This window comes from Clostridium sp. MCC345 (assembly GCF_018785345.1).
In the GTDB taxonomy this organism is placed as follows: Bacteria; Bacillota; Clostridia; order Lachnospirales; family Anaerotignaceae; genus Anaerotignum_A; species Anaerotignum_A faecicola.
Genome location: NZ_WQPP01000008.1, coordinates 1 through 44,308, shown reverse-complemented (window position 1 = coordinate 44,308; position 44,308 = coordinate 1). Strand labels below are relative to the sequence as shown.

48 protein-coding genes and 1 other RNA gene are annotated in these 44,308 nt (G+C 46.5%); 40 read left to right on the top strand and 9 right to left on the bottom strand.

The genetic code is table 11. The annotated features are described in order from the left end of the window. Nucleotides 1-216 precede the first annotated feature (216 nt). From GPK49_RS01910 to rnr, 29 genes are all read left to right on the top strand, one after another. Entirely contained in the window at nucleotides 217-891 is a 675-nt protein-coding gene (locus GPK49_RS01910) for a GTP pyrophosphokinase (RefSeq protein WP_016407481.1), read from the top strand. After that, entirely contained in the window at nucleotides 888-2,468 is a 1,581-nt protein-coding gene (gene cls / locus GPK49_RS01905; RefSeq protein WP_215676562.1) for a cardiolipin synthase, read from the top strand. Before GPK49_RS01910 ends, cls begins: the two co-directional genes overlap by 4 nt. Nucleotides 2,469-2,829: 361 nt before the next feature. After that, complete coding sequence (ilvB, locus tag GPK49_RS01900; RefSeq protein ID WP_016407479.1) at nucleotides 2,830-4,503, top strand: biosynthetic-type acetolactate synthase large subunit; 1,674 nt, start codon at nucleotides 2,830-2,832, stop codon at nucleotides 4,501-4,503. 2 nt (nucleotides 4,504-4,505) lie between these two features. Then, nucleotides 4,506-5,054, top strand: a complete 549-nt coding sequence (gene ilvN / locus GPK49_RS01895; protein WP_016407478.1) for an acetolactate synthase small subunit — start codon at nucleotides 4,506-4,508, stop codon at nucleotides 5,052-5,054. A 192-nt stretch (nucleotides 5,055-5,246) separates the two neighbouring features. Next, nucleotides 5,247-6,371 (top strand): LysM peptidoglycan-binding domain-containing protein, encoded by a 1,125-nt coding sequence (locus tag GPK49_RS01890; protein ID WP_215676561.1) that lies wholly within the window; start codon nucleotides 5,247-5,249, stop codon nucleotides 6,369-6,371. 200 nt (nucleotides 6,372-6,571) lie between these two features. Then, entirely contained in the window at nucleotides 6,572-6,952 is a 381-nt protein-coding gene (locus tag GPK49_RS01885) for a sigma factor-like helix-turn-helix DNA-binding protein (RefSeq protein ID WP_215676560.1), read from the top strand. Nucleotides 6,953-7,005: 53 nt separating this feature from the next. Beyond that, a complete protein-coding gene (locus GPK49_RS01880) occupies nucleotides 7,006-7,422 on the top strand; it encodes a hypothetical protein (RefSeq protein ID WP_215676559.1) in 417 nt (138 codons plus the stop codon). Further along, nucleotides 7,419-8,657, top strand: a complete 1,239-nt coding sequence (locus GPK49_RS01875; protein ID WP_215676558.1) for a PBSX family phage terminase large subunit — start codon at nucleotides 7,419-7,421, stop codon at nucleotides 8,655-8,657. The genes GPK49_RS01880 and GPK49_RS01875 overlap by 4 nt, the downstream gene beginning before the upstream one ends. 17 nt (nucleotides 8,658-8,674) lie before the next feature. Further along, nucleotides 8,675-10,135 carry a phage portal protein gene (locus tag GPK49_RS01870; protein ID WP_215676557.1) on the top strand — a complete coding sequence of 487 codons (1,461 nt, stop codon included), beginning with the start codon at nucleotides 8,675-8,677 and terminating at the stop codon, nucleotides 10,133-10,135. After that, nucleotides 10,113-10,535, top strand: coding sequence for a phage scaffolding protein (locus GPK49_RS01865; protein WP_215676556.1), 423 nt, complete (start codon nucleotides 10,113-10,115; stop codon nucleotides 10,533-10,535). Before GPK49_RS01870 ends, GPK49_RS01865 begins: the two co-directional genes overlap by 23 nt. Before the next feature lie 13 nt (nucleotides 10,536-10,548). Then, complete coding sequence (locus GPK49_RS01860) at nucleotides 10,549-11,460, top strand: hypothetical protein (RefSeq protein ID WP_215676555.1); 912 nt, start codon at nucleotides 10,549-10,551, stop codon at nucleotides 11,458-11,460. A gap of 17 nt (nucleotides 11,461-11,477) precedes the next feature. After that, nucleotides 11,478-11,777, top strand: a complete 300-nt coding sequence (locus GPK49_RS01855) for a hypothetical protein (RefSeq protein WP_016407470.1) — start codon at nucleotides 11,478-11,480, stop codon at nucleotides 11,775-11,777. 26 nt (nucleotides 11,778-11,803) lie between these two features. Then, nucleotides 11,804-12,166, top strand: a complete 363-nt coding sequence (locus tag GPK49_RS01850; RefSeq protein ID WP_016407469.1) for a hypothetical protein — start codon at nucleotides 11,804-11,806, stop codon at nucleotides 12,164-12,166. Beyond that, nucleotides 12,163-12,624, top strand: coding sequence for a phage tail terminator family protein (locus GPK49_RS01845; protein ID WP_215676554.1), 462 nt, complete (start codon nucleotides 12,163-12,165; stop codon nucleotides 12,622-12,624). The genes GPK49_RS01850 and GPK49_RS01845 overlap by 4 nt, the downstream gene beginning before the upstream one ends. Next, nucleotides 12,584-12,748 carry a hypothetical protein gene (locus GPK49_RS01840; protein ID WP_016407467.1) on the top strand — a complete coding sequence of 55 codons (165 nt, stop codon included), beginning with the start codon at nucleotides 12,584-12,586 and terminating at the stop codon, nucleotides 12,746-12,748. Before GPK49_RS01845 ends, GPK49_RS01840 begins: the two co-directional genes overlap by 41 nt. A gap of 1 nt (nucleotide 12,749) precedes the next feature. Then, nucleotides 12,750-14,042, top strand: coding sequence for a phage tail sheath C-terminal domain-containing protein (locus GPK49_RS01835; RefSeq protein WP_215676553.1), 1,293 nt, complete (start codon nucleotides 12,750-12,752; stop codon nucleotides 14,040-14,042). A gap of 12 nt (nucleotides 14,043-14,054) precedes the next feature. Next, a complete protein-coding gene (locus GPK49_RS01830) occupies nucleotides 14,055-14,510 on the top strand; it encodes a phage tail tube protein (protein WP_016407465.1) in 456 nt (151 codons plus the stop codon). A gap of 28 nt (nucleotides 14,511-14,538) precedes the next feature. Continuing rightward, nucleotides 14,539-14,904 carry a phage tail assembly chaperone gene (locus tag GPK49_RS01825; RefSeq protein WP_016407464.1) on the top strand — a complete coding sequence of 122 codons (366 nt, stop codon included), beginning with the start codon at nucleotides 14,539-14,541 and terminating at the stop codon, nucleotides 14,902-14,904. After that, the gene (locus GPK49_RS01820) at nucleotides 14,886-15,533 is read left to right on the top strand and encodes a LysM peptidoglycan-binding domain-containing protein (protein ID WP_016407463.1); all 648 of its coding nucleotides are present in this window, start codon (nucleotides 14,886-14,888) and stop codon (nucleotides 15,531-15,533) included. The genes GPK49_RS01825 and GPK49_RS01820 overlap by 19 nt, the downstream gene beginning before the upstream one ends. Nucleotides 15,534-15,554: 21 nt before the next feature. Then, on the top strand, nucleotides 15,555-16,535 hold the full coding sequence (locus GPK49_RS01815; RefSeq protein ID WP_215676552.1) for an XkdQ/YqbQ family protein: 981 nt from the start codon (nucleotides 15,555-15,557) through the stop codon (nucleotides 16,533-16,535). Further along, nucleotides 16,535-16,900: a phage tail assembly chaperone gene (locus tag GPK49_RS01810; protein ID WP_016407461.1), complete on the top strand. Its 366-nt coding sequence runs from the start codon at nucleotides 16,535-16,537 to the stop codon at nucleotides 16,898-16,900. The genes GPK49_RS01815 and GPK49_RS01810 overlap by 1 nt, the downstream gene beginning before the upstream one ends. Next, nucleotides 16,897-17,052, top strand: a complete 156-nt coding sequence (locus tag GPK49_RS01805; protein ID WP_016407460.1) for a hypothetical protein — start codon at nucleotides 16,897-16,899, stop codon at nucleotides 17,050-17,052. Before GPK49_RS01810 ends, GPK49_RS01805 begins: the two co-directional genes overlap by 4 nt. Nucleotides 17,053-17,056: 4 nt before the next feature. After that, nucleotides 17,057-17,710 (top strand): hypothetical protein, encoded by a 654-nt coding sequence (locus GPK49_RS01800; RefSeq protein ID WP_215676551.1) that lies wholly within the window; start codon nucleotides 17,057-17,059, stop codon nucleotides 17,708-17,710. A 12-nt stretch (nucleotides 17,711-17,722) separates the two neighbouring features. Then, nucleotides 17,723-18,040 (top strand): DUF2577 domain-containing protein, encoded by a 318-nt coding sequence (locus GPK49_RS01795; protein WP_016407459.1) that lies wholly within the window; start codon nucleotides 17,723-17,725, stop codon nucleotides 18,038-18,040. A gap of 1 nt (nucleotide 18,041) precedes the next feature. Next, complete coding sequence (locus GPK49_RS01790) at nucleotides 18,042-18,446, top strand: DUF2634 domain-containing protein (protein ID WP_215676550.1); 405 nt, start codon at nucleotides 18,042-18,044, stop codon at nucleotides 18,444-18,446. Beyond that, nucleotides 18,443-19,516, top strand: coding sequence for a baseplate J/gp47 family protein (locus GPK49_RS01785; protein WP_016407457.1), 1,074 nt, complete (start codon nucleotides 18,443-18,445; stop codon nucleotides 19,514-19,516). Before GPK49_RS01790 ends, GPK49_RS01785 begins: the two co-directional genes overlap by 4 nt. After that, nucleotides 19,513-20,139, top strand: a complete 627-nt coding sequence (locus GPK49_RS01780; RefSeq protein ID WP_215676549.1) for a hypothetical protein — start codon at nucleotides 19,513-19,515, stop codon at nucleotides 20,137-20,139. Before GPK49_RS01785 ends, GPK49_RS01780 begins: the two co-directional genes overlap by 4 nt. Nucleotides 20,140-20,206: 67 nt before the next feature. Next, nucleotides 20,207-20,446 (top strand): preprotein translocase subunit SecG, encoded by a 240-nt coding sequence (gene secG / locus GPK49_RS01775; protein WP_016407455.1) that lies wholly within the window; start codon nucleotides 20,207-20,209, stop codon nucleotides 20,444-20,446. A 113-nt stretch (nucleotides 20,447-20,559) separates the two neighbouring features. Further along, nucleotides 20,560-22,719, top strand: coding sequence for a ribonuclease R (gene rnr / locus GPK49_RS01770; RefSeq protein ID WP_215676548.1), 2,160 nt, complete (start codon nucleotides 20,560-20,562; stop codon nucleotides 22,717-22,719). A gap of 55 nt (nucleotides 22,720-22,774) precedes the next feature. Here the strand turns inward: rnr and GPK49_RS01765 are convergent, their stop codons facing one another. Both GPK49_RS01765 and GPK49_RS01760 read right to left on the bottom strand, forming a co-directional pair. Next, a complete protein-coding gene (locus GPK49_RS01765; RefSeq protein ID WP_215676547.1) occupies nucleotides 22,775-23,752 on the bottom strand; it encodes an RDD family protein in 978 nt (325 codons plus the stop codon). Next, nucleotides 23,749-23,895 (bottom strand): hypothetical protein, encoded by a 147-nt coding sequence (locus GPK49_RS01760; RefSeq protein ID WP_215676546.1) that lies wholly within the window; start codon nucleotides 23,893-23,895, stop codon nucleotides 23,749-23,751. The genes GPK49_RS01765 and GPK49_RS01760 overlap by 4 nt, the downstream gene beginning before the upstream one ends. A 246-nt stretch (nucleotides 23,896-24,141) precedes the next feature. Between GPK49_RS01760 and smpB the strand changes: the two genes are divergently transcribed. Both smpB and ssrA read left to right on the top strand, forming a co-directional pair. Beyond that, a complete protein-coding gene (smpB, locus tag GPK49_RS01755) occupies nucleotides 24,142-24,615 on the top strand; it encodes an SsrA-binding protein SmpB (protein ID WP_016407451.1) in 474 nt (157 codons plus the stop codon). Between the two features lie 52 nt (nucleotides 24,616-24,667). Then, nucleotides 24,668-25,026: a transfer-messenger RNA gene (gene ssrA, locus GPK49_RS01750) on the top strand. Nucleotides 25,027-25,098: 72 nt separating this feature from the next. Here the strand turns inward: ssrA and GPK49_RS01745 are convergent. The 5 genes from GPK49_RS01745 to GPK49_RS01725 form a co-directional block, all read right to left on the bottom strand. Then, nucleotides 25,099-26,313, bottom strand: a complete 1,215-nt coding sequence (locus tag GPK49_RS01745; protein WP_318283802.1) for a tyrosine-type recombinase/integrase — start codon at nucleotides 26,311-26,313, stop codon at nucleotides 25,099-25,101. A gap of 542 nt (nucleotides 26,314-26,855) precedes the next feature. Then, nucleotides 26,856-27,977, bottom strand: a complete 1,122-nt coding sequence (locus tag GPK49_RS01740) for a phage/plasmid primase, P4 family (RefSeq protein WP_215676545.1) — start codon at nucleotides 27,975-27,977, stop codon at nucleotides 26,856-26,858. A 431-nt stretch (nucleotides 27,978-28,408) separates the two neighbouring features. Beyond that, entirely contained in the window at nucleotides 28,409-29,005 is a 597-nt protein-coding gene (locus GPK49_RS01735) for a hypothetical protein (RefSeq protein WP_215676544.1), read from the bottom strand. Between the two features lie 269 nt (nucleotides 29,006-29,274). Next, entirely contained in the window at nucleotides 29,275-30,264 is a 990-nt protein-coding gene (locus GPK49_RS01730; RefSeq protein ID WP_215676543.1) for a hypothetical protein, read from the bottom strand. A 183-nt stretch (nucleotides 30,265-30,447) separates the two neighbouring features. Continuing rightward, nucleotides 30,448-30,621 (bottom strand): helix-turn-helix domain-containing protein, encoded by a 174-nt coding sequence (locus GPK49_RS01725; RefSeq protein ID WP_215676564.1) that lies wholly within the window; start codon nucleotides 30,619-30,621, stop codon nucleotides 30,448-30,450. A gap of 527 nt (nucleotides 30,622-31,148) precedes the next feature. On the opposite strand from GPK49_RS01725, the gene GPK49_RS01720 reads away from it, so the two are divergent. The 5 genes from GPK49_RS01720 (at nucleotide 31,149) to GPK49_RS01700 (ending at nucleotide 35,517) form a co-directional block, all read left to right on the top strand. Beyond that, entirely contained in the window at nucleotides 31,149-31,523 is a 375-nt protein-coding gene (locus tag GPK49_RS01720) for a DUF3846 domain-containing protein (protein WP_215676542.1), read from the top strand. Between the two features lie 11 nt (nucleotides 31,524-31,534). After that, nucleotides 31,535-32,653, top strand: coding sequence for an amidoligase family protein (locus GPK49_RS01715; RefSeq protein ID WP_215676541.1), 1,119 nt, complete (start codon nucleotides 31,535-31,537; stop codon nucleotides 32,651-32,653). Beyond that, entirely contained in the window at nucleotides 32,653-33,597 is a 945-nt protein-coding gene (locus GPK49_RS01710) for a class II glutamine amidotransferase (RefSeq protein ID WP_215676540.1), read from the top strand. Before GPK49_RS01715 ends, GPK49_RS01710 begins: the two co-directional genes overlap by 1 nt. 176 nt (nucleotides 33,598-33,773) lie before the next feature. Further along, entirely contained in the window at nucleotides 33,774-34,325 is a 552-nt protein-coding gene (locus tag GPK49_RS01705) for a recombinase family protein (protein WP_215676539.1), read from the top strand. 64 nt (nucleotides 34,326-34,389) lie between these two features. Beyond that, on the top strand, nucleotides 34,390-35,517 hold the full coding sequence (locus GPK49_RS01700; protein ID WP_215676538.1) for a protein kinase domain-containing protein: 1,128 nt from the start codon (nucleotides 34,390-34,392) through the stop codon (nucleotides 35,515-35,517). 53 nt (nucleotides 35,518-35,570) lie between these two features. On the opposite strand, the gene GPK49_RS01695 is transcribed toward GPK49_RS01700, so the two are convergent. Both GPK49_RS01695 and GPK49_RS01690 read right to left on the bottom strand, forming a co-directional pair. After that, nucleotides 35,571-35,990 carry a helix-turn-helix domain-containing protein gene (locus GPK49_RS01695; RefSeq protein WP_215676537.1) on the bottom strand — a complete coding sequence of 140 codons (420 nt, stop codon included), beginning with the start codon at nucleotides 35,988-35,990 and terminating at the stop codon, nucleotides 35,571-35,573. Between the two features lie 103 nt (nucleotides 35,991-36,093). Further along, nucleotides 36,094-36,420: a helix-turn-helix domain-containing protein gene (locus GPK49_RS01690; RefSeq protein ID WP_215676536.1), complete on the bottom strand. Its 327-nt coding sequence runs from the start codon at nucleotides 36,418-36,420 to the stop codon at nucleotides 36,094-36,096. 170 nt (nucleotides 36,421-36,590) lie between these two features. Here GPK49_RS01690 and GPK49_RS01685 point away from each other — a divergent pair, with 170 nt between their 5' ends. The 4 genes from GPK49_RS01685 (at nucleotide 36,591) to GPK49_RS01670 (ending at nucleotide 44,004) form a co-directional block, all read left to right on the top strand. Then, complete coding sequence (locus tag GPK49_RS01685; protein WP_215676535.1) at nucleotides 36,591-39,239, top strand: dynamin family protein; 2,649 nt, start codon at nucleotides 36,591-36,593, stop codon at nucleotides 39,237-39,239. Then, entirely contained in the window at nucleotides 39,200-39,736 is a 537-nt protein-coding gene (locus tag GPK49_RS01680) for a hypothetical protein (RefSeq protein WP_215676534.1), read from the top strand. The genes GPK49_RS01685 and GPK49_RS01680 overlap by 40 nt, the downstream gene beginning before the upstream one ends. Before the next feature lie 456 nt (nucleotides 39,737-40,192). Next, a complete protein-coding gene (locus tag GPK49_RS01675; protein WP_318283799.1) occupies nucleotides 40,193-43,042 on the top strand; it encodes a helicase HerA domain-containing protein in 2,850 nt (949 codons plus the stop codon). Then, complete coding sequence (locus GPK49_RS01670; protein WP_215676533.1) at nucleotides 43,039-44,004, top strand: hypothetical protein; 966 nt, start codon at nucleotides 43,039-43,041, stop codon at nucleotides 44,002-44,004. Before GPK49_RS01675 ends, GPK49_RS01670 begins: the two co-directional genes overlap by 4 nt. Nucleotides 44,005-44,308: the final 304 nt, after the last annotated feature.

Here is a 44,308-nt window from a genome sequence, read left to right as displayed (position 1 = left end):
CGTTGGCGATCTGAAGCAGATCCTGCCTAAACTGGCTGACGCTGTAAGAAAATACAAAGCAGCAAAAGCAAACAGCTAATGAAAACCGATTGGTTTTGAAATAAGCGAATGAAGACTCTCCCTTATGGGAGAGTCTTTTTTTGTCAGAAAATAGCAAAAATAGACAAGAATAGTCGGATATGCTATACTTAATATAATGAAGAAGGAGGCGGAAAGATGGAATTAAATAAAGTGATTGACTTGGAGGCACTGACTGCATCAGGGTTTCCTGAAGGATTGATTGAACAGGCAAGCGGATTTATGGAATTGATGATGCAATACAGATGTGCATTGATGGAAGTGGAGACGAAGCTGAATGTGTTGAATGCTGAATTTACCATGAAAAATAACCGCAATCCTTTTGAATCGATTAAGAGCAGAATCAAAACACCGAAAAGTATTCTTGAAAAGCTGCGAAGAAAGGGCTTTGAAATCAGCGTGAAGGGGATTGAGGAAAACCTTGCGGATGTGGCAGGGATTCGTGTGATTTGCTCCTTTCCGGATGATATTTATGCGACAGCGAAGATGCTGACGGATCAGGATGATATTCGCGTGATTCAGGTGAAGGATTATATCATAAACCCGAAGCCGAACGGCTACAGAAGTCTGCATCTGATTTTGGAGGTTCCGATTTTCTTATCGAACGAAAAGAAGAATATGAAGGTAGAGGTGCAGTTTCGCACGATTGCGATGGATTTCTGGGCAAGTTTGGAGCATAAGCTGAAATATAAGAAAAATATCGAAAATGCAGAGGAAATTTCCAAGGAATTGCAGAGATGTGCGGAGGCGAGCAGTCAGCTGGACTTGCGGATGCAGGCATTGAGAGATCGAATTGAGGCGGAACGCGAATGAGCAAGGATGGAAAAAAGCCATTAGGCGATAGCAGTGTTTTTCAGAAAGGGCGCAAGGGCGCGATGCGTGTGATTTACGGACGAACGGCGATTATTGCGGTTTCGTTTCTGGCGCAGATTATCCTGATAGGCGGCGTAGTGAATTTCTTCCGTCCGTACATACCGATGTTTTTCGGCGGCTATATGGTGCTTGGACTTGGCATTGTGCTTTTGATTTTGAATAAGGAAACGACACCGGAAACAAAGCTGATGTGGACGGTCATCACGATGCTGCTGCCTCTGGTTGGCGCGGCGTTATATGTATATGTGGAAACGCAGCCGGGGTATCGGCTGTTGGCGAAACGTCTGAATGATATTTATAAGCAGACGGAAGCATTTGTGCAGCAGGATGAGGCGGTTCTGGATGCCTTGGAGCAGAAAGACATCGGGACGGCGCAGCTGGCGAGATATGTGCATAAAAACGGTAATTTTGCAACCTATCAGAATACAGAGGTGACATTTTTTCCGCTTGGTGAGGACAAATTTGCGGCAATGCTGACGGAGCTGGAGCAGGCGGAGCAGTTCATTTTTATGGAATATTTCATCCTGAAGGAAGGCTATATGTGGGAAAAAATTCTGGAGATTCTGGAACGGAAGGTGCAGGCAGGTGTTGAGGTACGGGTGATGTATGACGGAACCTGTGCGATGTTTGATTTGCCGTTTCGTTACCCAGAGCTACTCAAGGCGAAGGGCATCCAATGCAAGATGTTTGCGCCGATTCGCCCGATTCTTTCCACGCATTACAACAACCGCGACCACAGAAAGATTCTTGTGATTGACGGGAAGGTCGGCTTTACGGGCGGCGTGAATATCGGGGATGAATATATCAACCGTGTGGAGAAACACGGGCATTGGAAGGACACTGCGGTGATGCTCAAGGGCGATGCGGTGCAGGGGCTGACGATGATGTTTTTGCAGATGTGGAACGTAACGGAGAAGGAGCCGGAATACGGAAAATATTTGCAGAAGGCGGAGAAAGCCTCACAGGCAAAGGGCTTTGTATTGCCTTATGGGGACAGTCCATTTGATGATGAACCGGTTGGCGAAACGGTTTATATGGATATTCTAAACCGTGCGAAAAAATATGTGCATATCATGACACCATATCTGATTATCGACCAGAGCATGATTACGGCACTGACCTTTGCGGCGAAGCGTGGCGTAGATGTGAAGCTGATTTTACCGCATATTCCGGATAAGAAATTTGTATTCGCATTGGCAAAGAGCCATTATAAGGAGCTGCTCAAGGCGGGGGTGCGGATTTATGAATATACACCCGGCTTTGTGCATGCAAAGATATTCACAAGCGATGATGAAAAGGCGGTTGTGGGGACAATCAATCTGGATTATCGCAGCCTGTATCTGCATTTTGAATGTGCGGCGTTTTTATATCAGGTGGAGGAAATCACGGAGATTGAGAAGGATTTTCAAAGGACATTGGAAAAATGTCAGGAGGTTACCCTGGAAAACCGCAAAAAAGGCACTTTTTTCCTGCGGCTGGAGGGGTGGCTGCTGAAATGGCTGGCTCCGCTGATGTAAAAACGGGAAAAAGAAAAAGCAGATAGACCTTGCATTTTCTAAAAAAATGTGCTAAATTAAATACATTATTTTATGTACGAGGAAAAGTACATAGCATACAGAAGATAATTATTTTACAAAAGAGGAAATTTTTATGAGAGCAAAATTCGTATCTGAAAATCTGAACGTCCTTCTTGGCGGCGTGCTGCTTCTGGTTTTGGCAGTGACAGCGGTCTTTTGAGTGATGCTCGGATTTCAGCGAATCGGCAGGAATGGCGATATTTGCTTTGACAGAAATTAGAACGACCCGGCAGCGCTCACTGTCGGGTCTTTTTATTTGAACAAAAGAGGAATACAGAAGAAGCACAAAGGAGAGATGGTTATGGAGATGACAGGCGCGCAGATATTGATGGAAACGCTGCTGGAGCAGGGCACAGATGTAATTTTTGGCTACCCCGGAGGGACGGTATTGGATTTATATGAGCAGATTTACCGAAACGAGGGACGGATTCGTCATGTATTGCCCTCCCATGAGCAGGGAGGGATTCATGCGGCGGATGGATATGCCAGAGCAACAGGTAAAACGGGCGTGGTGCTGGCGACCTCCGGCCCGGGCGCAACGAACCTGGTAACGGGGATTGCGACAGCTTATCTGGATTCGATTCCGCTGGTTATCATTACGGGGAATGTGCCCACAACGCTGATTGGGCAGGATAATTTTCAGGAGGTGGATGTATTCAGCCTGACGTATGGGATTGTCAAGCACAGCTACCGTGTAGCGCGCGTGGAGGAGCTGGCGGAGGATATCCGAGAGGCGTATGCCATTGCGGCATCGGGCAGACCGGGGCCTGTTCTGATTGATATTCCGAAGGATGTCCAGCAGAAAAAGACAAGGTTTACGCCTAAGCCGCCTGTGGAAATTCCCAAAATTGCAGGGGAATATACCGAAAAGGAAATTGCACAGGCGGTGAAGCTGATGGAAAAGGCAAAACGTCCCTGCATTTATTGCGGCGGCGGTGTGATTATGGCGGATGCAGGGGAAGAAATTATGGAGCTTTCCCGCAGACTGGATGCGCCGATTTGTCATAGCCTGATGGGCGTGGATGCGGTGCCGACCGACTTCCCTGCAAGCCTCGGAATGTCTGGGATGCACGGACAATATGCATCAACAAAGGCGATTGCCGAGGCGGATCTGCTGATAGCTGTTGGGGCGAGGTTCAGTGACCGCGCGGTTGGAGATAAGCAGAAATATGCGGCGAAAGCGAAAATCATTCATATTGAAATTGATCCGGCAGAGGTGGATAAAAGCATAACGGTTGACCTGCCCTTGATTGGGGACGCAAAGGAGATTCTGGGGAAAATTCTGGCTGCGGTGGAAGGCGGCAAAAAGGAAAAATGGCAGGCGGAAATTGCCGAAATGCGCGCCTTTGGGCGGATGCACGCAACCGACTACAGCGGGAAATTAACACCAGATGCGATTATTGATGCGGTCAGCAGAGTTATGCCGAAGGATACGCCGATTGTAACGGACGTAGGGCAGCACCAGATGTGGGTGGCGCAGAGATATCCCTTTGCACAGCCGCGCACCTTCCTGACCAGCGGCGGCCTTGGCACGATGGGCTTTGGTATGGGGGCGGCAAACGGTGCCTGCATCGGGACAGGAAGGAAAACCGTACTCTTTACGGGGGACGGCAGCTTTGCGATGAACTTTAATGAGCTGGGGACAGCGGTGACGGAAGGACTGCCTGTCATTGTGGTGTTGATGGATAACGGTGTACTGGGGATGGTACGGCAGCTGCAGAGGTTTTTCAGCAACGGGCATTATTCTCAGACGACAACAAACAGAAAAACGGACTTCGTTGCATTTGCAAGGGCAATGGGGGCAGAGGGATACCGTGCGACAACAACGGAAGAAATGGCGGATGCCATGCAGAAGGCGAAGGCGGCAGAAGGGCCTGTTGTGATTGCATGCGAGATTGACCGAGAGGATATGGTATACCCGATGGTGCCTTCAAACCAATCCATTGATGAAATGATTTTGCAGGGAGGTCGGTAAGTATGAAAAAATATATGATAGGGCTTTTGGTAACGAATAAATACGGCGTGCTGACAAGAATTGCATCGCTTTTTGCGCGCAGAGGATATAATATTGATACGCTGACGGTTGGGGAAACGGTGAATCCGCAGGTTTCTCGTATGACGATTATGATTACGGGGAATGACCATGACAGAGACCAGATGATCAAGCAGCTGAGAAAGCTGCACGATGTGCATTTTGTAAAGGAAATGGTGGCGGAAAAATCGGTTTGCAGAGAGCTGGTGCTGTTAAAGGTGGCAACAGACCGCAGTAACCGACAGGAAATCATTGATGCGGCGAATGTATTCCGCAATAAGATTATTGATTATTCCACCGATGCGATTACGATGGAGCTGACAGGGGAAACGAAAAAGCTGGATGCGTTTATCGAGTTAATGAAGGAATACGGGATTCTGGAGCTGGGGCGAACAGGCGTGGTTTCGCTGAAGCGAGGGGACGAATGTCTGGACGGAACAAACAGCAGGAGTCTGAAGAAGCCGAGAGTAAGAAAAAGAAAAACAGAAGAATAAGAGAAGGGCGGTCTGCAACAGACCGCTTTTTTGTGTGCGGAGGGCGAAAAAAGACGGATATTGCAGAGGAAAAAGGGGCATCACCGACAGCGTTTGACAGGATATGCAAAGAAGAAATGGTATCTTTGTAGACAGGAATGGAAAGATACGATTTTCAGTCTGGCAAAGAGAAAGTGCAAAGGAGGATACAGGATGCAATATCAATTTGACGGTGAAAGGGAACGCAGGGCGGAATTTGCTATGCCGAAGCGGACGAAGCAGATGGGCGGCATTGAGCAGCGGCTCAGAATCTTTGTAGAGGATTATGTATATACATATCTTTATCAATATGGAAGAAGCGGCGGCGGAGCAGAAAAGCTGGCGGCGCTGGTCGGGAAATATTATGAGCTTGAGGGGCAGAGGGTGCTTTTGATTTCGGGCGCAATACAGGCGAAGGGAACGGTGCAGGAAGGCGGCACAGAGCGATTTGGCGATGAAACATGGGAATACATCGGCGGGCAGCTGCAGCAATACTTTAAGGGGATGACGGTGGTCGGCTGGGTGCATTGCCAACCGGGCTTCGGGGCATTTCTGACGGCGAAGGACGAGCAGTTCCATCGGGAATATTTCAAGGAGGACTGGCAGGTGCTTTTTGCGATGGACACAGTGGACAGGCTGGACAGCTTTTATCTCTATAATGAGGACGGGAGTGGACTGCGGCAGGCAAGAGGGTATTTTGTATACTATGACAGAAACCGGGAGATGCAGGAATATATGCTCGATAACAGCATGATTCGCCCAAGGGAGGAAGCGGCAGAAATTGAGAGTGCGGTAGAGCAGCCGAAGGAGGGCGCAAGACGACGGAAGAAGCCCACGCAGGAGGAGCGGATGGATGCGGCAAAGGAGATTCGCAGGGTGCTGCAAAAGCGCGAAACGGTGGTGAAGCAGGCAAAAAGGGAGCATGATCTGATGCTGTTGGCGGTGAGCGGCGTGCTTTGTGTGGTGTGCGTGTGCATGGGAATGGCAATGATGCAGAGCCTTGGCAGATTGCAGCTTGTGGAGAAGGAATTGACGGCAATGCAGACCTCCTATCAGACGTTGGCGGAAAATCTGGAGGATGCGAGGGTGCAGAGCGTTTTTGCGGTGCAGAAGCAGCCGCAGACCGCAGAGGAGCAGCCGGAACAAAAGCGAAGCTATACCGTGGAAAGCGGCGACAGCTTAGGATTTATCAGCAGGAAATTTTACGGGGACAGCAGCGGGATTCAGAAAATCATGGAGGCAAACGGATTGGCAAATGCAGATATGATTTTCGAGGGGCAGACACTGCTGATTCCGTAAGGGAATACGTTAAAATTGGAGAAAGCCTATGGTTTTGAGAGAAGCCATGGGCTTTTTTTATTTTGGGAAAAGGGGGTTGACAGAAGGATAAGGAAAATGATACATATATGCAAGAACAAATGTTCTATACAAAAGGGAATATAAGTTCTTGTTGCGGAGAGGGGGAGAAGGATATCTGGAAGGCGTATGTGAGAAGGGGAATGAACAGTGAGAAGGGACAGATGAAGTTTCGGCTGCTGGATTGGGGCTGCACGGTGGAGCGATGCAGGCGATTGCAGGAGGAGCTGCGGCGGCTGGAGGAGCCGGAGGGGACAGAGAATACTTTCTTGCAAGAGGAATTTAAAGCGGAGCGGGCGCGGCTGGAAGGAAGGCTTGCGGAAATCTGGAGAGAGAAAAAGCGGATGGATGCACTGCTTGCAGGACTGGAGGAGAACGAGCAGGAATACATCCGACTGCGGTTTGAGAAGGGATACGGGATTGATTATATCGGCAGGAGGCTGTATATCAGCAGGGCAACAGTGTTTCGGATGCAGGACAGGATTCTGAAAAAGCTGCGGCAAGCGGAGATTGAGACTCCGTGAGACTAAGGGGAGGGTATATTGAAGGAGCAGCGGAGAAAGGAGGCGATGCAAATGTGGAAAAGAGACAGGAGTTAAGCGAAAAGCAGGAGGAATTTTGCAGACTGCTGGCAGAAGGCAAGACAACAGGCGAAGCAGAGCGGCTGATTGGGTTTTCTAAGGGATATGGCTGGAGGCTGATGCGGAAGGAGCATATCCGAAGGGCAATTAAGGTGAGAAAGAACCCAAGTGCGGCAGATGCGGAGGAAACGCAGAAGGGCGTACAGCGGATGGAACAGCCGAGAAAAGGAGAAACGGCGAAGAAGGCCGAGATTCTCAGCTTTCTGACGGAAGTGATGCGAGACGAGGAGGAGGCCGACCTCAAGACAAGGATGAAGGCGGCGGAGCTTTTGGGAAAGAGAGAAAGCCTTTTTGAGAAGAAAACACCGACGGAAAAGGAAAGCCGCGTAATCATCGTGGATGACCTGCCATGAAGGAGATACGATTAAGCGAATGGATCGGGGAAGGGTTTTATGACATCCACAGAGACATTCGGGAGGGCAGGCACACGCATTACTGGCTGAAGGGCGGCAGAGGAAGCGGCAAATCCTCATTCCTTTCACTGGAAATTTTACTGGGGCTGATTGCAGACAGGGACGCAAACGCAGTGGTGCTGCGAAAGGTGGCGGCGAATTTGCGGGACAGCGTATTCGAGCAGATGAATTGGGCCATTCATGCTTTGGGTGTGGAGGAGGAATGGGAGAAAAAAATCAGCCCGATGGAGTTGATCCGAAAGGGGACGGGGCAGAAAATCCTCTTTCGGGGGTGCGATGACCCGAAAAAGCTGAAATCCATCAAATTTCAGAGAGGGTACGCGAAATTCATCTGGTATGAGGAAGCGGACGAATTCGGCGGCATGGCGGAGCTGCGAAGCCTGAACCAGAGCCTTTTGCGCGGCGGTGAGGAATTTCGTATCTTTTACAGCTACAATCCACCGAAGCAGGGACGCAGCTGGATAAATCTTGAGACGGCAGAGGAACGGGCAGACAGGCTGATTCATCACAGCACATATTTACAGATGAAGGAGGAATGGCTCGGAAAGCAATTTCTGGCGGAGGCGGAATATATACGGAAGCGGCACCCCGAAATCTACCGACATGAATATTTAGGAGAGGTGACGGGGAACGGCGGCGAGGTATTCCGAAACCTGATGCTCAGAGAAATTACGGATGTGGAGATTGCCGCGTTTGACCGCCTGCGGCGCGGACTGGACTGGGGGTACACAGTAGATCCGCTGCACTACACGGTGAACCACTACGACAGGACGAGACGGCGGCTGTATATTTTCTACGAGCTGCGGGCGCAGGGGATGAGCAACCGCAGACTGGCAGAGGAAATCAACCGAGAGAACCCGAAGCATCGGGAGGTGATTTGCGACAGCGCGGAGCCGAAATCCATTGCGGAGATGCGCGAATACGGCGTAGCGGCGATTGGGGCAAGGAAGGGCCCCGATAGCGTTTATTACGGTATTAAGTGGATGCAGGACTTAGAGGAAATCATCATTGACCCGAAAAGATGCCCTGAGACGGCGAGAGAATTCAGCAGCTATGAATACGAAAGCGACGGGAGGGGCGGCTGGCGTGCGGCTTTTCCTGACAGGGACAACCACGCGATTGACGCGGTGCGCTACAGCAGAGAGGAGGACATGCGGCATGTTCGTGTGCGATAAGAAAGGAGAAGGGAAGTTTGTTTATCACAGAGATGGAGCTGCTGCAGGCAAGACTGGCGGCAGGGAAAAGGCTGAATGACAGCCATATTCTGAAGGAGATTTTGCAGGAGGACAGAAGCAGCGAGAGGAAAAGACGGATGGCGGAGGGAGAGCGATATTACCGCGGCGAGCATGACAGTCTACAGAAGGACTTCCGCAGAAGCCCAATTTCCGAGACAAAGGAAAACGGGGAGGAGGAACTGCGGATGTTTTTTAACCCGAACAGAAGCAACCACCATTGCGTACACCCGTTTCATCACACACTGGTGGCGCAGAAAACGGCGTACCTCGTGGGGAGAGAGCCGACCATCAGCGTAAGAAACGGAGAAAAGGCGTTTGAGGAAATGCTGACGGAGCTGGCGGATGAGCACTTTAACGGGATGCTGCAAAGCTGGCTGACGGGGGCGGCGAACAAGGGGGTGGAATACCTGCACGTTTATTATGACGGAGAGGGGAATTTTCGCTACTGCATTGTGCCGGCGGAGGAAATCATCGCAATTTATGATGAGGAATATCAGCAGGAGCTGCGCGAGGTGATTCGTTATTATGACATCAAGGTTCTGGACGAGGGCAGAGAGAAAACGAAGCGGCGCGTGGAATGGTGGACGGCGGAGGACGTGACCTATTTTACGGAGAACGGCGACGGAGAATTTTTGCAGGAGAAAACCTGCGGACACTGGGCGGTGACGGCACTTCTGGACGGAGAGGAAACAGAAACAGAACAGCATGGCTGGGGGCGCGTGCCTTTTATTCCGCTCAGGAACAATGGGAAGGAGCTGACGGATTTGCAGCTGGTGAAGGGGCTGATTGATGCGTATGACCTTGTGAGCAGCGAGGGGACGAACAATCTGCTGGATCTGGTGGATCTGTACTGGGTGATTCAGGGCTACGGCGGCGAAACGGCAAGCGCGGTGGCGAAAAAGCTGCAAATCAACAAGGCGGTGCAGATCAGCGACAGCAGCGGCAACGTGGAGGCAAAACAGGTGCAGCTGCCGGTAGAGGGCAGACTGGACTGGATGCAGATGCTCCGCAAGGATATTTTTCACTTCGGGATGGGGGTGGACACGGACAGCGACGATTGGGGCAAGGCGGCAAGCGGCGTTGCACTGAAATTCCAATATGCGATGTTTTACCTGAAAATCAACGGGATTGTGCCGGAAATCAAGCGGGCGGTGAAGGAATTCTTCCGCTTTGCGACAGAGGATCGGAACAGGGAAAACGGGACGGATTGGGATTGGAGAAAAATTCAGATTACGCTGAACACCAACGGGATTACCGATGACATGGAGACGATGCAGATTATTGCGGCAAGCAAGGGGATGGTGAGCGAAAAGACGCTTCTGGGGAAGCATCCCTTTGTGGAGGACGTAAACAGCGAAATGGAGCAGCTGGAGAGAGAAAGAAAGGAGAAGGACAATGAAATTGACACAGATGATTGAGAAATTTGCCAAGCAGGGGATGCTGAACGGCGCGGCGAGGGCAGAGCTGCTGCAGGCGGCAGAGGAAACTGAGCAGGAAATGGCAGAATTGCAGGAGGCACTGAGCGGCAAGGACGGCGAACTGGCGGAAAACAGAAAAACGGCGGCAGTGGAAAGAGCCATTCTGGAGGGCGGCGGCAAAAACGTGAAGGCGATTCTGGCACTGCTTGATATGGAGGAAATCAGCTATGACGCGAAGGAGGGGCTGAAAGGACTGGATTTGGAGGAAGTGAAGGCGGAAGCACCCTATTTGTTCTATGAAAAAACAGAGAAGAAAAAGGGGACAGGCGCGCCCATGACCAGACAGAAAAAGAAAGAGGACGAAATCAGAGCGGCATTCCGCAGAGGCTTAGGCAGATAAGGAGGAAAGGAATATGAGTTTTAACAGTTTTGAATATGCAACCGTTTTTATGGAGGAGCTGGACAGCCAGCTGCTGGATCAGTCTACTACAGGCTGGATGGAGGAAAATGCGGGACAGGTGCAGTACAACGGAGGTGCTGAGGTGAAAATTCCCAAGATGCAGATGAGCGGTCTGGGGAATTATGACAGGGACGGCGGCTTCGCGAAGGGGGCTGTGACCGTGACCTACGAAACAAGAAGGCTGACACAGGACAGAGGCAGAACCTTCCAGCTGGACGCGATGGACGTGGATGAAATGAACTTTGCGCCTACGGCAGGGGCAGTGATGCGCGAATTTCAGAATACAAAGGTGATTCCCGAAATTGATGCTTACCGCTACAGCAAAATTGCGGAGCTGGCGCAGGCGGCAGGCAAGGCGAGAGCATACACCGTGGAGGTGGAGACGATTTTTGAAAACCTGCTGCAGGACATGACTGCGGTGCGAGATACGGTCGGCGATGGGTGCGAAATGGTGATTGCGATGAGCGCGAAGGTGGCAGGCAAGCTGGATTTGGCGAAGGGCGGCAGCCATATTCTGGAAAGCGGCACATTCCAACAGGGGAGCGTGGAGCTGAAGGTAAAGGAACTGGACGGTTGTCCCATTATTCGCGTACCTTCTGCGAGATTCCAGACAAAATATACATTTCTGGATGGCGTGGAAAAGGCAGAGGGCGGCTTTGCGGCGGCAGCGGATGCGAAGGGCATTAACTGGATTATCATGGTGAAGCAGGCACCTGTGGCAATTTCCAAGACAGACGTGACCAGAATTTTTGACCCCATGACCAACCAGAACGCAAACGCATGGAAAATTGACTACAGAAAATACCACGATCTCTGGATTGCGGACAACAGCATGGACGGCGTTTTTGTGAACGTGAGCGCATAAGAAAGGATGTCGGACGGATGAAGGAGAGGATTCCGGAGGAACTGCGGAGGCTAGGCAGAAAGGAGGAAGAAAATCTGCTTGCCTTTGCGGCGGAAAGAAGTGTTTCCATGATGCAGGCATATTGCAACCGAGAGGATTTGCCGAAGGAGCTTTGGAGCGTTGGCGTGGCACTGGCACAGCAGCTTCTGGACGCGGCAGATGTAAAGAGCATCAAGGAAGGGGACGTAAGCGTAACCTTTGCGGAGAGCAGAGCGGAAACGGAATTGTTAGCCGATTTTCGGACGGAGCTGGACAGATTTCGCAGAGCAGACTGGTAAGAAATGAGAAAAGGGGGATGGTTCGCATGAAACGAAGCTTTGAGAAGGCGAAAAAGGCGGTGGAGCGGCTGTTTCGGGACACCTGCTTTGTGGAGACCTTTTCGGAGGAAACGGCGGCGTGGGGCGAAAGCCTGCACGAGAAGGGGGAGGGAGAGACCTTCCCCTGCCGTCTGACGGAAAAGGCAGAGGTCTGCGGCACGGACGGGCTGCTGACACAGACAGAAAAGACGGTGATTCTGCTTTACCCTACAGAGAAGGAGATTGCGGCAGGGAGTGCGGTGCGGATTCGGCAGGAAAACGGCGCGGAGCGGCGCTACATTGCGGCAGGCGAGAGCCGTATTTTTCTGACGCACAGGGCGGTTGGACTGAGAAGGGATGAAACGGTATGACGGAGGAAATCAGACGAGCGGTGATACAGGCGATTGCGGCGCGGTTTCAGTTGCCCGTATATGGGCAGAGGGTGCCGCAGGGGGCGAAAAAGCCCTGCTTTACGGTGGAATTGAAGGAAACGGAGCAGAAGCGTCTGCTTGGCAGGAGAGCGGCGAGAAAAGCGGTCTTCGAGGTGACGTATTACTGCGGTGAGGAAAAAGCTGCGGCGGCGGAGTGTGCAGAAGCTTTGGACGGACTGTATGAGACGCTTTGCATCATTGGGAGAGAGGAACGCTTTGCGGCAAGCGGTATGCAGGAGGAAAGGACAGAGACGGGCATCCGATTTACGGCGGAATATGAATATCATGTAATGCTGACGGAGGAGACGACGGAGAGGATGGAACGGCTGAAATATAACGGAAAGGAAGCGGTTGGCTATGAAGAAAAAGGCGACATTCAGCAGAGAACAGCTGAGTAAAAGCAAGACCTTCGGCTATGGGAAGGATCTGGTGCTGGCGGTACTGGAGGACAGGGACTATACGAAGGACGAGGCGGAGAAGGAGATTCAGGCATATCTGACAGGAGAAAGAGAGGGGATTTGATATGGCATTAGGCGGCGGTACATTTATGACACAGAACAAGGTTCTGCCCGGGGCATACATCAATTTTGTTTCCAGACCAAGAGCCATGGGCAGTCTGGGCGAAAGAGGCGTGGTCTGCGTCGGGATGGAGCTGGACTGGGGCAGGGAAGGCATGACGGACATTGCGGCGGCAGAGGGCAGAACGAATTGCAGAGAGCTTTTCGGCTACACCTACCTGAGCGAGGAAATGAAGGATCTGCGTGAGCTGTTTGCGCACGCGAAGGAAGTGAAGCTTTACCGACTGAATGGCGGCGAGAAGGCGAGGATGACGCAGGACGGGCTGACAGTGACAGCGAAATATCCTGGGAAAAGAGGGAACGACATCTGCATCAAGATTGCGGAAAACGTGGACGAAAGCGACTGCTGGGATGTGGAAACGTATTTGGATGCGGAGGTAGTAGATGCACAGACGGTGACAAGGATTGAGGATTTGCGGGAAAATGCGTTTGTGGAATTTGGCGGCACAGGCGGGCTGACCGCGGCGGCAGGCATTTACCTGACAGGCGGCACAACCGCGGCGGCAACGGGGAGCGCATATACGGCATTTCTGGAGGCGGCAGAGAAGGAGGACTTCAATGCACTGGCATACAACGGCGCGGACGAGAAAACAAAAAAGCTGTTTGTGAATTTTACGAAGCGAATGCGCGAGGAGGAAGGCGTAAAATTTGTGACGGTGCTGCATGATTACCCTGCGGCAGACCACGAAGGCGTGATTTCCGTCGGGACGGCGGCAGAGTTGGTTTACTGGACGGCAGGGGCAAGCGCAGGCGCAGAGGTGAACGAAAGCCTGACGAATACAGCCTATGACGGAGAATACGAGGTGGACGCAAAGCTGAAAAAGAGCGACTACATCAAGGGCATCCGGAAGGGACAGCTCCTGTTTTATGAGGAGGACGGCACACTGCGCGTACTGCGCGACATCAACAGCTTTACCTCCTTTGCGGCGGCGAAGAACAGCGATTTTTCGAGCAACAGGGTGGTGCGCGTGTTGGACAGTATTGCAAATGATGTGGCGAATATTTTCAGCAAATATTACCTTGGGAAGCAGAGCAACAATGCAAACGGCAGAAATCTGCTGAAGGCGGAGATTCTGGCATACCATGAGGAGCTGATGAAGCTTGAGGCAATCGAAGGCTTTACGGCGGACGACATTACGGTGGAAAAGGGCGCGGAGAAGCAGGATGTTGTGGTATATGAGGCGATTCAGCCTGTGGATGCGATGGAAAAGCTGTATATGAAGGTTGAGGTTGTATAAGGAGGTACGAGGATGGGCTATTTGAGAGCAAAGGACACAGTGAACGGTGCATTGGGAACCTGCTTTGCCATCATTGACGGCAAGCGGCACGAGCTAATGCAGGTGAAGAACATTCAGGCGAAGGTGAAGAAAACCAGAATGACGATTCCTATTCTGGGGATGACCGCAAAGCAGCAGAAAAGCGGCGGCTGGGAAGGCACAGGGACGATGACGGTATATTATGTGAGCAGTTTGTTTCGCAGGGTGATGGCGGATTATATGAAAAACGGCGTGGACACCTATTTTGAACTGCTGCTGACAAATGAGGACCCGACAGGGGATGCCGGCAGACAGACGGTGCTTCTGAAGGATGTGAATATTGAGGAAATGCTGATTGGCAAGATTGACGTGGAGGAAGCGGCAATGGAGGAGGAAATGAAGTTTACCTTTGGCGGCGTGGAGCTTCTGGACAAATTCAATCAGATGTAAGAAATTTTGAAGAACGGGAGGGGCTATTTTGGGACAGGAATGCTTTTACAGAGAGAACAGGCAGGACAGAGCGGAGGAGGAAATTCTTCTGACAGAGCGATTGGCTGAAGGCTGCGGTGAAACGCACTGGCGGATTCGCCCGATGACACAGAGGGAGAATGAGGAAATCTGGAAGCGGTGCGGCGAGGACGAAGGGCGGTATCAGGAAATGATTCTGGCGGAGAGCGTTGTGTTCCCTGATTTGAAGGATGCGGCATTGCAGAACAGCTACGGCGTGATTGGGGCGGAGCGGCTGTTGGCAAGACTGCTGCTGGCGGGGGAATATGACTGCCTGCGGCGAGAGGTGGAGCGCATCAACGGAGGGGAGGATGACGGATGTACCGATTATATTTAAAGCAGAACGGGGAGCAGCTTCTGCTGCCTGTGACACCTGCGGAGATTGAGACGAGGACGGGAAACCAGAATAAGACAGCGTATATTCTGGATTTCGGGGAGATGAATCTGGCGAAAAAGCCGGGACTTACGGAAATCCGCTTTACGGCACTGCTGCCGGGACGGGCATACAGCTTTGTGCAGACGGAGGGCGGCTTTCGGGAACCGGAATATTTTCTGAATCGTTTTAAGGAATACAAGGCTTCGGCAAAGCCCGTACAGATGATTTTATTTCGCAGGCTGGCAGATGGCAAGCAGAAATTCTGCGGCAATACGGAGGTGCTGCTGGAGGAATACACGGTGACGGAAAAGGGCGGCGAACAGGGGGACTTCTGGGTGGAATTTTTCTGGAAGGAATGGAGAGCGGCAAAAAGTATTCGTTACAGTATTCAGGGGAACAGCATGATGGCACAGGGACAGGCAAGGCAGGCAAAGCAGCCTGCCGCCGGCTATACGGTGCAGAGGGGCGACAGCCTTTGGAGCATTGCGAAAAAGCAGCTTGGAGATGGGACGAAATACAAGGAGATTGCACGGAAGAACGGAATTGCGAACCCGAATCGCATCTATCCGGGGCAGGTGCTGAAGCTGTAAAAAAGAAAGGGGAAAACGGGGATGAACATAAAACTATTATTGCAGCATGGGACGAGCATCTATGACGCGACACCGATTCTGGAAGGGCGCGTGGAATGGTTCGCAAGCGTGATGGGGAAGGCAGGACGGCTGAAATTTCGCGTGGTGCGTGACGGGATTGTGAATTTCGTGGAGGGAGACAGGGTTTCCTTTTATGTGGACAGCGTGCTGCGCTTCAGCGGCTTTGTGATGACGAAGGAGAGAACCTCGGAGCAGATTATTTCGGTGACGGCGTATGACCAGATGTTTTATCTGGTGCGAAACAAGGGGACGTATGTATTTCTGAATAAGAGTGCGAAGGAAATTATACAGACCATCGGGGCGGATTACGGCTTGGAGATTGGCTATATCAATGACGGCGGATGGAGGATTCCGCAGAGAATTGAGGAGGGGGAAACACTGATGGATATGATTCTTTCTGCACTGGAAATCTGCGGACAGGCAACGGGAAAGGAATATTTTTTATTCGACAGAGGCGGTCAGCTGATTGTGAAGGAGAAAAAGGAGATGGCAGTGGAGGCGGTGCTGCGGTGCGATGGGGGCATCAGCGAATACACCTATCGGACGGACATCAGCAAGGATACCTATAACGCGGTGCAGCTTTACCATGCAGGGCGGAAGGAAATCGAGCGAAAGGCATGGAAGGTGGAAAACGCAGAAAAGGTGAAGAAATGGGGCAGACTGCAGTATTACAAGCGCGTACCCTACACGATGAACAGCGCACAGCTGAAGGAGCAGGCAGAACGTATTTTGAAGGAAAAATGCAGAGTGGTGAAAAAGCTGACGGTGGAGAACATCAACGGGGATGTGATGCTTTTTGCAGGGAATACCATCTGGCTGGAGATTCCCGGACTGGCGGAAATCAGCCTGCAGGGGCAGGTTCTGATTGAGAATTGCACACATATTTTTGAGGAAGGCGCGCATCGGATGCAGCTGGACATTCGCATTGAGGAGGTTGGCTAATGGATTTGAAAGGCTTTTTGAAGGAAAACAACGGATTTCCCGAAAACAGAAGGGTGCATATTTCGCCCTGCTTTCGGGAGAACGGCGAGGAGGTGCTCTGGGAGCTGCGTGCGGTGAGCGAGGAAGAATACCGCAGGGCGGCAGAGGGCAAGCGAGATAAATGGGCGGTGCTTTGCATGCTTTCTGTAGTAGTGCCGGATTTGACGGACAGGGCACTCCGGGAAAGCTATGGCGCGGACAGCGGAGAAGCAGCATTGCAGGAGATGCTTTATCCGGGGGAGTATATGCGGTTATTGGAGGCGGTGAAGGATATCAATGGATTCCAAAGCCGCAGAAGGGTCTGGAAGGAACAGGCAAAAAAATGATTGCGGAGGGTGTAGATGAGGCGGATTATGCCTGCTATGCTCTCCGCAGATACGGCATACGCCCGAAGGACTGGGCGGAAATGACAACACCTGAGAGAATGTTTTGCTGTGCGGTGATTGAGATGGAGATTGCGGCAGAGGAAAAGAGGTGAAGGGATGCAGCAGGAGAAAAAGGGGCTGTTTGGGCGGCTGTTGGACTTTTGGAAGGAAAAGACGGAAGAAGCCGGCGGCGGCATCGGTTTTTGGAGCGGAGGAAAAACGGAAGGAAAAACAACGGCAGAAAACCGACAGGACGCACTGCCGCAGGAGAAGGCGGAAAAGAAGCCCTTCTTTTGGGAGGAAACAGTGCGGACAGCAAAGGGAAAGAAGGCAGAGGAAGCAGAGACTTTCGGGCAGGAACGGCGAAGGTCTTTTGCGGAGGAGAAAACGGCGGAAGCAAAGGGGCCTGCATTGCGGACGGCGGAGGAAAGCACGCAGGAGAGGAAAACGATTGTTCCGATTTTTACGGCAGAGATTTTTCGGGAGAAAACGGAGTGGCGCGAAGCGGAAGAAAGGCGGAAAATGATTTTTATGCAGGAAGCACCTTTTGCGGAGCAGGAGAAGCGGAAAACGATTCCGATTGTGGCAGAAACAGGGCTTGCCGAAAAAGCGGCGGCTTCCGAAGAAGCAGAAGAGCTGCCCCAGGAAGCACCGAAAAAGGAACGGGAGCAGGCAAAGGGTGCGGAGATTGATATAGAACGGCTGATGCGCGAGATGACGAAGCGGCTCTGGGAAGAAAGGGAAGCAAGCGGCAGGCGGCTGAGACGATAAGGAGGAGAAGGGATGCTTGAGATTATCAAACAATTGGCACTGGATGCGGCGGAGAAGGGTGCGGATTTCTGCGTAGGAACAGTGACAAAGGCGGCACCGCTGACAATTCGACTGGAGGAAGGACTGGAGCTGACAGAGGCGTTTCTGGTTCTGACGGAGGATGTTTTGCAGGCAGAGGAAACGGGCAGTATACAGATTGAGGGCGGCAGCTGGCGTGCATATCGACTGAAGCGAAGCAGAGCTTTGCAGGCAGGAGAGGCGGTGGCACTGCTGCGGGCAGACGGCGGACAGCAATATTTGGTGCTTGGGAGAGTGCGAAAGGAAGGATAGGATGACACCGATACAGGAAACGGAAATTGACATGGAGAAGCTGGAAGAAAGGACGATGCCGAGCCTGACATGGAAAATCAACGAGGAGAAGGCAGAGGTGCGCGGCGAGACAGATGAGCTGGACGCGATGCGGCAGGCGGTTTCTAAAATTTTGCAGACGGAGCGGTATCGTTATGCGGTTTATGACTGGAATTACGGCGTGGAACTGGAGGATTTATACGGGAAGAATGTATCGTATGTGATTCCGGAGCTGAAAAGGCGGATTGAGGATGCCCTGCTTGCGGATGACAGGGTGACGGCGGTGACGGATTTTTCCTTTCGGGAGGAAAAGGGCAGCGTGACGGCGGCATTTACGGTATATACGATTTTCGGGGAAGTGACGGCAGAGAGGACGGTGGATATATGATGGCGGTAAGCTATGAGGAACTGATGGAGAAAAAGCTGGACAGGATTGATGACAGAAGGGATAAGCGGCAGGGCAGCCTGATTTATGACGCGTTGGCACCCAATGCGGCGGAAACGGCGCAATTTTACGCAGATTTGGATTTGCTGGCGGACAGAACCTTTGCGGATACGGCTGTGGGCGAGGATTTGACCAGACGGGCGGCAGAGAGGGGAATGCTGCGAAAGGGCGCGGTGAAGGCAACCTTTTACGGGCGTTTTCTGGATGCGGACGGAGCGGTATATCCTGTGGAAAACGGGACAAGATTTGCACTGGAGGAATATAAATATATCGTACTGGGGAGAGAGGCAGACGGAAGATATATTCTGGAATGTGAAACAGAGGGGGCGTGCGGCAATGTGTATCTGGGGGAGCTGCTGCCCTTGGAAACGATGCCCGATTTAGCAAAGGCAACACTGGAGGAACTGCGGACGGACGGCGAGGATGCGGAAGGCGACGAGGAGCTGCGCAAACGCTTTTTTGCAAGCTTTGATGCGGATGCCTTCGGCGGAAACATTGCGGATTACAAGAGGAAGGTGAACGCGATGCAGAATGTGGGCGGACTGAAGGTTTATCCCGCGTGGAACGGGGGCGGCACGGTGAAGCTGGTGCTGATTGACCAGGGATGGCGCAGACCGACGGAAACAGAGCTGGCGGCATTGCAGAAGGAGATTGACCCCGAAAGCAAGGGGGAAGGCTACGGAATTGCGCCGATTGGGCATAAGGTAACGGTGGAAGGAGTGACAGAGGTGCGCTGCAATATTGCGCTGCAGCTTTCTGTGGCGGAGGATGTGACGAAGGGAACGGTTCTGACGAAGCTGACGGAGGGATTTTCGGCATATTTCGAGGAGCTGCGGAAGAACTGGGCGGACAGCGACTTTCTGACGGTTCGTATCAGCCATCTGGAATCAAGGGCATTGGAGACAGATGGCGTGGTGGATGTTTCGGACTGCGGCATCAACGGCGGCAGCGGCAACCTGATTCTGGGGGCGAATGATGTGCCTGTGCTGGGTGAAATTGAGGTGAAGCAATGACGGAGAACAGATATGAAAAGCACTGCCCGTGTACGGTGAGCGAATTGAGAGAGTTTCGGAAGCTGGGAGAAATCGAGGGGACGATTTTGGAAGAAGCGGCGGCGACAAAAGAGACACTGGAACGAAACCAATGGATTCTGACAGCGGAAAAAAGCGGTCTTTTGCGACTGGCAGGGATGATGGGCTTTTTCGGGGCAGAGCAGATGGAAACAGAGGAGCTGCGGGAGGAAATCCTTTCGCGCTGGTGCAGCCGCAGTCCATATACCTATTTTCATTTGCAGGACTGGCTGGACGGGTGTGTGGGTGCGGGAAATTATACCGGTACACTGGAGAGGGAAAGCTACAGACTGCGGCTGGTACTGGAATTATGCGTGAAGGAAAAACGGGAGTTTTTGCAGAAGCATCTGCGGAAAATTATTCCGGCAAATCTGGTTTTGCAGGTGAATCTGAATGTGAATACGCATGGGAAGCTGCACAGAATGCGGCACGGCGAGATGAAGGAAAAAGGGCTGACCTACGGCGGGATTCCCTTTGAAATTTTGCCGGAGGAGAAAGGAAACAGTGCAGTTTCGGGAGAAAAACTGTTGCAGAGAATGAGAAGATGTGCTACAATACAGAAATAGTGGGGAGAAATGTCCCCAAGTGTGACGAGATTCCACTCGGCGGAGTGAAAATACAGGAGGTTTTGGCATGTCTACAATCGGTATGGTATTAACAGTTATTTTGATGATTCTTGCGGTGATTCTGGCAGCAATCATTCTGATGCAGTCCAAGCGTTCCGCAGGTCTGGGCGCAGTAAGCGGCAACAGCAGTGATACTTACTGGAGCAAGAACAAAGGGAATTCTGTGGAAGGCGCACTGGAAAGATATACAAAAATCGGCGGCGCACTGTTCATGATTCTTGCGCTCATCATTAACCTGGTAGGTTAACAAATGCAGAAGAAGATGCCTTTTCGGGGGCATCTTTTTTTATAGGTTTATGGGATTGATAGGACAGAGAGCTTTTGGGCAGGATAAGCACGAGAAAGCATAAGGAGAAGGACATGGACGAGACGGACATTTTAAAGGAAAGAAAAGAACGGATTCTGGCATATATGGAAAGCGAAGGATATGTTCCCATAAAGCGCAGAGATATGCGCGCGATGCTTTCTGTGCCGCAGGAGGACAGAGAAAAATTTGAGAACCTTATCAATGAGCTGATTGCGGAGGGACGTGTATTTGAAACAAAGAAGGGCAAGCTGGCTTCCCCGAAGGATTTGCAGATGGCAACGGGGACATTTATCGGACACGCCAGAGGGTTTGGATTTGTGACACCCGACGCAGGAGGCGAAGATATTTTTATTCCGGCGAGCGAAACGATGGGCGCGATGCAGAAGGACAGAGTGCTGTATAAGGTGCTGCATAAGGCGGAAAAGGGCAAAAAGGCAGATGGCGTAATTGTACGGATTCTGGAACGAGGACAGCAGCGGATTGTTGGCACATTTGAGGCAGGCAGCAAGGGCTATGGCTTTGTGGTAGCGGATGACAAGAAGATTGCGAAGGATATTTTTATTTCCAGAGAAAACACAAAGGGTGCCGTGACGGGGCATAAGGTCGTTGTGGAAATTACGGATTACGGCGAGGACAGACGCAATCCGGAGGGAAAGGTCATTGAAATTTTGGGGCATATCAATGACCCCGGAGTGGATATTCTTTCGGTGATTCGCAGATATGAACTGGCGGTGGAATTTCCGGAGGAGGTTTATGCGGAGATTGAGCACCTTGGGACAGAGGTTGCCGAGGCGGACAAAAAGGGCAGAGAGGATCTGCGCGACCTGCTGACGATTACGATTGACGGCGCGGATGCGAAGGACTTAGACGATGCGGTTTCTCTGAAAAGGTTGGGGAACGGTAATTTTGAACTGGGTGTGCATATTGCGGATGTTTCGCATTATGTGCGGGAGAATACGGCACTGGATAAAGAGGCTTACGCCAGAGGGACAAGCGTTTATCTGGTGGATAGGGTGATTCCTATGCTGTCGCATAAGCTGAGCAACGGAATCTGTTCGCTGAATCCGCATGTGGATCGGCTTGCGCTAAGCTGTCTGATGGAAGTGAACGGCAGGGGCGAGGTGGTAAGCCACAGAATTCTGGAGAGCATAATCAATTCGGATTACCGCATGACCTATACGGCGGTGCGCGAGATTCTGGAGGACGGAACACCTGCGTTATTGGAGCAGTATGCGGAAATTCTGCCTATGCTGGAGGATATGGAGGAGCTGCGGCAGATTCTGGGAGAAAAAAGAAGAAAACGCGGGTCTGTGAATTTTGATTTGCCCGAATCGAAAATCATTCTGGATGAAAACGGAAAGCCGATTGACATCAAGCCTTATGAAAAAAGCATTGCGACAAACATGATTGAGGAATTTATGCTGGTGTGCAACGAAACAATCGCGGAAAATTCCTTCTGGCAGGAAATGCCGTTCATGTATCGTAGCCATCAGGAGCCGGATGAGGATAAGCTGGAAAAAATGGAGCAGTTCCTGCGTGGCTTTGGCTATTATCTGCGGAAAAAGGACGGGGAGATTCACCCGAGAGAGCTGCAGAAGGTTTTGCAGAAGGCAGAGGAAACGGACGAGGAACGCATTATCACCAGAATGGTGCTGCGGAGCATGATGCAGGCAAGATATACGGCGGAAAACGGCGGACATTTTGGGTTGGCGGCAAAATATTATTGCCATTTTACCTCTCCGATTCGCAGATATCCCGATTTGGAAATTCACCGCATGATTAAAAAAATGCTCCATGGAGAACTGGATGAAAAGGCATCTGCCTATTATCGCAGAAAAATGCCCGATTGGGCAAAGCATTGCTCCAAGCAGGAACGCGTTGCGGAGGACGCGGAACGGGATACGGATGCACTGAAAAAGGTGGAATTCATGGAGGATAAGGTTGGTCAGATTTATGAGGGCATCATTTCCGGTGTGACGAACTGGGGGATTTATGTGGAACTGCCGAATACCATTGAGGGCATGGTGGCACTTTCCCAGATGGATGATGATTATTATGAATTTGATGAAAAGAAAATGCTTGTGTTCGGGAAACGGACGAAGAAAAGCTATCGTCTGGGGGATAAGGTCGTTGTTTCCGTGGCGAAGGTAGACCGCATGATGGGGACGATTGATTTTGCCTTTGCAGAGGAAATCGATGATTTTCAGGAATAAAGAAAAAAGGAAGGTCAGACTGAGAGAAAACGGTCTGACCTTTTTCTGTAGGAAGTTAATGTTGTTCCAATGTGAAGGTAAGGGAATAGTAGGTTTCCTTTGCATCCTCATCCGGACCGATGGAATAACTATTGTGCTTATCCACATTGTAGCCAACCAGTGTAATTTCCTGTATGATGCGGAGGTTGCCTGTTTCGATGGTGTAACTGCAATAGGGGTGTCTATCCATATAGTTGAGGACGGAGGAAATCCGCTGTGGCTCCTGTGTATCATCGGAGGAGAGAAGCTGACCGCTGATTCGTTCTAAATCCGGATGGAGAAAATCAATCTGTGTACGCAGGAGTGCCATGGCGAGCAGGGGATTTTGCTCCAAAGGGGAAAGAAGATCTCCCTCGGTATCCGTGAGGGTATAGGAAAAGGAAGATAGTTTTCCGTTTTCCTCTTGAATGACAGGCTCAGAGCGGACGACATTCGGAAGAAAAATCAGAAATGAGAGGTCATCTTCGCCTTCCTTCCATTTGCCGTCCTTCGTCAGCGAAGGAAGGGTATCCAGTTCAGCATATTCCAGAAGATGATTATAATTTTCTGAGAATTCCGCAACGGTCAGAGTGTTGCCGTTGGGAAGGATCGTCCAGGTATGGATGAGAAATGTGAAAATGCCTGCAAACAGCACGATGACAATATAGCCGAAGGCAGAACGCAGACGGAACGGTTTTACTTCATAGCAAAGGTCATTATCCCAAGGCAGAGTTCCTTCTTCGGTATAGATTTCGTAGCATTTATAATTGCGATACAGGCTGTAAAACGGGATGGCATAGCCTTCGCCCACATAGAAAATTTTGACAAGACGCTCAAATGCCTGTGAGCGTGTCAAAAGACTGCCATCCTTCTGATGAACGGAAAGCCCAAAGAGCCATTTGCCGGGAGTTTTGCCCCATTTGGAAAGAAACAGCGGCTCTAAAAGGAAGAGAAACAGCCAGCAGAGATAGGTTTCCAGAAGCGTCCATGCGAAAGAGGAATTGCTTGCCTTCATTGGAGAAAAAAGGAAAGACAAAGGTTAAGAAGCGTGGCAAGCAGCCCAAGGTCAAGACTGCGTGCGAAAAATCTGCGCCAGGGTGCTTTCAATGGTGTCTGCGTTTCGTTTGTTTCGGTGGAAAGAATTACGTCTGTTGTCATAAAAAAGCCTCTCTTTCTATGGCAGAGATACAAGTGTCTGTTATGATTTAGTGTAACAGAAAAAAGACGGGTTGTGTGAAAAATGGAAAGATTGTAAGAAAAGTGTAAGAAACAGGAGGGATATCTTAAAAGGAAGTTTTTTGTAAATAAAATGAAATATTTGTAACCGAATCGTCATTTGATTTTTTTGATAGAATATGATATAGTTATTTCTGCAATAGAAGATTGTCGGGGAGGTGATTCTGTATGGCAAAAGGAAAAGGAACAAAGTTGATTGCGCAAAACAAAAAGGCATATCATGATTATTTCATTGAAGAAACCATACAGGCAGGCATTTCTCTGGCAGGGACAGAGGTAAAAAGTCTGCGCATGGGTAAGTGCAGCCTGAAGGAAAGCTACATCCAGATTAAGGATGGAGAGGCTTTCATCTACAACATGCACATCAGCCCATACGAGCAGGGGAATATCTTTAATAAAGACCCGCTTCGCCCCAGAAGGCTTCTGCTGCATAAAGCGCAGATTCGCAAGTGGGACCATGAGGTGCGTGCGGCAGGGTATACGGTTGTTCCCTTGAAGGTATACTTCGACCGCAGCTATGTGAAGGTGGATATTGCTCTGGCGAAGGGCAAAAAGCTCTATGACAAGAGAGACACCATTGCAAAGAATGATATGCGCCGTCAGGCGGAAAAGGATTTTAAAATCAGAAATCTTACTTTATAAGTTTGTCGTTTACAGCCATTTCACCGAAAAGGCGTGAAGTTTCACGATTTACGGGGATGCAATGGTTTCGACGGGAGTCTTGAAAGTAGGAATAGCCATCCGCGGACCAGTGAACCGCGTCATCAAGCTGGAACCTTTTTTAAAAAGAAACGACAAAAATAATTTTGCACTGGCTGCCTAATTAACGGCGCCTGTCGGCCTTCGGTTTCTCACCGCTGAAGAATCCGGCATCGACTTGGTGGGGCACTTTTCTGCCTAAGCTTTGCGGCAGGGAAAGATTCATGAAGCTACTGAGGGGTAAAGCCTGTCAATCGGCGTTGCAACGAGGGAATGGAAAAAGACTGACTGTGATGGGAGAAGTTCTTATGGATGGGTTTTCGGACAGGGGTTCAATTCCCCTCATCTCCATTCAGAAGCCTTGAAAACATGGGGTTTTCAAGGCTTCCACTTTTTGGAGTAATCAAAAAGGTAATCAATGAGGGCTTAATTTGCCCGGAATTCCGGGATTTGGCTCAAAATATCTTGTTTTACTTCAATCGTTTTTCTGTTACGGTGGTAATGCGTTTCTGTACAGAGAATATCCGTATGCCCCATAACATCCTTGATTAACCTATGGTCTATGTTGTTATCCAGCAGAATAGAGCCGTAGGTTTTTCTGATTTTATGGGGAGATTTCGGATAAATCTCTAGCTTTTGGCAAATGGTGCGAAGTCTGGAACGGACGCTGTTTGTTGTCAGCCGTCCGTTTCGTCCCATGAATACGTATTCGCCAAAAGGATTCAGCAGGCGGATTCTTTTCAGGAGCCAGGCATAATCAGCAGGAACAGGAATGGTTCTGACACCTGCTGCGGATTTTGGAAAATCCTTTACTTCATAAACATTTTTTCCTGCTTCGTTTTTGTATCTGGTTTCCGTTCTTCTGACCTTTACAGAGAGTTCATCAAAATCTTCATGTTTCAGGGCAACCAGTTCGCCAACTCTGAGTCCTGTTACGAATATCAGACAGATAGCCAGGTTTGTAGAATCAGGATTCTTCATCAGATAATCCAGAATCAACTGCATTTCCTGATCATTGTATACTTCCTGGTAATCCTCTTTGATCGTCTTTTTGAATGTAGTGTCGGTCAGATCCAGACGTTGAAATACATCCTCTGCGGTAAAGCTGATGAGATCCGTTGCGCTTGCCCGCTTCAGGAACCCTTTGGTGAGAGATTTCAGATTAGAAAAGCTTTTAGCAGTCAGATGATAGGTAGATATCTGATCTTCCAGAAAGTCAATAAGATCACGTTTGTCCAGGTGCTTCAGCTTTTCTTTGCCAAAGACGCTGTAATGCCGTCGGAAAATTCTGAGATTACGCTCATAGGTTGATTTTTTAATTTTTCCCAGAGATAATCGCCTGTCGTTCCATTCAGAGAAAACACCCTCAATCGTGGGATTTTCTTCTAAATTTCTGTAGAAGGAAATGATCTCATTATGAAGGGAGTTTTCACTTTTCCGTTTGATTAAGGTTCGACCGTTTTTGCCATAGGGAAGATAAGTACGCCAGAAGGCATCTTTCCCCTGCCAAATTTTTTGTGTATGTTTACTTAAATACTCTTTGCGTTTTTGCATTTCAATCGCGCGTTCCACATTTCCTATATCAAGCATACCATTGGATGCGAGATACTGCAAGATTTCATCAGAATTTCGATTTTTCATGATTATAACAAGGAGCCTGAGATTTTTCTGTGTGCAAATGCTCCTATCCTTTCTTCAGGCTGGGAACCGATTCTGCATATGGTTCCAAAATGATGTCAGGAAGGGCTCAGGGAATTGGTTTTTGCGCCAATGTTTCGATGTAAATTTAGATATGGATAATTTTATAATAAAATTCCTGCCATCTCACTTTGCTAAGGACTCGTATTTTGCAGATCAGAAGCCTTTAGCAATACGACTTGAAATCTCATGATATATGCACAAATAATTTATATTATGTTGATAGAGAACAGAAGCACATTGGGATGATTACAGCAAGTTTGTACCGAATTTCCACGTTTTGCTCTTATGTGCTCTGTATTTTTTGAAATTAGTTTTATACATAGACCTGCATACAATGGTGCCTGATTGGTGCCCAGCCTGCTTTTCGGAGGATATTGCCTCGGTCTATGTCAGGAAAGTCCACAGGTATTCAAATGCCCTATTTGAATACCTGTGGAAATTTTGATTGTCTTAAGAAAGATTGCATGTTTTTGGTTAAACCATCAGTCTGTCAGCCGAATTCCTCTGTATCCTCGAGAATCCTGCCCATTTGTACGCTTGATCGGCGAAACAGAGGGCATGCTTCTTATGATTCCGGAAAAGGTACGGCTAAACTCTGTTCGATTCAGAATTTCCTGCCCTTCTGCAATGCAATTTTCCTGATATGCCAGAAAGAGCTCATTTGTAGCTGTTTCTGCATCTTCATCCAGAATACAGCAGTTATGGATAAAATCTGTTATAAAAACAACAGATTTCCTGGAGTCTTCCGCCTGATATTCCGACGGAACCTGTGTCCGTGTGATGGAAAAGTTGTTTTCCATCAAGTCTCTGTAAGCATCGATTGCTTGTGAAACAATATACGGCGCTTCAAGCAACAGCTGCTGATAGAGTTGTTCCTTTCTTCTTTCCTCCGGGACTGCCGCTGCAAAGGGGATGATAACCATACGGTTGAGCAGAGCATCCTCGTTGGACATATTGGGAATGCGGATAGGGTGATTTCCAACGAAAATATACAGAGGCTTTTTATAAATCGTTTTCGGATTTTTATATTTCGCCTCTATTTTTATGGAATCGTTCCCGACGGCCTGCTTGATTGTGCCGATCGCGGCAGTGGGCAGGGGCGCATCTGGCAAATCCGGACATAAGCAAATACGCTTATCTTCGATATTTGCCATTGCAAACTTGCTCCCTAATTCCTGAATACCGGAAATATTGACGACCTGATCATGCCCCAGAAGCTCAACCAGAAATCTCGAGAACTGCGTTTTTCCGCTGTTAGATGGTCCGAGTAATGCATAGAATACCTTCGCTTCGTATCCGGTGATTGCCAGACCGATGAGCTCTAACAGCTGGCGGCGAATATCCGGATTTCCGGCACTGATATCCTCCACAAACTGCTCAAAGACAGGACCATTGGCTGCGTGGCTCAATTCCTTATAGGAGATATTCAGAAAATGGAAGAATCCATCTTCTGGACAATGTGGGTAAAACTCCATGGTTTCGAGATCCAACGTTCCATCCTTGAGGTTTAGCTTGTGTAATGTGGGCGGAAATTCCTCTTGCTGCTGAATGGTAGAATCAATGAGCAACAGCTCGTAGATTTGCTGATATTCATGCCAGGTCATACAGAAGTCCAAGTGATTTTTCGTGAATAACTCGTTTAAGGTTACACGACTTTCATGGGCGTTCAGACGATTCCAGCAAGGGGATGAAAATTCACAGAGGTCTCCCTGATATACCATCAGAGTCAACTTCTCTTTTGCAAAGTCTTTCAGGGAAACCAGATTCAGATTGTCCTGTTTTTTCGCCAGACCCTGTGATAGATCTGGGATACCCAGAGGAAGCTTTTTGGGCTTTTGCAGAATAGCACCAAATTCCGAATATACCCTTCTTATTACTCGAAGCCCTCTGTAAATCTCCTCTTCGTTTTTCTTATAGTGGAAAAGAGAAAGGGGATAAGGCATACTTTCTGTAGAGAGACCAGTAAAAGGTTCATTTTTCGGTGCTGATGGAGAGAAAGGGGGGAGCAATTTTGATTGCTCCCGATCTTTTTCACTCATTCGATTTCACCTCCCATCAGGTAAGAAATCATATTGGAAGATTCCTCAGAGCCTTCCTCATTATTGGTTTCCTTTTTGTAATCTACACAATCAATATGCTGAGATGAAATCTGAAATTTGGCGTGCATTGCTTTTGCTTCAGAGATAAAAAGCTTATAAATTTCTATTTCCTGAGCAAGAATAACAAATTTATATTCTGCATCAAATTTTGCATAAAGCATGAGAGGAATCTCTGCATAGTCTGGCTTAGTGATTTCTTCAAGACTTTTGGGAGGAGTGATCATTGCAATACACTGCAATGTGTTATCACCTTCCTCAGAGTTGCTGAGTTCATCCCAATTTTCTGTAGATAAAACAAACCAGGATTGACGGGATTTATGCTGTTTTCGCATAATGAGTTGAAAAGGGAAGGAATTCTTATCCATATAGGAATCGTTTATTCTTACCCATAGATGTGAAACTTCCAGTGGTTTTCCGTAGCCATAAAACAATAAATTGCCTTCCCCATTTTTGATAAGCCCAAATACGCCGGGTTTTCCTTTGTACAGGGCATCTAGTGCAGATGTAGTTGATAATCTTGTATTTAGATTCATAATAAATTCTCCTTTCATATAGAAAAAGTGTTTTTAGTTTTTCTGAACGGCCATTCATTGAGCATAGTATAAACCAAAATTTGGCTTCTATTGAGTGTAAAAAAACTGACGCAAAAAAAGCTAAAATTTACTCTTTTTAAATATTAAATAATGTGATATAATAAAATATTATTTAAATTTAATTATTTAAATTTAAAAATCCGCTGATATTTATCAGCGGATTTTTATAACTATTTTACTTTTATTACATAGTGGTTAGACAGTAAGATTTAAAATGGATTCAAGTTATCCTTTTTCAACTGTGCGGAGATTTTATTATAAAGTTCTTCACTACTTAGTCTTTTTGAAAAGTTTTCAATTTCTTCTAATGAAGTAAGGTATGGTTCAATTTCAGGCGCAATCGCTATCATTTCAATAATTGCTTTTATCATTGAATTGTTTCTTGTAGTTAAGCGATAACTGAGTTTTTCTACAGGAAGATCATCTATACTTAAAATGCTTCTTTGTATTAGCATATTTATAGTCTCCTCTCCTTTTGGGGGCAACGTTTTTTTAAATTCTTCTTGCTCTAAGTCCCGTAGTTTTTTAAATTCAGAAAGGTAATGAAACCATTTTTTAATTGCCTCTTCCTGCGCAGTACGAAAGTCAGAATATATTTTTGTAAATTCTTCGTTTATAAGCGTATCTATAAAAATAATATCATCTGGCTGGGCGTGGGCAATTTTTTCAGAGGCTTGTTCGAATAAATCATAATTTCTTTGGTAGCGGATAGATTTTAACAAATGCATGACACCTGGTAACTTAAAGACATCTTCTACTAAAGGCTGAGCAGTGCGACAGTGTTCCCGAAAGGTACAGTAGACCTCTTCCGGATTGGGGTATTCCTCTGGAAATTCACTGGTATCTATATTGTATTGCAGGTTTGAGCAGATACGCTCGATAATCCAATTATATTTTTCTTCGCACTCTGCATGTGTTATTTTTTTACGCAGATCTCGATAGACAGTGTTGCTGTTTTCTGGAGAGTACTTATATGATCTGAAATTACAAAAATCGAGGAGCAGTTCTTTTCCATCTTCATTAAAACACCATTCGTTAGAGTCGTTTTTAAAACAATCAACAGGGACGGATATTCGAAAAAGAAAATCCTCAAAGTTTTTACGAATTTGATCGCGCTCACTTTTGTAACTAATATCACGAGAAATGTACAATTCTTCGCAGACATCCTTTAATGAATAACAGTCTTTTATATTTTCCAAAGTATTCACCTCCAAATAATGACTGCTTTCATTATATAATATCTTCACAAAAAGAAAAGCTTTTCTTGTAAGGATAGTAGGACAGATGGGCGGATGGGCAGGTATAAATTAGGATTTACAGGGTTTTTAACAGGATATATCCCTATAAAATAGTTTTGATTTGCCCATCTGCCCATCCGCCCACTACATATTTCTATGTATAAATGCCTGTAATGAGGATTTCGGAACTCTCCAGAGTTTTCCAATTCGAAAAGCTGGCAGTTCTCCAGAGTGTACCAGTTTATAAAAGGTCGATTTTCCGATGTACAGGTAATTCATACATTCTTTCGGACTGAGACAATCATTCTCAAGTTCCATTTCATCTAGGTTGAAAAAACCGCAGTTGTTCTTTTTATTCATAAAAATTCCTCCTGAAAATGTTTATTCCGCTATGAGGTTATTGTTTTGTATTTTATAGGATTGTTTTGTGTTATTTAGTGTTATTTTGCACTTTTATAATCATGTATTTTTTATAGGATAAAGCTGATTCGCCGCAATTACCGGCAATGAAAAAGAACAAAAATTTTCTGCTTTCTACGGAAAAACCGATATGGTCATTCCTCGAAACAGAAAAACGGTACGACTTGATAAAAAATGAAAGGAGTGAACATCCATGCTGAAACTGATTTTAACTGTCCTGCGCGACATCCTCTGGGAAATCGCAATGGGCTTCATTCAGACCAGAGCAACTGCCTGATAACAAAAAGGAAAAATGAAAAAGAGAGAGGAGTGACTTGCCAATGAAAAACTGACACCCGCTTCCAAAGAGATTTGGAGTATATTGATTGCTGGTGTTGCGGCAGCTTTATGTGCAGCAGTCGATATTATTTTAAAGGATGATGAAAATGAAAATTTTAAAACTGGAACCAAATGAAGCACCTGTCGTGGTGGAAATCGAAGGCAGTCTGGCATCCATGCAGTCCGTTGTGGGCGGCAGGATACAGGCTGTTTTTCCTTTTCCGGAAGAAGTTGCACTCATCTGCAATGAGGAAGGAAAGCTGATGGGACTGCCCTATAACCGCGCTTTGCGTCACGAAGAAACCGATGAAGCGTATGACATCATCTGCGGCACCTGTTTTCTTTGCGGTGCGCCTGCGGATTGTGACAACTTTACCGATTTAACGCCCGAACAGCTACAGAAAGATACGGAATATTACAGACAACCCGAGCGGTTTCTGAAAATCGGCAACCATATCATTGTGATAAAAGAGGAGAGGTAAGGAGGATATTTATGGAAACAACATTCAACTGTGATCTTTGCGGTATGCAGCACCCGATTACGGAAGAGAACGAAATGGATGGATTATTGATTTGCACAGACTGTATGATGGAGGAAACAGAGGTCTGCCAGCACTGCGGTACGCGTATCTGGCGTGGAGATAACGCCGGTGACGCAGTCACTCCCTTATGCCAGTCCTGCTATGATATGTACTACACGCGCTGTAGTGAATGCAACGAAATTATCTACGAAAGCGATGCCTACTACATGGACGATGACGAGGATACACCTTATTGCTATCACTGTGCGGAAAATTATCGGCGGTGCAGCGGCATCCACGCATATTCCTACAAGCCAAAACCCATCTTCCGCGGAGAGGGCATGCGCTTCTTTGGCGTGGAATTGGAGATTGACGAGGGCGGCGAGCTGGAAGCCAATGCAAAGGAGTTGCTGAAATTAGCGAACAGCGAAGCGGATGAGTTCATCTACTGCAAGAGCGACGGCTCTCTTTCTGAAGGCTTTGAAATCGTATCGCATCCATTTACGCTGGATTATCACATCAACGAATTTCCTTGGGATGAAGTTCTGCATCGTGCGGTGGAACTGGGGTATTTATCACACAGCACGGATACAGCAGGCTTACATATCCATGTCAACCGCACTGCTTTCGGTGCTACGGAAGAGGTGCAGGACAGAAGTATCGCAAGAATTCTGTATTTCATGGAAGCGAACTGGAATGAGCTTCTGCGTTTCTCTCGTCGTACGCAGTATCAGATGAACCGCTGGGCGGCAAGGTATGGCTATAAGGAGCATCCGGCTGACATTCTGGACCATGCCAAGAAGGGCTATGGCGGCGAACGATATTCCTGTGTCAATCTCCAGAACTACAACACCATAGAGTTCCGCATCTTCCGTGGCACCCTGAAATATAACACCTTTATCGCCACATTACAAATGGTCAATCATATCTGTGATGTGGCACTTGTCTTTTCTGATGATGAAATCAGAAACTTATCGTGGAGCAGTTTTGTTGCGGACATCCCGAAGGAAACCTACCCCGAGCTGATTCGCTATTTAAAGGAAAGAAGATTATATATCAATGAACCCATGGAAACGGAGGAGGAAATCTGATGTGTTGTCTTTATAGAATGATGGACTATAAGAAGAAATTAACAAGCTGTCAGAAAACGCATATCATTTCTGTATTGTCGGCTTTTTGTGAAGCAAGAGGAACGGATGCAACCGGTATTGCTTACCAGACCTGTGGCAGATTACATATCTATAAACGCCCTGTTGCGGCGCATCGGATGCGGTTTCGTATCCCCGAGAGAGCAAATCTGATTATGGGGCATACGCGCATGACGACACAGGGCAGTGCCAAGCGAAACTACAATAATCATCCGTTTCGTGGGCGTATCCGAAACAACGATTTCGCCCTTGCGCATAACGGTGTCCTGCAAAATGACGTATCCCTGAGGAAGAAAAATCATCTGCCCAAATCAAAAATCCAGACAGACAGCTATGTAGCGGTGCAGCTGCTGGAGCAGAACAGAGCCCTTGACCTGAACAGCCTGAAAGAGATGGCGGAACAGGTTGAGGGCTCCTTTGCGTTTACGGTGATGGATGTGCAGAATAATCTCTACTTTGTCAAAGGCGACAATCCCCTCTGCATTTACCATTACCCCAAAACAGGGCTGTACCTCTACGCTTCAACAGAGGAGATTCTGCAAAAGGCTCTGGATGCCCTGCATCTGCCGTTGGAGAAGCCAGAGAAAATCAATGTGTTCTGCGGAGAGATTCTCAAGATTGACAGCAGCGGCAATATCACCAGAGGCTCCTTCTGCAACGATCATCTGAAAGCTTCCTATTATAATTCTTATGCCACTCACCCTTGGAGCTGGCGGTGTGGTTATGATATGGCATATATTGAGGCCTACTATGGGACAAGTTACATCGAAGAGCTGAAATCCGTAGCCGGGGCGTTTGGCTATTGTGCGGATGATGTAGAACATCTGCTGGAGGAAGGGTTTAGTCCCGAAGAATTGGAAGACTATTTCTACGGATGTGAGTGTTAAAAGCGTTTCGTTAGGGTATACCTGATTGGGACAGTGGAAAAATGTCCCATCTACATCGGTTTTCCTATTTTGGAACGTTCCATCTGACGGGAGAACCCTAATGGGACAGATATAGAAAATAAGGGAAGGGTGTTATCATTCTTCCTTTATTTTTTGCAATGGAAGGAGGAATAATTATGAAAATCGGATATATCAGAGTAAGCACTGCAGAACAGAATACCATTCGGCAGGAAACGCTGATGGAAGCCTTGGGTGTGGATGAAATTTATATGGATAAGGTCAGCGGTAAGAATACCAACCGCCCGGAGTTGCAGAAAATGCTGCACTATGTGCGGAAAGGGGATACCGTTATTGTGGAATCGATTAGCCGCTTCGCAAGAAATACGAAAGACCTTCTGGAGTTGGTCGAACAGCTTACTGCAAAAGAGGTGGAATTTATTTCTCAGAAGGAATCTATTGATACATCTACTCCTGCCGAAAAATTTATGCTGACGATTTTTGCCGCGGTTGCCGAACTGGAACGAGAATATATTCTCCAACGCCAAAGGGAAGGCATTGCAGAAGCAAAGAAGCAGGGAAAGTATCAGGGCAGAAAAGCGAAAATCCATCCCGATGCAGAAAAGGTCATGAAAAGATGGCGAGAAAAAGAAATCACCGCCACTGCGGCAATGCAGTTGCTGGGGGTGAGTAAAACGACATTTTATCGGATGGTGAGAAAATTTCCTTAAAGGAAGTTTACTTGTATCTCCGTTCCTTCCTTGTTATACTGAAAGCAGCAAGGGGGCGTACGAGATGGAACGAGTGGATACATTCAAAGAGGGCAAGGTTTATCTTGTCTATGATGCAGAACATCACCGTATGGCGGTGGAAAAGCATTTGCAGGGGGATTTTCGGATTTATGAGCAGCTGCAGGCATTGCCGCATTTGTATCTGCCGAAGCTGTATGCGGTTTCCTATACGGAAAACGAAACAATCGTATGGGAGGAATATATCACAGGGAAATCGTTGGAGCAGATTCCTGCAACGGAAAAGCAGGTGACGAAATGGTTGTTTGAGCTTTGCGATGTGCTGCGATTTCTGCATCAGCATCATATCCTGCATCGGGATATCAAGCCTTCCAATCTTCTGCTTGGCAGTGACGGTCATATTCGCCTGATTGATTTTGATGCGGCGCGAGAGGAAAAGGAACAGGCGGAAATGGATACGCGCCTGCTTGGCACACGCGGCTATGCACCACCCGAGCAATATGGCTTTGCGCAGACGGATGAACGGGCAGATATCTATGCCCTTGGCGTTACGGCGAAGGAGTTGCTTGGTAAAGCGGCAAAAAAGCGGCGTTGGAAGCATATTCTGAAAAAATGTACGGCATTGGAGCCTAAGAAACGGTATCATCATGTTTGGCAGATTACATGGGCAATTCGCTTCGGGCAGATTCGCCGCAGGCTGTTGTATCCCTTGATGATTGTGTGGCTTACGCTTGTGACGGGCTTTGCAGTATGGAGCTATGCAGTGGATACGGATTTTCGGGAGGTAATGAATGTCGTTGTTTTCACTTCCTACCGGGATAGTGTTTTTGCTACGGTGGATATCAAACAGATTGAACAATCGAATGTGAAGCTGTTTGTGTTTTCGGGGGATGAGAAGGAAGTGTATGACCGATTGAAAGAAAAGTATCCTAATGTGAATTTTATCTCCACAGGCTATTGCACGAATCAGGGATATCTGCTGTTCGGGATGTTTTCCAGAACATATAACTACGATACAGGGAAAACATATTATAATTATAAAGGATTTAAAGGGCTTTGTTATATTAAGGGAGGGGGAGAAGTCGCTATAATTCCGCCCGAGATGTGCGATTCGTATGCTCCTGCGGTCTTAAAGCTATATCACCTGGATGTTTTTGATACAAACATCTTTTAATCCATATTTTCATAGAAAAAGGGTACCGACTTAGGCATAGTCGGTACCCTTCTTTATTCCAATACTTCAATTTCATGATCATATAGCACTTCGTTTGCCCCTACAATATCCATTTTCTGATTGATAGCAAAGAGCAGAAGTGCATCCCTTCTGTCACGGGGATATAGCTCCCGATAGCCTGCCTGTTTCAGAAGCTTTTGTGTTTCCTCTGCATTTAATTCCAAGCCAAACGCCAACGCAATGACCTTGTCCCGAGAGGGAAATTTCTTTCCGTTAAAAATTTGATAGACATAGGATTTATTCAGATTTGATTTTCTTACAACGTCCGCAACCTGACAGTCCTTTTTCGGAAGCCATTCATTCAAACAATCCGCAAGGGTGTTCAGATGCATTTCTTCCTGATTGCGCTCCATATAATCCAGAATATTTTTTGCACTTTTGATTTCGTTCATCAATTCAGCTGTATCTTTCATTGCTCTCACCTCTGCCACCAGTATAGCATACCTGCGGCGGAAAAGAGTGTACTGCAAGTGTACTTTTTCGGAAGAAAAATTATTTATAATAGCGGAAAAGGTGTCAGCGTTCCTTCATTAAAAATAGTTTCAGAACCTCTTCCGCCAGAGAAAGCTCTCTCGGTGTGCAGCGGTTTAGTAAATCAATGACGGCGGAAGGGTCGCCTGCTTCTACTCCGTCTCCGAAGATGATGTATTCCATCGGAAGGTGCATGGAATGGGAAAGCTTGATGAGGGTATCAATGGACATTTGGGACGTGCCGACCTCAAGTTGCCCGTAATAGCCGGAGCCGATGTCTGCTAATTCGGACATTTTGTCTCGGGTCAAGCCAAGCTCCTGTCTGCGCTTGCGTAAACGATGCCCGATTTCGATTAACTGCTGTTTTTCCATGACGCTTCACCACCTGTTTTTTTGTTTGGTATTTCTATTGTAAAATATGTGGAATCACGATAGAATATGCTATAAGATAACTAAAATAGTTACTTATAAAAGAATCGAAAAATGATATTTTTCTAAAGTATGTATAAAGCTGAATCAGGATGCAAATGAGGAGGTAGCAGATGAAGACGATTGAGATAAGCTATAACCCGTATAAGATGATTACGAAAATGCTTATAAACCAAGTTGATGTTTGCCGGAATCAGAGCTATGAAAAATTCAAGGACTTTATTGAGAATGAGATTCCTCTGCAAACATGGATTGAACCGATTGAATATCGGGATTGGGCAGGTTTTGTAAATGAAATATCAGACCCGGAAACCAATGACGAGGTGAAAGTTATTTTTTCGGGGAGAAAGATAGATTTTGATGATTTGAAGCGTGCGATTGCGGATCAGAATGAGGATCGTTCCGAAGAAACGCGTGTAAGATATACATTCGAGCACAAAACGATACGGGATGATAAGATCTTGGCGCAGAACATTGAAGAGGTTGTTTCGGAATTAAAATCTCCTCGTTTCCGTGAACTGATTCAGCAGAGAACGACAGAGGAATTAAGCAAAAAATATAACGAACTGGATGAAAATTACCAAACGGCAAAAGAAAATCTTTTTTATATTGTTCTGGCAGGTGGGTATAGCTCCGGTAAATCCACTCTGCTCAATGCGCTGATTCGTCATGATATCTTGCCTACATGTGAGGGGACCTGTACTTCTAGGAATTGTAGGATTCACCATGACAGTTCCTTGGGGAAGAAGGTATCTCTGGCTTGCTATGATGAAAATGATAAGATTGTGATTGAAAAAAGAATTTTTGAAAATGATAGTGATTGTGCGGATCTTTTTTGGGAAATCTGTCCGATTCGGGATGAAAATACTGTGGATAAATATCCGGAAGTGGCTATGATGGAGTTAGGTGTTGATTTATCCCATCTTTATCCTGACAGCGTAAGCGAAGATACGTTTACGATTGTTCTAATTGATACTCCGGGGATGGACAGTTCCCAATCAAGTCAGGATGGAATAAACAGGCATGCGGAAATTGCATTGCAGGCAATGTCTATGGAAAGTAAGCCGATGATTATACTTTGTGTTGATGCGAAGAGTCGCGAGAATAAGAACATTGGGGAGTTTATGCGGGAGATTATCAATCAAACGAAAGAAGAAAGCGGATTCAATGACAGATATCTCTTTTTAATGAATAAAAGTGATGCTAGTTCTTATGCGGCGAATAGATCAAATAGAAGAGGTGAAGTCTTTTCGAATGCTGAAAGTGTAAAAGCGGCATTTGCTGCGTATTTGACAGATAGTTCCAAATGGGGGATTGAGGGCGAGGAAGATGAGTTAAAACAGCTTGCCGAAGAAGCAGCTCGTTTTGTTCCTCGTATCTTTATGACAACAGGGCTGGTTGCTTCTGCAATACAGTGTGGAGCTGATGCTTTTACAGATGAGGAGTTGAAGGATCCGTATAAAAAATATTTACATAAAAAATTAGAAGATTTCAAAGAGGAAATTTGTGGTCCGAGAATACAAGAAGACTTTTGCTTATCCAGATACTGTGATATTCCAAACTATAGAAAGGATGAAATCGAAAAAGAATTTCATGATGCGCTTGAAGCGGGGAGAGATACCAGAGCGGCGGAACTGCAGTGCGGTCTTGTTTCTGTAGAGTCTGCCATCAAGGATTATATTGCAAGATATGCGTATCCGATAAAGGTTCGTGGATTATTAGATACCTTTGAGGATATTCTGGAGGATGTAAATAACTTTAATGATGGTATCCTTGCTGATTTAAAGCAGATGGAGAAAGATCTGGGGGAAAGAAACCGAGACAGGAAGGAGGCGAGAGAAACAAGAAAAAGCGCAGAAGAAAAAATTGGCGTTCTCGAAAAAACAGAAGAAAAAATTGAAAGCCAGATGGACGTACTGGATGGTATAAAATTAGATTCAAATGCGTTGAGAAGTGCTGTCAGTGATTTTAGAGCGGATCTTGAAGCGGAAAAGGAGGTTACCTTTATTCGCTGGCACTATAAAATTTCAACTGGACAGAAATCTCGTGCAGAGGTGGAGCATGAAATTAATGAGAGAGCCTCGAACATTAAAGATGCTTTTGCCAGAAATCTTTCTAAAATAAATAAAAAATTGGAAGAAATTGAAGCAATGTATAATACTCAAATTCTTACCGTATTTGGTTTTTTAAAGTCTGCGGTGAAAGAATTGGAGGACTCGGGTGTTTTTCAGCAGGGTGAGTATAAGTTTACAGATAGTGTTATGTGGAAGACGAATTTTAGAAATATTGATGCTGAAAAACTTGCTTTCGATATGAAGAGAAAAGTTGTAGATAAGGAGATAAGAAACGAAAAGGTCGGCAATTCCAAAAAGCGGGAATGGGGTTCCAGCTGGAATCTATTTAAAAAATTCGGCTCCCTTTTTATGGAAGACTATAAAATTGAAGTTAGGAACATAGATGGCTATTACGAAACGAATGAATTGAACCATAATCTGGATGCCTATTATGCCTACGTGGAAGAAGAAAGAATTAACATGGAGCAAATGTTCGAGCAAATTCTGGAAGGAAGTAAGCATCAGGTGCAAGAGATGATAAAACGACTGCTGAAGGAATTGCAGCAATTTCATTCTGATATTCGGAAACAGGAGCAGCGCATTGAGGAACTTGGAAAGTCCATAAATGAATTGAATAAGGCAATCGAGGAAAATGAAGAAACCTGCAGATGGCTCAAGGATTTGAAAGTAAAAATAGAGGAGGAATAAATCTGTTTAGAACATTTGATGAGAAAGCTTTTCGACAGGCAATTAACGATAAGGATTTTTTTCGCTTAAAAATTAGCATGGTTAGTGCAATGTTGGGTGATCCTACTTTCGAACATGGCGAAGCGGAATATGTTTTGAAAACCCTTGAGGAACAAGTTCCTGAAATTTTTGAAAAATATGTCAAATTAGGCTATGAGGAAGAATTGGAACGAAGTGCTTGGGACAAACGATATTTTACGAAACTGGTCTATTGGTTTCAGGAAAACTTTGCCAAAGAACGTGTGCCTTACATTAAAGAGGTGGGACAGGTTGTTCACAGAGATACTGCTGAGCAGTATAAGCGTTCTATGATGCAGGAAGAAACTCCGAAAGTACGGTCGAAAGAGACGAAAGCACAGAGGGTAGAAAACGGAAAATTTCCGATAGCCAAAGCAGTTCTGGCGGTGGTTGCTCTGGTAATCGTAGTGAGAGTGCTGTTCAAGGCACTGCTTGGCTAAATTGCGATGAAAAAGAAAAAGTTCTTGACATAAATAAGAAGGAAAACGGGGATGCGGAAAGGAAAAATAAACAGGAATCGTTAACAAGCAAGTTGCAGGAAATAGCCCGAGCAAATCGATATAAAAGAGGGGATGAAGTCTATGGAAAAGGATGTTCATGTAGTCAATCCGCTGGTTCTTGATGATTTATATGCTGCATTTGAGGCGGCAGACAACATTGTCCTGAAAAAATATATTGAAAAGCTTTCTGATACGCCATGTATAGAAATGCCGGAGGATTTAAAAAGCATAGAAATCGGTGAAAATGTTTCTTTGTACAGAGTGGTGAGAGTTGTTTATGATAAAGATGAAAATACGCAGGATAAATTGACTACGGTTTATTCTACTATCTTTTCTCTGGCAAATTACGGATTATTGATGCTGGTCAATGGGCATAAGGATTGTGTTGAGGTATATGTGGGTGTTGTTTCCAGAAATATGGTTACGCAGACGGATGAGAATGGAAATTTCAGGCTCTATGCTGTGGAAAAAGATTTGGTGAACAGCGGCAAGGTATTAAAAAATGCTTTTCTTGGAAATTTCCCTGGAACGGAGCTGCAGCCGGTAAATCCCGTTACATCAAAGAATGTTCTTGGGAAAAGAGATGTGATTGAGGAATCTTTTAAAACTGCGAAATATATCTCTGCGGTCAGCAGCATCCCTGCGATAAGGAATTCAAATGAGTCGAAGAACAGGGAGTTTGTGCAGGGACTGGAAAAACTGATTGACACACTGAAGGGGAAAGAATATACTGCATTGATTATTGCTGATGCAATGAGTAATGAAAAGGTTGAAGCAATGTGCGCAGAATATGAGGATATTTATTCCCAGCTGGCACCATTCAAGGTATCTTCGCAGACAGTGAATGCACAAGATTCGGTTACAGATACCGAAAGTCTGATAAAGGGTGTAACGGATACGACAAATAAAATGCTTGCCAAATCCCTGACGCATGGAACTGCAATCTCTAAGACGCATACTGACAGTACAGGCGGCGGTACATCCTTTGGAATGAATCCGGCAAAGGTTTCTGTGAATTATAATCATGCTTATGCCAGAACCAATGCAGTCACAAATGCTACAATAGATACAGAATCCAGCGGAACCGCAAAGTCTCTTACAGAGCAGAACTCCGTTGCAAAATCTCTTTCGGCCACGAAGGGAGAGTCCCTTCAGCTTAATTATGAAAACAGATCTGTAAAGACGCTGCTTGACCGTATTGACGAGCAAATCAAGAGAATGCGTGCGTGTGAGGATTTTGGCTTGTTTGATACCTGTACATATTTTGCTGCAAAGGACTATGATGTGGTTATTGCGGCAGCCGGTGCATTTAAATCTCTTACGCGTGGTGAGAATTCCTCAGTTGAGTCCTCTGCGGTAAATGTGTGGAAGAATGTGGATGATGTTCAGTATATGAAAGAATATCTGATGAGATTTTACCATCCGGAATTCCTGACTGTAATAGATGAAGAACACCGGTATCCAACAACAGCAACAATGTTGATTAGCGGAAAGGAAATGGCTTATCAGATGGTATTGCCGAAAAAATCTGTTGCCGGTGTCCCTGTTGTGGATTGTGCGGAATTTGGTAGAGAAATCGTATCCCTTGCAGGAAATAAAGGGACAATTCCTCTTGGTAAAATTTATCATATGCATAAGGAAGAGAATACAGATGTAAAGTTAGATGCGAGAAGTTTAACGGCGCATACATTTATTACCGGCTCAACAGGTTCAGGGAAGTCTACAACAATTTATAAGCTGTTGGATGAGCTTTCTAATACTTATATCGGTGATACGGAGAATACCGTAAAGTTTATGGTGATTGAGCCTGCCAAGGGCGAATATAAAAATGCACTTGCGAAAAATAAGCATTTAAACGTGAGTGTTTATGGTACAAATCCTAGAATCACAAAATTATTAAGGATCAATCCCTTTAAGTTTCCGAGTGATAAGATTCATATTTATGAGCATCTGGATAAATTAACAGAAATTTTTAATGTTTGCTGGCCTATGTATGCAGCAATGCCGGCAGTATTGAAAGCAGCAATGGAAAATGCATATCGTTCTGCCGGATGGAACCTTGTAAAGTCAGAAAATAAACATGGAGAGATATTCCCTAGCTTTGTGGATGTGGCGCTGGAAGTGGAAAAGTATATCAACAAAAGTGAGTATTCTGATGAAAATAAGAGCAATTACAAAGGCTCCCTGCTTACCCGTTTGGAATCCTTGACCAATGGCATCAATAGCATGATTTTTTCTGCGAATGATATAGAAGATCAGGAGTTGTTTGATGAGAATGTTATTGTGGACTTAAGCAGAGTTGGCTCCACGGAAACAAAAGCGTTGATTATGGGTATTTTGATTCTGAAGTTGCAGGAGCATCGGATTGCATGTGCGGATGGTAGCAATTCCGATCTGCGTCATATCACGGTATTGGAAGAAGCGCATAATCTGCTCAAGAGAACAAGCACAGAGCAAAGCTCTGAAACAGCAAATCTTTTAGGAAAATCCGTAGAGATGCTGGCAAATTCTATAGCGGAAATGAGAACCTATGGAGAGGGATTTATCATCGCGGATCAGTCTCCCGGTTTGTTGGATTTATCCGTTATCCGAAATACAAATACAAAAATCATAATGCGCCTGCCTGATTTTTCAGATAGAGAGTTAGTTGGTAAGGCAGCTGGATTAAATGATGCCCAAATCATAGAGTTATCCAAACTTCCCTGTGGTGTAGCGGCAATCTACCAAAATGATTGGATTTCACCTGTTCTATGCAGGATTAAAAAAGCAAAGCTGGAGGAAGGGCTGTTTACAGAAACGGAAGATTATCCTGAACCGGAAGATGAATCCCTGCTGTTTAAATTGTTGGATTCCAAATTCAGGGCAAATTTGGATGATTTAGCAATAGAGCAAGCATTTAAAACTACGATCATCAAATCCTCTGTTGCAACTGAGGTGAAGGTTAAGCTTTTGGAGTATCTTTCAGTTAAGAAAAATGCAAGAAGGATGAAACTTCTTGGTTCGATGATTTTTGATTATTTTAAGAATGCAAAGGAGGCTCTTGAAAGGGCAACGGAAGAGAACTCTGTAGAAGAACTCAAGATTGCGATGATTGCAGAACTTGCTCCGTCTGTCATGGAGTATGAGGATGAGCAAATCAATCTTTTAATCACTTTAATTATCAAAGAATATACTGACCGATATGCGATCGATTATCCAATCTGGCGTGAATTTGCAAACTGTGTGACAAAGGGGAAGATAGTATGAACGAATTTAAAGATATAACGAAAGAGATTGAGCAGCCCGAGAAACTGAAAGAGGGCGATAGCCCGAGAATATCAGAAGAAAAGGCTTTGCAGGCAGCTCCTGATATTTATCAGGATGCTTTAAAAAGTTTTGACCTACGCAGTGATGTTACTGAAGAGTCTACTGAGAAAAAAGAAAATGACTGTACGGAGCTTTTGGAAAAAGGCGAAGATGGAAGATATTATGATAAATCTAGGGGATATGATTCTATTGAAGCATGGGAGAAGGAGCAAAGAACCTCAGCAAAGAGATATGACAGCGTAGCGGAGTATTGCAAAAAGAAAGCAGATAAGGAGTGGGCTCGTTTTAAAAATGCGGAAAAGAATGGTGAGTCTGATGCAGAAAAATGGAAACATTATGATCGTGCTCGGGAATATTACGAAAAGGCAGGGGCGAATAAAGCAAAAGGAGAAGCTCTTTGGGCTAAATTAAAAGAATTTGATGAATCTCAATATGCCGATGAACGTATACAATGGGATTATCAAGAAGAGGTACCGGAAAATCAATATACAGGGACAGAGCTTCTTAGAGATATACACTCTTTGCCGTCAGAGTTAATAGGAAAAGGAAGAAGCAAAGAGGAACTAGTTGAGATGCAAACATTATGTGATGTGATTGCATATAGAGTGGATAAGGAAGAAGAAGTTGCGGCAGGAGGGGGCGTGTTGCCGAAATATCAGAGATTGATGGAAGAAGTTGGCTACATGGACGAAGAAGAAATGTGTAATGCAGAGGGATTGAATTTCCATGAAATTTATGATAATGAATCCACGACCTATGGCGAGGAATATCGGAAAGGATTTATTGATTGCATTGACAACAATGTGAGTCCTTTAACAACCAGTGAGGATGAATGTAGCAGTGAAGCGTATTATCAGGGACTTGTAGATGCTGCCGAATTACGGGATTACTTAGAAGGATAAGCATGCAAAAGGCTGTTATGTAGTTAAAGGTTAGGAAGTATTCTAACTATAAAAATAACCAAGATATTTACAATGATAATGAAAATAGATGTTTATCTTTCATTTATCCTATGACTCACAAAGATGGTACTGAGATGGCTGGCTATCTTAAAAACTTAGCATATCTCAGAGATGATAAAATCTTTAATAATAAATTATATATGTCTTTTTAACTATCTTTTTATATGAGACTATGAGAAAAAGTCTGTAAATAAGATTCTTCTATGATATGTGAGGGTGGTAAGCCTGAAAATCAGGCTTCTCA

What these genes read in the sequence shown, in the direction of transcription:
- GPK49_RS01910 (WP_016407481.1), top strand. Translation starts at nt 217, where the DNA reads ATGGAATTAAATAAAGTGATTGACTTGGAGGCACTGACTGCATCAGGG.
- cls (WP_215676562.1), top strand. Translation starts at nt 888, where the DNA reads ATGAGCAAGGATGGAAAAAAGCCATTAGGCGATAGCAGTGTTTTTCAG.
- ilvB (WP_016407479.1), top strand. Translation starts at nt 2,830, where the DNA reads ATGGAGATGACAGGCGCGCAGATATTGATGGAAACGCTGCTGGAGCAG.
- ilvN (WP_016407478.1), top strand. Translation starts at nt 4,506, where the DNA reads ATGAAAAAATATATGATAGGGCTTTTGGTAACGAATAAATACGGCGTG.
- GPK49_RS01890 (WP_215676561.1), top strand. Translation starts at nt 5,247, where the DNA reads ATGCAATATCAATTTGACGGTGAAAGGGAACGCAGGGCGGAATTTGCT.
- GPK49_RS01885 (WP_215676560.1), top strand. Translation starts at nt 6,572, where the DNA reads ATGAACAGTGAGAAGGGACAGATGAAGTTTCGGCTGCTGGATTGGGGC.
- GPK49_RS01875 (WP_215676558.1), top strand. Translation starts at nt 7,419, where the DNA reads ATGAAGGAGATACGATTAAGCGAATGGATCGGGGAAGGGTTTTATGAC.
- GPK49_RS01865 (WP_215676556.1), top strand. Translation starts at nt 10,113, where the DNA reads ATGAAATTGACACAGATGATTGAGAAATTTGCCAAGCAGGGGATGCTG.
- GPK49_RS01860 (WP_215676555.1), top strand. Translation starts at nt 10,549, where the DNA reads ATGAGTTTTAACAGTTTTGAATATGCAACCGTTTTTATGGAGGAGCTG.
- GPK49_RS01855 (WP_016407470.1), top strand. Translation starts at nt 11,478, where the DNA reads ATGAAGGAGAGGATTCCGGAGGAACTGCGGAGGCTAGGCAGAAAGGAG.
- GPK49_RS01850 (WP_016407469.1), top strand. Translation starts at nt 11,804, where the DNA reads ATGAAACGAAGCTTTGAGAAGGCGAAAAAGGCGGTGGAGCGGCTGTTT.
- GPK49_RS01845 (WP_215676554.1), top strand. Translation starts at nt 12,163, where the DNA reads ATGACGGAGGAAATCAGACGAGCGGTGATACAGGCGATTGCGGCGCGG.
- GPK49_RS01840 (WP_016407467.1), top strand. Translation starts at nt 12,584, where the DNA reads ATGAAGAAAAAGGCGACATTCAGCAGAGAACAGCTGAGTAAAAGCAAG.
- GPK49_RS01835 (WP_215676553.1), top strand. Translation starts at nt 12,750, where the DNA reads ATGGCATTAGGCGGCGGTACATTTATGACACAGAACAAGGTTCTGCCC.
- GPK49_RS01830 (WP_016407465.1), top strand. Translation starts at nt 14,055, where the DNA reads ATGGGCTATTTGAGAGCAAAGGACACAGTGAACGGTGCATTGGGAACC.
- GPK49_RS01820 (WP_016407463.1), top strand. Translation starts at nt 14,886, where the DNA reads ATGTACCGATTATATTTAAAGCAGAACGGGGAGCAGCTTCTGCTGCCT.
- GPK49_RS01815 (WP_215676552.1), top strand. Translation starts at nt 15,555, where the DNA reads ATGAACATAAAACTATTATTGCAGCATGGGACGAGCATCTATGACGCG.
- GPK49_RS01810 (WP_016407461.1), top strand. Translation starts at nt 16,535, where the DNA reads ATGGATTTGAAAGGCTTTTTGAAGGAAAACAACGGATTTCCCGAAAAC.
- GPK49_RS01805 (WP_016407460.1), top strand. Translation starts at nt 16,897, where the DNA reads ATGATTGCGGAGGGTGTAGATGAGGCGGATTATGCCTGCTATGCTCTC.
- GPK49_RS01800 (WP_215676551.1), top strand. Translation starts at nt 17,057, where the DNA reads ATGCAGCAGGAGAAAAAGGGGCTGTTTGGGCGGCTGTTGGACTTTTGG.
- GPK49_RS01795 (WP_016407459.1), top strand. Translation starts at nt 17,723, where the DNA reads ATGCTTGAGATTATCAAACAATTGGCACTGGATGCGGCGGAGAAGGGT.
- GPK49_RS01790 (WP_215676550.1), top strand. Translation starts at nt 18,042, where the DNA reads ATGACACCGATACAGGAAACGGAAATTGACATGGAGAAGCTGGAAGAA.
- GPK49_RS01785 (WP_016407457.1), top strand. Translation starts at nt 18,443, where the DNA reads ATGATGGCGGTAAGCTATGAGGAACTGATGGAGAAAAAGCTGGACAGG.
- GPK49_RS01780 (WP_215676549.1), top strand. Translation starts at nt 19,513, where the DNA reads ATGACGGAGAACAGATATGAAAAGCACTGCCCGTGTACGGTGAGCGAA.
- secG (WP_016407455.1), top strand. Translation starts at nt 20,207, where the DNA reads ATGTCTACAATCGGTATGGTATTAACAGTTATTTTGATGATTCTTGCG.
- rnr (WP_215676548.1), top strand. Translation starts at nt 20,560, where the DNA reads ATGGACGAGACGGACATTTTAAAGGAAAGAAAAGAACGGATTCTGGCA.
- GPK49_RS01765 (WP_215676547.1), bottom strand. Translation starts at nt 23,752, where the DNA reads ATGAAGGCAAGCAATTCCTCTTTCGCATGGACGCTTCTGGAAACCTAT.
- GPK49_RS01760 (WP_215676546.1), bottom strand. Translation starts at nt 23,895, where the DNA reads ATGACAACAGACGTAATTCTTTCCACCGAAACAAACGAAACGCAGACA.
- smpB (WP_016407451.1), top strand. Translation starts at nt 24,142, where the DNA reads ATGGCAAAAGGAAAAGGAACAAAGTTGATTGCGCAAAACAAAAAGGCA.
- GPK49_RS01745 (WP_318283802.1), bottom strand. Translation starts at nt 26,313, where the DNA reads ATGAAAAATCGAAATTCTGATGAAATCTTGCAGTATCTCGCATCCAAT.
- GPK49_RS01740 (WP_215676545.1), bottom strand. Translation starts at nt 27,977, where the DNA reads ATGACCTGGCATGAATATCAGCAAATCTACGAGCTGTTGCTCATTGAT.
- GPK49_RS01735 (WP_215676544.1), bottom strand. Translation starts at nt 29,005, where the DNA reads ATGAATCTAAATACAAGATTATCAACTACATCTGCACTAGATGCCCTG.
- GPK49_RS01725 (WP_215676564.1), bottom strand. Translation starts at nt 30,621, where the DNA reads ATGGAACTTGAGAATGATTGTCTCAGTCCGAAAGAATGTATGAATTAC.
- GPK49_RS01720 (WP_215676542.1), top strand. Translation starts at nt 31,149, where the DNA reads ATGAAAATTTTAAAACTGGAACCAAATGAAGCACCTGTCGTGGTGGAA.
- GPK49_RS01715 (WP_215676541.1), top strand. Translation starts at nt 31,535, where the DNA reads ATGGAAACAACATTCAACTGTGATCTTTGCGGTATGCAGCACCCGATT.
- GPK49_RS01710 (WP_215676540.1), top strand. Translation starts at nt 32,653, where the DNA reads ATGTGTTGTCTTTATAGAATGATGGACTATAAGAAGAAATTAACAAGC.
- GPK49_RS01705 (WP_215676539.1), top strand. Translation starts at nt 33,774, where the DNA reads ATGAAAATCGGATATATCAGAGTAAGCACTGCAGAACAGAATACCATT.
- GPK49_RS01700 (WP_215676538.1), top strand. Translation starts at nt 34,390, where the DNA reads ATGGAACGAGTGGATACATTCAAAGAGGGCAAGGTTTATCTTGTCTAT.
- GPK49_RS01695 (WP_215676537.1), bottom strand. Translation starts at nt 35,990, where the DNA reads ATGAAAGATACAGCTGAATTGATGAACGAAATCAAAAGTGCAAAAAAT.
- GPK49_RS01690 (WP_215676536.1), bottom strand. Translation starts at nt 36,420, where the DNA reads ATGGAAAAACAGCAGTTAATCGAAATCGGGCATCGTTTACGCAAGCGC.
- GPK49_RS01685 (WP_215676535.1), top strand. Translation starts at nt 36,591, where the DNA reads ATGAAGACGATTGAGATAAGCTATAACCCGTATAAGATGATTACGAAA.
- GPK49_RS01680 (WP_215676534.1), top strand. Translation starts at nt 39,200, where the DNA reads ATGGCTCAAGGATTTGAAAGTAAAAATAGAGGAGGAATAAATCTGTTT.
- GPK49_RS01670 (WP_215676533.1), top strand. Translation starts at nt 43,039, where the DNA reads ATGAACGAATTTAAAGATATAACGAAAGAGATTGAGCAGCCCGAGAAA.